Source organism: Aeromonas sp. TECH754 (assembly GCF_056279295.1).
This window is the reverse complement of sequence record NZ_JBWBRA010000001.1, coordinates 805,698-863,368: the sequence shown is the minus strand read 5'-3', so window position 1 is coordinate 863,368 and position 57,671 is coordinate 805,698. Positions and strand designations below refer to the sequence as shown.

Sequence of the window (57,671 nt, the reverse complement as noted above, 5' to 3'; positions counted from 1 at the left end):
TACGGCGAATTCAGGTTGCAGGCCGATGGCAAGACGCTGCTGGTCGGCCTTCGCGACGAGCAGTTCAAGCCCATCGGCCAGCTCAGGGCCGCCTGGTAAGCCACTTCTTCCTTCCCCCCTACACAGCGATGCCCCCGCCAGCCTGTCTCGCGGGGGGTGGCCGCTGATAGCCCTCACCACGCCATGCCGATCCCGCGCCTGCCACAGGCCCGCCGCGCGGGCGGCCCCAATGCCATGACTACACTAGAGGTGCACACACAGCATCGGGATGGTCGGGATGAGAAGAGGGATAGCCTTTGTCACGGGAGAGCGCGCACCAGCCGCCTTGCTGCTGGCCACGCTCGTCACCCTGCTCCCGGCCACGCTCTGGGGCACAAGGGTGCAGGCCAGTCCGGCGCTCGCCCAGCTGCATTACCTCACCGAAGAGTACAGACCCTACAACTTCACCGATGACACCGGCAGCCCCACTGGCCTGGCCGTCGAGCTGCTGCAACTGGTGTGGCAGAAGACAGGCACCCCGGCGCCGGCGATCAACATCCTGCCCTGGGCCCGCGGCTATTACCTGCTGACCCAGAAACCCAACGTGGTGCTCTTCTCCACCGCCCGTACCGAGGCGCGGGATCCCCTGTTCAAGTGGGCCTGCCCCATCGGCTATGCCGAGATAGTGCTGATGGGGCTGGCCAAGCGCGACATCAGGATCACGACGCTGGAGGAGGCCCAGCGCTACCACATCGGCGCCGTGCGCACCGACGTGGGGGAGCAGCTGCTGCTCAACGGCGGCTTCGACGAACAGAAGATCATGACCGCCGACCACCTCTCCCAGGCCCTGCGGATGCTCACCTCGGGCCGGGTCGATCTCCTCTCCAGCAACAAGACCACCCTGCAGGAGCTCATCGCCGTCCAGCAGCTGGATCCCGCCCAGTTCAAGGTCGCCTGGGTGCTGAGCTCCGAGCAGTTCTGCTTCGCCTTCAGCCATGCGGTCGATGATGCGCTGGTCAAGGAGTTCCAGCGCGGCCTGACCCAGGTGCTGGCCAGCGAAGCATTCTTGCGGCTCCAGCACAAATACTTCCCGGCGCCCTAGCGCAAGGCGGCCATTCTCACCGACAACCAGGGGCCGACGAGGCCCCTTGTTGCGTCTCCCACCGCGCCGCGGGCCGCCCGTCAACGCCGCCGGTTCTCTGCTCAGCCACCACCATCCGGCCCTCCGCCATCCCCCGGAGAGAGCACAGACAGTCATGCACTTGAGTCACTTGCACTCTCAACGCGGTGGATCGGACCACACTGGCTCCGTAAGATAGGCGCGCCGTCCGTGCCGTCCTGGTGAGCAAGACCCAGCGTGCGCGCGGGCAAGGCGATCATCAGGGGCGGCGAGACAGGGCTGCCCGGCCCTGCCGCAAAATAAAACAGTCAGGATCAACCATGAACAATCAAGGAAAGCGGTTAATCGGGATCGCCCTCTGCGCCCTGCTGGCGGGGTGTGGCGACAAGACCACCGGCAAGGCATGCCTGGGGTCCGACAATGACTCCCTGGTCGAAGCCATGCAGGCGCAGTGCAAAGCCGGCGATACGGTGGCCACCAAGCACCCGGCCTATTTCTGCGACTTCCATTACGCCGTGGCCTATAACAATTTCAACTCCGCTATTTGCATCTATTCAGGTGCGCAAAAACTGGAGAGAACCACGGAAAAATCGTAACAAGGCAGAGGGGAACACCATAACATTGCAGAAGTGGCAGACAAGATGCTACTAAAGAGGTGCTTGCGGCCGCCCTCGCCGGTCGAGATAGGCCCGCCCGGAGGCATTTTTGAGCAAAGGGCGGAGAGTCCGGGAAGCGGGGTCGTTACTTGACCCGCATCAGCCGATGGCTGGCACTGCCCAGTTCGAGCTGGATCGCCTGGGAGGGGCGCATGTTGTCCACCTGCTGCACCATGCCCGCGTCGTACCCCTTGCGGATCATCCACTGCATGGGTTCCTCGAAGCTGCCCTCATTGACGATGAAGGTATCGGTGTAGGCGTCATTGACGATGCTGACGACCCAGATGCGCTGCTGAAACTCCGAGAGCTCGGCAACGAGCGCGGCCGCTTTTGCCGCCAGCGCGCGATAACGGCTGATAAACCGGTTTGTCATGGCGAAGGGATCCGGGGGATATGGGGTGGGCATCCTAACATCGATGGCAAAAAAGCGGCAATGGGGGCCTTCACGCCACCCTGTCGGCACATAGCGATGAGCGGCTTGGCAAGGCACAAACAGCCGCCCCTCACTTGCCTCTTCGGTTGCCGGGGCGGCGGACAGCGCCCCCTCAGGAGGCGCGGCGCTGGCGCTTGATCTCGTACATGCTCGCATCGGCCTGACGCAGGGCATCGTCGATGCTGGTATGCATGGGATCGACCGCCACCACCCCCACGCTGGCGCCGGGGTAAGAGAGCCCCTCTGGCGTCAACGGCAGCTGGACCATGCTGTGCTCGAACAGTCGACGCTGGAAGCAATGCACCGCCGCATCGACCGTATCCTCGCCATTGATCGGGCCCATGCCCACGGCGACGAACTCGTCCCCCCCGACCCGCGCCAGCAGATCACCGCTGCGCAGGGCCGACATCAGTTGCCGCGCCACCGTCTGCAACAGCAGATCCCCGGCGTCATGACCGTGGGTGTCGTTGATGGCCTTGAAGCCATCGAGATCGATGAAGGCGAGCAGCACCGGATGACCGGCCCGCTCCGACAGCGAGAACAACCGGCCGAGTTCATGCATCAAGGCCCGGCGATTGGGCAACCCGGTCAGCGGATCACTCAACGCCTGGCGCGACAGCTCGTTGTTGGCCTGCTGCAATTGCTGCAGCAACTGCTCGCGCTCCACATGCTCGGCGATGAGCCGCGCGAAGAAGGCAATCAGCTGCTCCGAGCCAGCCACGCAGGGCCGATGCTCGGCACTGGCGGCGCACAGGGTGCCATAGAGCGAACCCGAGGGCGTGCGCACCGGGCTGCTCAGGTAGGTACGAATGCCGAGCGCCCTGGCCGCCTCGGAATCCCCCCAGCAGTCGGCGACGTTGTCGGTGTACATCCGCCCCTCGTCGATGGCCCGCCGGCACAGGGTGTCGCTCCAGTCCACCGTGATCCCCTCCGGGATCTGCAACCCGGCCACGTTGCGGGCATAGCGGACGCTCTGCTTGCCCTCCCCCAGATCGATTTCGGTGAGGTAGGTCGACTCCAGCCCGGTCACCGCTTCGAGCATCTCCAGCAGCGGCCGGGTCAGCGTCTCCAGATCCCGCGCCTGGGTGACCTGTTCCGACAGAGCCTGCAATATCTTGTCCATGCCTATCTCCCAGCTTGCATGCCATGCCCGCACACCATAGCCAACCCCGGCCTTGCCCGACAAGCGGGAGATGGAGCCGACCAGGGGAAATATCGGCCCGTTCACAGTTTGACGCGTCCACCGCCACGGTCTGACGCCCCGACCCGGTCGCGGCCGTAACTTTGAACCAGCGCAAATATTCATTCATTTCTGACACTTGCATCACTAATTTCATGGATCGAACCCTGCTGGCTCCGTAGGATGGTAGCGGGTGCCCGTTGGCCCCACTTTCCTGATGCCAGGGTCAGCGGCGCATTGTGGTAGCGACAGCCAGGGGCGGCAGCGACGGAATTTGGCCGAATTCCCGGGCCTCGGCGAGGAGCAGTCCCCTCTCCCCTTGCGGGGGAGAGTTAGGGTGAGGGGGTCGCTAGCCTCTTTGGGCATGGCTTCGCCTGTAGGGTCGATTAGCGGAGCGTAATCGGCCACGGTAACGATCCATCTCCCCTTGCGGGAGAGGGTCAGGGTGAGGGGTCGGTAGCCTCTTTTGGCAAGGCTTCGCCATGCAGGACGCGAGGATTCCATCCTCGACGGGGTTTCGCCGCCGCTGCGCGGCTGAGCGAGTGACTTTTCTTTGCGTGGCCAAAGAAAAGTCACCAAAAGAAAGGCCACCCCCGCTTGTTCGCCCTCCTGCGTCGGGTACCCTCGATTCACCCGTTTGTCCAACGGCACGCGCCGATGGGCCATCCCTGGCCCAGCGCCGCTCGCTCGGCATCCTGCCTCGCGGCCTGGACAAACGGACTCACCTCGGCGAACAACAGGGGGCAATACCCAACCCGCAACCCCGAGGCCTGTCAACAGCCCTTGTCTATTCGGGGCAAAGATTGGGAGGGTTGTTATCTCAGAACTGCACTCTCACCCATCCCATGGCCAGACCAGATTGTCGCACCAATGCGGCAGGTGTCATCAATATGGTGGCATAGGTGCAAAAAAATATTTTTAGCAGAGCAGCAAGCGGCACATATCCATATCGGAAAACGGCTTTATATTGAAGGCCTGACAGTGAATTATTCATAGTGATAACGACCTTATTTCTCGAACGCCAGATTACGCTTCGCTAATCGAACCTACGGCTCGAATGACCGACCTATTCATAGGATGCTAAGAGTGAAATTAATAGAAAAAATAACAGTAAAATACTTTCGTTCACTTCACACTATTGAAGTAAAAAACTGTTCTAGTGTTAACGTTTTTTCTGGTAGAAATGATGTTGGAAAGTCCAACCTAATAAAGTCATTGAATCTATTTTTTAATGGGAAGGTTGATTGGGATGAAAATTATGAGTTCTATGATAACTTCTCAACCAAAAGACTTGAAGAGGTTAGAAAAGAAAGCGTAAAAGGAAAACAGTTCATAAGCATAAAAATTGATTTTATAAGACCTGATAACTATAAAGGTAGCCTCCCACCTCGGTTTACGGTAGAGCGTAAATGGTATCGAGATAGCAGAATATATGAAGAGTCACATAATTTGTCCCGTCTCGGTGAAGCGAATAAATTACCATCATCTTTAGTTACAGCTCAGAGAAGTTTATCCATATTTCTAAATAAAATACACTTTGAGTATGTTCCTGCAATAAAAGATAGGGCTTACATTCGTGAGTTACTTTCCCGATTACAGCATTCACTATTAGATATGACTGTTAGTCAAAATGCTGATTTACTGGAAACTGCTACCAAGTTAGCAAGTCATATTGAAGGACAAATAGGTGTGCTCCAAAGTGATTTCAAAGAAGCGACCAATATTCAAACAGCAATCATGCCACCAGCTCAAGTCTCTTCATTATTTCAATCATTTTTAGTTTCTACAAACTCTGAAGATGGTGATATCCCTCTTAAATATAGGGGCGATGGACTTCAATCTAGATATATTGCTTCTGTGCTACATTACATATCTGTCAATTCTCAAAAATTTTATATATGGGGATATGAAGAACCAGAATTAGCCTTGGAATATAGTCATGCGGCACAGATGGCTGATGACTTTATAAAAAAATATGCAGTTAACACACAAATATTTTTAACAACACATTCCCCCGCATTTATTAGTCTAAAAGGTGAAAAAGCAAGATGCTTTAGAGTAACTCAGTTAAGTGGATGTTCAATGGTGAATGATGTAAATTCATCTCAAAACATATCTGATGAGCTAAAAAACGAATTGGGAATAGTTGCTATACAACGAGAAGTACATGACTTTTATTCAAAGCAAATCATTGAACACAATTTGCGCCTCGAACTTGTTTCTTCATTAGAACGTGAAATCTCTTTGCAAAAGAAGTTACTCGTTGTCACTGAGGGTAAAACTGATGCCAAAATTCTCGAGCACGCAAGGAAACATTACTCGTGTGATGCAATCATTCGTTCTTGTGACAATACTAACGATGAGAGCCATTCGCTAGGTGGTGCTAGTGCTCTAGCCAAATTAATTGAATCAATCCATCCAGAAGATAAAAGACCTGTAATTGCCATTTTTGATAATGACGATGAAGGACAAAGAGAGTTTGAAAAACTAAGCAAAAATTTCAAACTTGGGAATACACACCTGCAGACAAAAAAACACATTAACGGCTATGCATGGGCGTTGCTATTGCCTGAGCCTGAATACAGAGCCGGTTTTTCAGATGCCGGATGCTTATGTATTGAGTTTATGTTTAACGAACATGTCTTAAATAGAAAACTTAACAATGGTAAAAAATTAGAAATTGAAGTCATGACCCCACAGTTAAATATAGGCGGACGAAGGTTAAACATTGGCACGGATGTCATAGATTATGATTTTGGTTGTTTTAAAAAAATAAGATCTGGAAAAAACAAGTTTGCAGACGATGTGGTTTCCACATTGCCGGCAGAGGATTTCATATCATTCAAATCTATTTTTGACTTTATTGACGAGATTAATAGAGAATTCTTAAAGTGAAATCAATGATTTAATATCTCGCCTCTCTAATAACAAGTCAATCTTGAATTAATAGCACACTAAAAAAGTAGACATGTCATTATTTACCACCATACATACACTTAGCTTATTAGGTATCACAGGGTACGTTTAACACCTTCCCGCGATTGATGTTCTATACATTCAAAATCCACCGAAACTATAAATCATAAAAAGAGCACTATATGAACCGCACTTTAATATTAAGCGTTAGCATTATTCTATCCGCATCAATTTTTAGCATTGACAAGATAAATAGCTATATCGACTCCAAGAATATTCTCCCGTTGGTGTCTGGTAAGGTCAGACTGGGAAAGGTGTATAGAGAAAATGTAACCTCCACATATGAAGTCACATTGAATGGTTCTAAAGAACCTATAATTTCTATAAATGCAAAAACTACAGATCTATACAACAGAGTGTATGACGACTTTACACAAACACTTGAACAAGTGAATGAAGAGCGTAAAAGGGAGAAAAAGGAAGAACTTTCACATGATAATGCTTCATGGAACAAAAATGCACATATAAAAATTACCACGCAAGTTACTTACCAGTCTGAATTTCAACCAAATTTCGTTCTTACAATTGATGAAACAAACATAGAACATATAGCAAATGACAAATCATCTAAGAACATCATAGGTTATATTGAAGAGCTGAAAAATTACGCATCCAGAATGGCATCAAAATATGAGTTACAAAACTCATTCATAAATTAAATCCTCTAAAAAACCGCAGCCTTGAGCTGCGGCTTTTATTTCTATTCCCCAAACACTTTTTCACTCAAACCAAAGCCCTATTTTCCCAACCACTTACACTGCTCTCCCCTTTCAGCGGAAAAGGCGATTAACATGAATGCTAAAGTCACGGGCGGGCACGGTATTGGTTCCCCCTGCAAACCGCCGAGTCGAGTTCAACGGGTCAGGAGCGCCATCAGGGATGATGGCGCAGCCGCAGTCGGCACAGGGATGTGCCGTCTGCGGCGCTCCGTCCGACCCGTTGGACGAGACGAGGGAACCTGCGAAGCGGGCGTTTGCCGGGGGAAAAGACTTTTGGTGACTTTTGGTCTTTCAAAAGTCACTCGCCTCAGCCCGAAGGGCGGGCGAAACCCCTTCGAGGGCAGAGCCCTCGCGTCCTGCATGGCGAAGCCATGCCAATCAGGAGAGAGGGAACGTGTCAGCCCTCCGGCCGACCACAAAAAAACCGCAGCCCAAGGGCTGCGGTTTTTTTATTGGGTCAACCGGTTGGCTCTCACAGAGCCACCGGCGTTAGGCACGGCGCCAGCTGGTCTTGCCGGCGCTGTCTTCCAGCACTATGCCCATCTCGGTGAGGCGGTTGCGGGCGGCGTCGGCCGCGGCCCAGTTCTTGTCGGCGCGGGCCTGATTGCGCTGGGCGATCAGTTGCTCGATCTCGGCCACTTCGTCATCGGCTTCGTTGCCCTTCAAGAAAGCGTCCGGGTCTTGTTGCAGGATGCCGAGCACGGCGCCGAGTTCGCGCAGACGGGCACCGAGACCGGCGGCCACGCTCAGGTCTTCCGACTTCTGGCGGTTGATCTCGCGCACCAGATCAAACAGGGCGGAGTAGGCTTCCGGGGTGTTGAAGTCGTCATCCATCGCCTCCTTGAAGCGAGCCACCTGCTCCTCGCCACCGGCGGCGGGGACCACGGGCAGGTCGCGCAGGGCGGTGTACATGCGCTCCAGCGCGGCGCGGGCCTGCTTCAGGTTGTCTTCCGAGTAGTTGAGCTGGCTGCGATAGTGGCCGGACATCAGGAAGTAACGCACGCTCTCGGCGTCGTAGTGGGCCAGCACATCGCGGATGGTGAAGAAGTTGCCAAGGGACTTGGACATCTTCTCTTTGTCCACCATCACCATGCCGCTGTGCATCCAGGTGTTGACGTAGTCGCCACCGTGAGCGCAGCAGGACTGGGCGATCTCGTTCTCGTGGTGCGGGAACTGCAGATCCGAGCCGCCGCCGTGGATGTCGAAGTGGTTGCCAAGGTGCTTGGAGTTCATGGCGGAGCACTCGATGTGCCAGCCGGGACGACCCGGACCCCAGGGGCTGTCCCAGGTCGGCTCGCCGGGCTTGGACATCTTCCACAGCACGAAGTCGAGCGGGTTGCGCTTGGCATCCACCACGTCGACCCGGGCACCGGCCTGCAGTTGCTCCAGATCCTGGCCGGAGAGCTTGCCGTAGTCGGCGAAGGACTCGACGATGAACATGACGTCACCGTTGTCCGCCACGTAGGCGTGATCCTTGGCGATCAGGGTCTGCACCAGCTCGATGATCTCGTGGATGTGCTGGGTGGCGCGCGGCTCGATGTCCGGGCGCACCATGCCGAGGGCATCGAAGTCGGCGTGCATGTCGCCGATCAGGCGCTCGGTCAGATCGTCGCAGGTGACGCGGGTCTCGGCGGCGCGCTTGATGATCTTGTCGTCCACGTCGGTGACGTTGCGCACGTAGTTCAGCTCATAGCCGCGGTAGCGCAGGTAACGGGCCACCACGTCGAAGGCGACGAAGGTGCGGCCGTGGCCGATATGACAGTGATCGTAGATGGTGACCCCACACACATACATGCCCACCTTGCCCGGGTGGATAGGTTTGAATTCTTCTTTTTGACGAGTGAGTGTGTTGTAGATCTTCAGCATCTTATGACCACTGCCTGTGAGTAAAATGGTCTGACATTCTAACCGCATCCGGGGGAGAAAACGAGGCGCAAACGCGCCGGATCTGGCGCTCACGCCATGTCAGCCCTATGCCGGGCGACCTTGTTGGGCTAGAATTGCCACCACTTTATGCCACAACCCATGCAACAGCTGCGAGCCGACTCGTGCTCGCATATCACTGAAAGGACATATCATGGTTACTCTGCACACCAACCACGGCGACATCACCCTGACCCTGAACGCGGAAAAAGCCCCCCAAACCGTGGCCAACTTCCTGCAATACTGCCGTGACGGTCACTATGACAACACCATCTTCCACCGCGTCATCGATGGCTTCATGATCCAGGGCGGCGGCTATGCTCCCGGCTTCGAAGAGAAAGAGACCCGCGCTCCCATCAAGAACGAAGCAGCCAACGGCCTGTCCAACAAGATTGGCACCATCGCCATGGCCCGCACCTCCGAGCCGCACTCTGCCAGCGCCCAGTTCTTCATCAACGTGAACAACAACGACTTCCTGGACTTCAAGTCCCCGACCACCCAGGGCTTCGGCTACTGCGTGTTCGGCGAAGTGACCGCCGGCATGGACGTGGTCAACAAGATCAAGGGCGTCAAAACCGGTAACTCCGGTCGCATGCACCAGGACGTACCGGTTGAGAACGTCGTCATCACCAAGGTCACCCTTGCTGACTGATTGTTGTCTGCTGCGTAGCGATGAAACTGCGGCCCCGGCCGCAGTTTTTCCATCTGCGCGAAACGCCAGCAAGGGCCCGCACTGGCGTCGTCTCGACTACTTGGTCATGGGCAACGAGCGTCAACGCTCGGCCCATGCCCTGCTCGGCGCCGGTCTGTGGGATGAGCTGCTGCCTCTCTGCCAGGATCTGGCACTGGTGAGCACGGTCGCCATCGGGCTCGACAGACCGGGCAGCGATCTCGATATCCTCTGTCAGCATGCCGATCCCGCCGAACTGGCCGCCCGGCTTGCCCGTCAGGGCTGGCAGGCAAGCGACAAGGGGGAGCGGGTGTGGCTCGCCGAGCAGACGCTGATCGGCCCCGATGGCCAAACTTGGCCCGTCGAGCTCTATGTCACTCCCTCCCCTATCGAGACGCTCAACGGTTGGCGCCACCTCGGCCTGATGGCGGCCCTGCTCGAACGCTTCGGTTGGACGTTTTATCGGGCTGTGCTGCACCTTCGCCTCGAGCAAGGGCTCAAGGGAGAGGCGGCAATCTGCCAGTTGCTGGGGCTGCCCGGCGACCCTTATCAGGCGCTACTGGCACTGGAAGGGGTCGATCTGGACCGGCTCATCTGGCAATCTTCTCCCCTCACCCATGTCCTCCGTTTCGAGGACAACCCCTTACCATGACGCCCTGGACCTCATGAGCACCCTCTTTATCAGTGACATTCACTTAAGCCAGACGAGGCCCGATATGACGGCCGCTCTGGTGCACTTTCTGGAGCAGGACGCCCCCGGCGCCGATGCACTCTATGTGCTGGGGGATCTGTTCGAATTCTGGATTGGTGATGACGATCCCAACGCGCTCCACGGCCAGGTGGCCGATGCCTTTCTCGCGCTGAGCCAGCAAGGGGTACCCATCTACTTCATCCACGGCAACCGCGACTTCCTGCTGGGCCGCCAGTTCGCCAGACGCGCAGGCATGACCCTGCTCGGTGACCCCTGCATCATCGATCTCTACGGCGAGCGGGTGCTGCTGAGCCACGGCGATTTGCTCTGCACCCAGGATGTCGACTACCAGAAATTTCGCCGCATCACCCAGCTGACATGGCTGCGCTGGCTGTTCCTGCGCCTGCCCCTCGGTCGCCGCCAGCGCATCGCCTGCAAGATGCGCGGTAAAAGCCAGCTGGAGAATGCCAGCAAGCAGCCGTTCATCATGGATGTCACCCCGGCGGCGGTGGACGAGATGCTGCGATCGCACGGCTGCCGCACCCTTATCCACGGTCACACCCACAGACCCGCCATTCACGACTTCAGCCTGGACGGCAAGCCCGCCCGCCGCATCGTGCTGGGAGACTGGTTCGAGCAGGGATCTGTCTTGATCTGCTCGCCGGCAGGGCCGCGACTCGAGACCCGTTCACTCGCCTGACAGGATCAAAAGATCGGGGAGATGAGTTCTCATATGACCATTTCTGACCGACGAGCGCCCCGCCCGCGATACAATGCGATCCGCCGCGTATACTCTAGAGCTCTCACACAGCGAGGATGAAGCAATGGGATTTATTACCTGGATTGTATTGGGATTGATCGTCGGCATCTTGGCCAAATGGATCATGCCGGGCAAGGATGGCGGTGGCTTCTTCATGACGGTGATCCTGGGAGTGATCGGCGCCATGGTGGGCGGCTACGTCAGCACCCTGCTGGGGATGGGAACCGTCACCGGTTTCAATCTGCCGAGCATTCTTATCGCCACCGTCGGCGCCTTGATCGTGCTGTTTATCTACAACAAGGTACGCAGTTAAACCACCAAGTGTTCCCCTTACAGCACAAACTGTGTGTGCCCCCGCTGGGCCAGGATCCGAAACCATGGGTTTCGGATTTTTTATGGGCGCACCGCGGCGCCGGCCGGATCAGGCGAGCGCATCCATCAGCAGATAGGTGCCAGGCTGCCGTTGATGCCGATCGATCTGCGGCAGCAGCCGCCTGAAATGCTCGGTGGCGCAGTGCGCATCCAGTGCGGCCCTGTCGGGCCACGGCTCCACGAATACGAAGTGCCCGGGATCTTTTTGATCGATGCACAGCTCATAAGAGATGCACTGCGGCGCGGCCCTGGTCCGCTCCACCAGCGTCCGATACAGCGGCATGAGCTCCTCGATACGATCCCGCTTGATAACATCCTGCGCGATGACGTTCAGCATGAGCAACCAGCCCCTTGTTTTGCCTGACGACGAATCCAGGAAGCCGACTCTAGCCCAGCCCGCAACCCGAAGCGACCCCTTTGAGCCACGTGGAGAGCACTACGATGACAACGCCCGGAAAGGCGCGCGGCGTGACCGGCAGGGGCTGCAACGTAAAGTGAAACGAGGGGGATCAGGGGAAAGAGTGGCAGAGCCGATGCCCTGCCGTCATGGTCACACTGGTAGGCTAGCCCCCGTTACCACGACGTCAGTCACGGGGTCACGGTCAAGTCGGCAGTGGCAGTGAAGTTCTGCCCATTGAGTATCCCGCTCGCGCTAATGGTGGTTGTGCCCACCCCCACGGCACTGGCGACCCCTTTGCTGCTGGCCGTGTTGCTGACGGTGGCCACCGCCTCATCACTGCTGTTCCAGTTCAGGGCCGGGTTGTAGGTCAGGTCGATGACACTGCCATCGGAGAGTGTCGCCTTGGCGGCAAAGACGGTCGTCACTATTGTTTGTGACGCCGAGGGCGCTATGCTGGAGGCGGTCGCCGGGGTGAGAACCAGATCGGTGACCACGGCATCCGTCACCTCCAACCGGGCGCTGGCCTCAAATACCCTGCCGTTCCCGGTACTCGTGGCTGTGATGCTGGCAACCCCTGCCCCGACGGCGGTCGCGCGGCCCGTCGCATCGACAGTGGCGATGCTGGCATCACTGCTGCTCCACTGCACGCTCACATCAGCGGGCGGCTCTGCTATCGCGCCATCGCTCAGGATGACCCTGGCAATCAGCTGTTGTTGTAATCCTGCCGGGATGCGGCTGTCTGAGGGGGTGACTTGCAGGCTGGTGAGCTGGGTGGCGTCTGTTCCATTACCTCCCCCGCTCCCGCTGGGCACGGGCACCATGGTTTCGGTATCACAACTGCCTAAAAGCAGCGCCATCGTGCTGAAGAGCACATATTTCACATTGAGCACACTCATAATGGATTCCTTGGGGTTTGTGTTCGTTCAATTTGCGTCCCTGTCTGGTCTGATTTTGTTGCTGTACAAGCGAGAGCCTCCTTGGTGATAAAGCGTCAAGCGTATGACAGCTTCCGCCGCTCCGCGCGCAAGGAAAGGCGCTAAAAATGAGGCATTCCAGGAGTCCTGACCCCGCTCGGCGGTCAGCTGCTGACAGCCTGATTGCCAACCGACGCCCCCCTTTCTGCCGTGACATCGAGCCCCTGCCACTGAGGTTCTGCGCTATCAGATTGATTAGGTGGGATCTGGCTTGATCGAGGCGGCGGTAAGTGGCGCGGGTAACGGCCAGAGTGCATTGCCTCGACTGAGGCCCTATACGCCATGCCAAGTCCGCAACAGGCAGCTGAGTATTTTTTGTTCTATCCGGCCATGCCGTCCACCGATATTGAATTGGAAAGTCTCAGCTGGGCCGCTGATAGGGTGACGGGGTGACGGTGCCTCACCTTCGGTGGCGAGCGGCGTCTGTGCTCGCGGTGCATCGGGATTGCGTGCTCGACCGCCCCTTCGCAGAGATCTCGGCATGCCACTGACTCAAGATCTGTTTTCTGACGGCCATCATCCCCCTTGCAACCAGTGCGATGAGTGGCAGCAGCCGGGGCTCAGGCTGTGTGTGGCTCGGGTTTGCAGCCTGTATGAGAGGGGTTGGCTGGGCTAAACTCAGCATTGTCTTGTCCAGTTCGACCGATTTGTCCAGCCCGGCCACTGGGCAAGCGCGCAGTAGAGGACATGGTCATGAAAAGCTGGAAAATTTGCCTGATTGCGGCCCAATTGATGCTGGCCGCCTGTGCGTCGTCCGGGGGCTCGAGCCCTCCCCCAATGGGTGATGGTGGCAGCAATGGCGGTGGTGGCGGCATGGGGGGAGGCGGTAGCTACTTTACCAACCCATCTGCAGCCCCCTAGCGCATCTTCGCACAGCCCCCTGAGAGTACGACAAGCGCCGGCAGTGAGCCGGCGCTCACGGCCCTGCCAATCACGACCCAGCGCATGATGGGCGGCATCAAGGTCTGCAGGCTATCAGAACCTGACGCTGGCCATGTTCAGCCCCTTCCACTCCTACACCACTCGCCTTAAGGCGTGCCATTGTTTCCATACAGGCGAAAAATCGGTCGACGGCTCAGCCGCGGGTAGTCGTCACTCACTACCGGCAGGGGCGATCGAAGGGAGTTTCAAACCCGCGATTGACCGACAGACCGATGGGAATGTCTGCCAGCGAGAAGTCGCTCCCCGCGGCGCAAGCAGCGGTCTACTCGAGCTGTCGCGCCAGGATCTGCATATGCCTTGACCATTGCGCACAGCCCGCGGTGAGCGCCTCACCGTCCTGATGGGAGGATGACTGCCTGACCAGCGCCATGAAGGCGTAGCACCAGGCACTGTTCAAGTCCGATGCCTGCCAATCGATCCATTGATCGACCATCGTCCTCGCCTCGGTTGGATAGAGCGCGCCGCCAGATAACGGATGATGGTGTTCGACTCCCACAGCGTGAAGTCGCCATCCTAGATCACAGGCACCATGGCGTTCGGATTCAACGCCAAAAATGCGGCGCTATGGATGGATTGGAAACCCGGGGCGATTCACAATGTCTTGACCGTCGTGCAGCATTTCACATCTCCAGCGCACAAGAAACTCAGCAATGATCGAACCTTGTTCGGATAATGCAAAAAGGGGGGATACAACGGTATCCCCCCTTTTTTGTTTCTCTCTTTTCCTTTATTAAAAATAACTATCACTGGCACATATTTGCGACTAAATCGTTTGTTTATTCACCGCCAAAATCCACCTGTAAACTTATCATTCCACCCATATATAGGTCCAAAACTTGATCGGCATGATTCTAATCCATACATTAGCGGTACTTGTTAGATATTGGATGATCAAATACAAGTGCTTATTGTTCGGGGTTTTCTACAGAAAAGGATCTCGTTATATCCCCCATTAACCATCCGTTGTTATTCAAGCGCCCGTGAATCGTAGCCTGAAAGGCTAGGTTGCGATCAATTTAAAAAGTGTGCGCGACGCTCGTAACAGAGCGACTCAAAGAGGATTAAATAATGAAAATGAAAATAATACCTACCCTGATTACTCTGGCCATCGCCGCCATGGGAACCACCACAGCTCAAGCCACCGATGACTGGTACTTCGGTGCGGGTGTCGGTGCCGCCCACTTCAACGGTCTGGACAACCTGGCCATTGACGGTACAGCAGACGCCGCCGCCGCTAACGCATTTGCTGGCTACAACTTCAACGAAACCTTCGGTGCCGAGTTGGGTTACCAGTACGCTGGCCGTGGCAGCACCGATGGTTCTGCTTATCAAAATCAGGGCATGACCCTATCCGGTCTCGCCCGTCTACCCTTGGGTAATGATTTCTCACTATTCGGTGAAGCTGGCGCTTACTGGGCTCACACTCATGGTCTGAACCGTCAAGACTCCAAGGTCGCTCCACTGGCCGGTCTGGGCGTAACCTACAAGCTGAACGATGCGGTAGATCTGCAAGCACGCTACCGCTATATGTGGGAAGTGGCGGATCTGCACGGTACCACTAATGCTGGGAATGCAGATTACAAGTCCAACCAGAGCGTAGCCACCCTGGAAGCGGTATACCATCCATTCAGGACTTCCTATGTAGAACCGGCTCCAGCTCCGGTGGTTTCAGAAGCCCCGGCCCCACAAGTTATAGAGAAGGATTTTACTCTGAGTTCCGACGTGCTGTTTGCCTTCGGCAAGTCCACTCTGAAACCGGAAGGAACCGACGCTCTCAACGCCCTGTATCAGCAGATCGTTGACGTCCAGCCCAAGGATGGCAGCGCTGTGGTCGTGGGTTACAGTGACCGCATCGGCTCCGATGCCTCCAACCAGAAGCTGTCCGAAGCACGTGCCCGTACCGTAGCCAACTTCCTGGTCGGCAAGGGTCTGCCAGCTGGTAAAGTGGCCATCGAAGGACGTGGCGAAAGCAACCCGATCACCGGCACCAAGTGCGACGGTGTTAAAGACAAGGCTCAGCTGATCTCCTGTCTGGCTCCGGATCGTCGCGTCGAAGTGCGCGTAACCGGCGTACAGGAAGTTCAGCAGTAATCGATCCATATGCGTGAAAAGGGGATGCCACGGCATCCCCTTTTGTTTTTCCGTTATCCGTTCAAGCCCGCCATACCTATATAATTTAACCCGTTGGGGAAGATGCGAGCCTATTAGATTTAAAAATATCCGTATCACAGATACAAATCGCAAGCCGATAAAAAAAACCGCATCCATTTTGAAGGGAGCTGACAGGAAGTGAAAGATCTTAAAAAGGATCCGATAATCTGCGCGCAGCCTGTGCTGACGCTAGGCTGTGTTCTCAAAATGCTGGTTTTCTGCCCACCAATAGTTCCCGTAATTAACGAAGCCAGAAAGCCAGCCTGATGAAGGCTGCAAAACTTCCCGCCAGCTTTTCATATCTCGTTGAGGATCGGAAAAACTTCTTCAGCCATCCGCAGCTCCGCTCTACCATATTTCGCCTGCGATAACGTGCTTTGCCTAATACCAGTGGGCGGCCCTCATGGTGCCGCTGCTGGTCGCGGAGCTGCGGGATGACCGCTTTTATCCTTCTGCGCCGGAGTTCGGCTCGAAAAGCTCTGCTGCCATAGGCCTTATCTGCGGCAAGATGTGCTGGACAGGTGCGATATCGGCCTGATGAAGTCGCTATCCTTGCCATGACCAACGCACTGGTCGCATATCTGATTTCCGCTGATTGCCCCGGCGAAAGGCAGAACCCCAGCGGCAAACCATGGCCATCGGTGACCAAGTGAATTTTGCTGCCAAAACCGCCACGTGAGCGGCCAAGAGCTTGATTCACCGGCGTGTTTTTTTACGCGCTCCGGCAGCATCTTTGGATGCCCTGACATTGGAGCCGTCAAGGCACCACAGGTCAACGTCGATAAGTCCTTCTTCATTGAGATGCAATTGCAGCGCTTCAAGGATGGCATCGATGCGCCCTGTACTCTGCCAACGTCGAAAGGTGGTGTAGACCGAACTCCATGGGCCGAAACGTTCTGGCAGATCTCGCCAAGGTGCGCCGGTGTGGAGTATCCAGAGAATGCCGTCGAGTACCTGGCGTGGCTCACGAGTAGGGCATCCGCTGATGCGGTGATGCGGTGATGCGGTGATGCGGTGATGCGGTGATGTGGAAACAGGGGCTCGATAACCCCCCATTTTGCATCGGTCAATTGGTAATGACGGGACACTGCATAGGTCATAAGCTTTTGAAAAGACGTGAGTTATACCTTCATCACTTTAAGAGCACCGCCTAGCCATGGGGCGCCCCGAGCTCTACCCGGAACAACCCACCACGGTCAGAGGGTTCAACCCCAGATTGACGGAGCCGACTGGCTGCTCACCCAGGTGGTGCACTATCTAACCGACCAAGGCTACACCAACCGCCTACAGCTCGAAGTGACGTTGGAGGAGCTGCCAGACTAATTTCAGAATGCGAAAAGGGCTCCACAATGTGGAGCCCTTTTCAATCCGCCTGACTACGCACCGAAACATGGCCAGGGAAAAGCGCCGCATGAAGCACGCCATCAAGCAGATGCGGCATCATACAAGAAGGCCGGGTGACTACCCAGCCTGTGCTCGTGTAAGCCCATCAAAAAAACTCTGTCGCCACTCTGTCGCCATTTAGCCAAAAACAAAAAGGCCACTATCGCTAGTGGCCTTCGTAACTCTTTGATTTCAATGGTGCCGAGGCCGGAATCGAACCGGCACGCCTCGAAAAGCGAGGGATTTTAAATCAAGGAGCCTCGCTTGAATCTTATTGCATGAAATAGCAAGTAGATGGAGCGAGTGACACCGCTAATTCACAACGAATGGCACCACGTCATAGGGCATCGCATATCGCTTATCACAGAATTCGCAAAGATACGCCGCCGTGTTGGTCTTGCCCCCGATCTGATAATCTCTGAGCCTTCGCATTTGCAATCGTTTCAGTCGGAGTCCCCCATGGCAGCCTATTCCCCTCCCTTCACCCTGACCCACGCCATGTTGAGCCGGGTGGCGGAGATCGCAGAATTGGTGGGGCAATGGCGCTCGACGCAGAGCTCGCAAGTGCCCATGCTGCGCCGGGAAAACCGGATCCGCACCATCCAGGCATCCCTGGCTATCGAGCACAACACCCTGAGCCTGGATCAAGTCACGGCAGTGATCGACGGCAAACCTGTGTTGGGTCTGCCCCGTGAGATCCAGGAGGTGCGCAATGCATTTGCCGCTTATGAAACAATGTCGACTTGGGCACCTACCTCTTCTGCGGATTTACTCAGGGCCCATGGATGCTTGATGCACGGGTTATGCGATGACGCAGGGCAATGGCGTAGCAGTGGGGTCGGCATCTATCGGGGTGAGCAATTAGTGCATATGGCTCCCCCTGCGACTCAGGTTCCACGCCTGATGGAACAACTGATGCAATGGTTGGCAGAAACAGAGGCCCATCCCTTGATTGCCTCTTGTGCCTTGCACTACGAGTTGGAGTTTATACACCCCTTTTCCGATGGAAATGGCCGTATGGGACGCTTGTGGCAAACGGTGATCTTGAGCCGTTGGCAACCAGTGATGGCCTTCCTGCCGGTGGAAGCGATCATCAAAGAGCGCCAAGAGCACTACTACCACCAATTAAGTCAGGCCGACAGGCTGAGTGACTGCACCGATTTTATTCTGTTTCTGCTAGAGGCGCTGCGAGATGCGTTGACCGAGGCGATTGCCGCACAACCGGCATCACAGTCCACACCGCTGGAAAAAACGCGGGTAGAAACGCCGGTAGAAATGCGGGTAAAAACGCCGGATGCGGTGTTGGCGATCTTGGTGGCTGAGCCGACCTTGACCCTTAAACAAGTAGCCGAGCTGATAGGCAGATCGACCAGCACGGTGGAGCGAGCGGCGGCGGCGTTGGTTAAGGCGGGACGATTACGCTTTGTTGGTCCGCGCAAGGGTGGGCATTGGGAAGTGTTGTCATAGGACAGCTTGCTAATGCCACCGAGAGTGTTACTACAGCCGCCCAGCTTCCGGGTCGCATCAGTAAACATACAACCAGCCAAGTAAACCCAAGCGCAACGAACCCCATTTGCGCACAAAGGGGGCGCAGTAACTCTCTGTTTTATCTCACTAACACCACAAGGTGTAAGATCTCCATTGGGGATAATCAGATACTGTGATACTTGCCCCACATCCCAATGGATAGACTCCTATAGGTCAGCTAACCTGACCTCACCACATCCCCAAAAAGACGCATGAAATGGAATTCTCGTCGCTCGCGGTATCTGTTCTGGCAACTACTGGCTTGTTCTTGTGCCCAATATTCTTATCTGTCGGGACCATCTTGTTAATAAGAAAAAGGCTTCGCTCACATAGGGTCAGCCCGTTGACCGCCGACCTGCTCAGGCCCGCCGGTCACACCCTGCAACAGCAAATCCAGGACCTGCAGATAGACCTCTTTTCCCAAATGCTATTCACGCCATTGACCATGATGATGAGCGGGTTCTACCTCTTGTTACAGAGCTACATCGATAAGAGGGCTATGAGCACGACTGTGATGCTGATTTCCGGGGTCGTTATGCTGGGTCTCTTTATCTATGGCACAACCAAAACTTACAAAATGGCCAACAAGGTTCAGCACCTCAAACTGGGTTATTCCTGTGAACTGGCAGTTGGTCAGGAGTTGGACCAAATCGTTAGGCCCCAACAGCACCCCTATCGGGTTTACCACGATATTCCGTTTGATGGATTCAATATCGACCATTTGATCATCTGCCCTAACGGGGTCTTTGTCATCGAGACTAAAGGCCGCTCCAAACCCATCAACAATGGAGAAAAACAGTTCAAGGTTCGGGTCGAAAATGATGCGCTTCACTTCCCAAACCATGTTGAAAAAGCGCCGCTCGAACAGGTCCGCCGTAACGTCACCACAGTGCGTAACTGGCTCAACAGTGCAACTGGGACCGAAGTCCCGGTAGGTGGAGTCCTGGTTCTGCCTGGCTGGTTTGTGGATTTACGCCAGAAGATCACCTTCCCCTACATCGTCAGTGCCGCTGCACTCCCCAAGCAACTCCCCCAATTTAGGGCAGGCTCACTAGAACTGGCTCAGATTCAGGCCATAGCACACCAAGTAGAGCAAAAAGTACGGGACGTCGCCAAGGCTGGCTAACAGGGCTTGATTGCCAACTGATACTCCATCAGGTGGGAAAACTCCGCCCTCTACTGAATGACCACCGCTGGAAGCTCTTAGAGCAACGCTAATGGGGATATATGCATAACACGCATGTATCCCCCATCAGATCACTTGACCTCAAACAGGTTGGGCTTCAAAACGAGCTTGTTCTTCCAGTTCATCTAGCCGTGCGAGAAGCGCTTTCAGAGGGATCTCTCGGTTAAACCACCAGTCAGTCGACCAAATACGGTGAATATTCCAGCCTAAACCTTCAAGCACCATTTGGCGCAAGCGATCTCGATCACGAGCACTCGGTGCGGAATGATAAGTAGCGCCATCGCACTCTACTCCCAGCAAAAATTTTCCTGGAGCATGAGGATTGACTACAGCCAGGTCGATGCGATAACCGGATACACCCACTTGTGGCACAACACGCCACCCACGGTTACGCAAGGCGTCAATGACCTGATATTCAAAAGGACTGTCAGGTTCCCGCCCAGTTGGTATGGCTTGTTCAGTCAAAACACGTGCACCATGCAAAGCGAAGTCCAGATAGGCTTTTAGGTCTGCCACCCCCCTGGCATTGGTGCGCGATAGATCAATGTCCTCTGGCCGTAGGCTTGAGAATATCTTGACTTTGTGTCGAGCACGGGTCACAGCGACGTTAAGGCGACGATGGCCCCCTTCCTTGTTCATTGGACCGAAATTCATACTCAGCTTTCCACTAGCATCCTTAGCAAAGGTAATTGAGAACAAGATGATGTCACGCTCGTCACCCTGAACATTCTCCAAATTCTTGATGAAGAGTTCTTCCGAGCCAGCCTGTGCAATAGCCTCATCCAGTTGCCGATTCGCAAGGCGCCGCTGATCCATTAGTTTCTCTATCAGAGCCTGTTGAGTAGAGTTAAAGGTAATGACTCCAATGGAGAACTTCTTGCCTGCACCTGAGAGATAGTGCTGCTCGATCTCATCAACGATCTTGGCCGCTTCAATTTTGTTTGTGCGCGACTTGCCGGGCTCATATACCCCTTTCGAATCAACAAACTCCACAGAGTTATCCGTTTCCACGGGACTTGGGAAAGTAACTAAATCCGACCCGTAATACTGGTGGTTACTGAATGTAATCAACCCTTCGTTACGTGAACGATAGTGCCAAGCCAACCGAGACAATGGCATGCCACAGGACAAACATTCATCCAGAATAGATTCCATCTCGATGAGACTTTCATCATCAAAGTTTCCAGAGGCATCCGAGGCACTAAAGAAGTTGGTCGGAGGTAGCTGTTTAGGATCACCAACACAAATCAATTGCTTACCGCGTGAGATTGCACCAACAGCGTCCCACGTCGGTATCTGCGAGGCTTCATCAAATATAACTACATCGAACATCTGAGTGCTCGTGTCTAGATACTGTGCAACGGACTGAGGTGACATCAGTAAACAGGGTTTTAAGCGTGGCAGCACTGCGGAGGATTTTTTAAGCACCTCTCTTATCGGACGATGCATCTTCTGCTTCTGCGCTTCATGGCGCAAAAACCCTACTTCCCCTTTCAAGTCACCCGTCAATTCTGACCCAGTTGGAATCTTGCCGCGCAACTTGGCCTGTACATACTGAACTGTGAGTTTCTGGAAACGCTCATCAGCCTTTTGGAACTCTGCAATTTTATGGGCTTGTGATGCGCCAGAGAAGTTCGCGAGCAACGGCTCTCTATCCAAAATGCACTTTAGCCACCAGCTAGCATAAGACACCACAAAATGTTCTTTAAGATCAGCAAGATCTACTGCACCTTGCTCGACCTGCTCAATCAAGCCCTGCAATCCAAGTAACAAAGCCTTCGCACGGGAGTCATTCCAGACACACCATGGTTGGATTTCCTGTTTATGTGACTGCCACTGAGCATGCATTGAACGTATGCAACCCAGTAAGCCCACTTTGGCCGAGCCCCCCAAAAATTCGCTATTACCAGTGAGTTCCCTAAGGCTGGTGAACTGCGCTATGAACCCCGAATATGAATTCCTGTAAGCCTGGGCCACGTTATAGAGCCGCCCACCCGGTCTAAAGGACTCATTTTGATCAGAAAGCAGCACTCGAAGCGAACTTCGGGCGACGTCTAACTGCTCCATCTGTGCGTCAAAGGCTTTTTGCACAGATAAAGCCAGATCATCCATCCAGCGAAGATAGGCTGCCGCCTCACTCCAATCGGTATTCTCGGCCTTAAAAACGTCTCCCAAGCAACTTGACCCGATTGCAGCATTTTCGTGAAGGTACTGATCCTCTACATTTAATTTGGCCAAATTATCAAGGAACTCGTCCATCTCCTCGTCAGCAACGCGCGACTTATCAAGGCTAAAAAGTCTAATCTGATTAGAAACCTTCCGCTTAGTAAACCATTTCTTGGGCCACCAATCTTGGGATGCCGCTCTCCACTGAAGTTTTAACGGTGCGGCTTTTAGCGTTTTTAGTTCCGCGTCGTAATTCTTGAAGAATGACCATAGGGCGGTACGCTGCTCACCATGCCGGATAAGTTCGCCCAATTTCTTACGTTCTTGCGTGCTGAACGCTTGACTAGCTGACTCCATCGGCACCTGTGAAACGTTAAGTAAAGCAGCAGCAAGTTCATCAATGGACTGCAACTGATCCAAGCTCGCTTGATTAGCCTCGATTTTTACGAGCGCGGAGAAATCCTGCAAGCTGGCCTCAATATCGCTCACTTGCTCAACGGATTGCTTAGCCGTTTGCAATAGCCTGTCCTGCCAAGTAGGAGTCCAAGTTGTCTTCTTTACTTCATTGAGCGGGTGAGTCGATATTTTGGAAAGGCGTGTAGCCAACGCTGCCAAATCACCCACAAAATCTTCCAGACTGCATTTTTCCTTGTAGTCATGTATCTCTGGGTCAGTCCAATCAAAGCGAGCTGGTTCTTTGTCGCTCACTAACGTCCAGCCCATAGCTTCGTACACTGTCAAACCGTTTCTATGTGTCTGATGTAACACCCTAACCAAGGCATTCAGTTCGTTTCTCAGCGCAGCCAGCCGCTCTGCCTCGTACTCCCAATCAGCAACGAGTTTGTTGTCCGCGCATTCGAGCACCTGCACAAACTGCTTGGAAATCTCTGATTTCTTCGCTTTAGTCGAATGCAGCTCTAGGCAGAACTCCGCCAACCCAATGTCTGTTAATCGGTTGTGTACTACCTCCAACGCAGCCATTTTCTCAGCTACAAAGAGCACAGTCTTACCATTGGCCAGGAAGTGAGATATAAGGTTGGTAATAGTCTGAGACTTGCCCGTTCCTGGAGGTCCCTCAACGACCATGTTTCGACCCTTTTCGGCTGTGCAGATAACAGCCAATTGAGACGAGTCAGCCAACAATGGTGTGTACAAAGATTGAGGTGAGAAGTCGCGATCCAAATCCTCAGGCCTGATCACTTTTGTGTCATCCTGAAAATTTTCACCGTGATGGTTAACCAAATGGTCTACCACCTTATTTTTGAGTAAATCCTGAGAGTTTTTGGATAAATCTCTCCACATGAGGTACTTAGCAAAAGAATACAATCCAAGATAAGAATCCTCGATGACTTCAAAACCTTTCAGGTCCTCAACTTTCTTCCTTAATGTCGCAAAAATCTTGTCTACGTCTACACCGGAATCATCATTTGGAAGTTGCCCGTCGAGATACGGTAAAGAGATGTCAAATGTTATTGCCAGCTTTTGTAAGAGTGTGGGGTTAAAAATTGTTTCCTCATCCAAACGTTCTAATCGGATGCCGGAGCCTACCGCACCGCGCTTCAATTTCACTGGAACTAGGAGAATTGGCGCCTTCAATACAGTCTCGGCTTCTGGGGTTTCTTTCCAGCATAAAGTACCCAACGCAATATATAGGCTGTTGGACCCGGTCTCATCTAAGGTATTTTTAGCCTCACGGAATATAACAGTGGCGTAGTCCTGCAGTTTTTCTTTTTCTACATCAAAACAGATTTCTTTTTTTGGTAGCGCCGATTTCGCATACTGCTCAGCCGAGGTCATGCCGTGTTCGGCTTTAAATTCTTCCTCACTTCTGGGGTCGCCCATGTCGGCCATTGAACGTTTGGCTACTAGCTTGAATTCACCACCTGCAGCCAGTGCGTCTTCAAGATCCCCCGCATCATGAGTCACTACTTTTAGGAATTTTTTGCTGGGTTTGAAATTCAGTAGACGATTTCGTAAAGTCAGATCTAGCAGTTTGGACTTCCAGTTTGCCAGACGACCTTCCGGAGTGTTGTCAGTCACTACGTTTTCGGTGGTTATGACTCCTGGATCTAATGGCGGCAATTCTGGGACATCTTCAATAATTGGTCCCGCCGGTGAAAAATTCTCACCATAGTCGACAGTGCCTTTGCCTAGCGCAGCAATAGCACGCATCGGGCGAATGTGATTCTGGCGAGCCCGCTTGATGTCAATCGCGTATTCAAAAGTGTGCTCCTGGGCTTCTTCCAGATAATTTGCTGCATCGGCAATAGCCTTTTTCATAGAAGCAGCCTGAGGAATCACAGTGGTCTCAAGCGTGAGAAATTCTCCGGAAGCAATTCTCTTTCTCACATCTTGAGCACAATCTTCTACCGGGTTGGAAAAATACGAATCAACTAACCAGACCCCAACCCAAGCATGGCCTTCCTTGACCAAAATTACCGGGTTCAAACCCGCTTGTTCCAGACAAGCCGCCAAAAGTACGCTGGAATCCAGACAGGTCATCATTTTACCATCGAGGATCTGGGCAGTAGTCCGAATCTTCTGTCCTGTTCGTTCGAAAGAGGCAGGTGGCGGTGCGTAATGGAACCCCATGTTTGCTAGAGTTTGGTAAATTGCATTTACCTGTTTCCAGACATGCTCACGGTTTTTACTCTGATATCCATTCATGCTCAAGCCTGTGGATGACTTGAGCAAAGAAGATGCGGCTGACAGTATGCGATCAACTTCTATAGGCGTGGGTTGAACATGTGCAGCCAATAGCTCTGGTAAACCCAGTGTTGCTCCCCACTCGTTACGAGCTAATACACGGATCGGTTCGTTGTGAACCAAAGCTTCTTCGCCTTCTTTAGACACGGTGATTATGATATTACCGGACTCAGCCTCATCCAAATCGAATAGATAGTCGTGGTTTAGCGAGAGTTTTAGTTGAACTGAGTTGAAGGTTCGAGACTCTTCAGCACCGAAGATATCAAAGGTGAAACGCTTGGGTTCAAAAAATGCCGGATTGACACTTATCTGAAAATCCACCTGTCTGAACGACTGTTCGCTTTTGTTGCGAATAATTAAACGCTGAATTAGTGGGATATTATTTTGAGCTGCGGCGTAATTTACTATCTTTGCCGCTTCAATTGAAATCTCAAATGAATTACTAAATAAAGTGTCTGAGGACTGCACCTCCGTATTAACCACAACACCTTCATTTGGTAGATTCTCGGATGTATCACTCATTCACTATTTCCTTATATCGCAATCAGAGACAAACCATATCACTCGAAACCGTGTTACCAAACAAACACAAAAAACCTCCATAAAGAAAGGGAATGGTTGTGGGGTCTACCATAACGGACAACCCGTTGTATAGACAATCTAAATTAACACATCTTTCTTATTGTGCGCTGTGGCTCACCGGGCGGTTAAAAAACACACATGGTGGTTTTAGTTCCTCCTGAACACAAACGACCATCGTTGCCCGCTCAACCGCTTCACGCCGGTTGATAACAAAACCCCTCTACTGATGACAAAAACCCATCGCCGATGATGGGTTTTGCGAAAAACTGCCTGCCATCCAATTCGTCACGCCGTGTCGCGGCTTGTTTGGATAATCCACAACACGGTTATTCCCCTTGCTAGATGGTATGCACGAACACGACAAGATTGCTCAGCGCCTCGGTATGCTCCTCACCCGCCTGTACAGCGGTGAGAAGCTGCACCTGAGTGATCTGACCACCGAGTACAACGTCACCGTGCGCACCCTGCAGCGGGATTTCAATCAACGCCTCAGTTATCTACCGATAGAGCACCGCAACCAGCAATACTGGCTGGATCCTGGGTTCCTCAATCACAAGAGCGATGGAAAGCTGCGAAAGCTGGCCGAGCAGTTGGGTATCACCGACCTGTTCCCCCGCGCCAGTGAACATCGTCTGGGACAGTTGCTGGAAAGAAGCAACCCAAGCCTCTTCGCCATCAAGGGATTCGATGCCCAGTCAACCGACACACTGAGTCATCAGTTACCGGTATTAGAGCGGGCCCTGACCCACCATCTGCAATGCTGGCTCATCACCAAAGACCAGCGCAAGCAACTGTTTAGCCCCTATCAGCTCGTCAACTACAAGGGCACCTGGCACTTGGTCGGCGTCAGCGAGGGGCGCTTGCAAGCCTATCCGCTGAGCAACATCGCACTGGTTGAGCTATCGCAACAGACCTTTACCCGCGATGCGCTTATTCAGCGGCAAATCGATACCGATCCGACGCTCTGGCGCTCCGGCATGATCGAGGTGCTCCTCAAGGCCAGTGCCTCCATCGCCATCAACTTTCAGCATCGCCCGTTGCTGCCCGAGCAGGAGATTGTCAAAACCCTGGATGATGGTTCGCTGTTATTGAGCAGTCGTGTGCTCGATGCCAACCAAATTCTGCCAGTCATCAAATCCTGGATGCCGGGACTCAGCGTGATCTCGCCCGGTTTTATCCATGAGCAGATCGTCCGTGATTTACGCCATCTATTGGCCCTGATGAGTCAGGCTCCGCCCTGACCCATTTGTGACAAAGATCCCATTTTATACATCTGGCGACAGCGCCTGACATACCGCGACACCACCTGTCGCCGCTGTTTCACATTGTCGTCAACCATCCCGCAGTCGATATCCAAGGAGTAATGCATGAACACCATCAGCCTGCAAAAAGTGTCCGACAACACTCTTTGCTCCACCAGTCCCTATGAGCAACTCTTCGAGCATGTCGCCGCCCATTTGCAAGCCCAGGGCGGCACGTTAAAAACCATCGAGCGCACCCACGGCAGGATCGAAGCCGCATGGAAATATGGCTTTAACCCTTTCGGTATGCGTATCACCGTGAATTTTGCCTCCCAAGGCGATGAGACCATCCAGCTCACCCTCAATGGCTCGTTTGTCGATGCCATCGATACCTTCGGCGCTGCCAAGAAGAAAGCCAGGGCAATGACGGATGAACTTCTGAAGCCTATCGATATCGCAGCCTGGCCTATTAAAGAGGGAGCAGCCCCCTCCCTGCCCCCCTCTGCCGCGACCACTCCCCCGCAGGCACCGCTAAACGGCGCAAACGCCGTTGCGCACCGTGGCAAGCGCAAGGGGCTCACCGCTGTGTTCGCTTTCTTGGGCGGCGGCATTGGTCTGCATAAGTTCTACACCGGGAATTGGGGCTGGGGGCTTATCTACCTCGCGCTTTGCGCCACCGGCCTTCCCCTGGTCTTGTCCGTGATCGAGTTCATCCGTGTTCTGTGTCTGACACAGGAGGAGTTTGACCGTCGCTATAACTACCGCCCCATATCCGCGTTTTCATGGGTGTGGTGAGGAGCACCTTGTATGAACATAAAAACTGCAATTGGTTTACTGATGCTCTGCTCGACAGGCGCTCAGGCTGGTTTGTTCAGCCTGCTGGATGTGGCAACCCTCAAGGAAAGCGAGCTGGAGATGTGCCCGAACATCTCCGTCGAGAAGATGGTCAACAGCTTCTTCGAAGATCCCGAGTGGACCGGCGGGAAAGCGGCAGATGGTCGGAAATTGGTGAATGTCAGCGGCACCATCACCTATGCCAGTCAGCCCGCACGGGCCATGGTGCAGGTCTGGATGCAAGATGATGGTTTTTCTGTGGAGGCGTTGGAGATTAACGGGCGACCACAGCCCGAGGGAATACTGGATCTACTGCTAGAGAAAATGTGTCAGAGCGCCAGAGGTACTGACCATGCCGGGGATCCACAGCAGCAAGCCGTGGAGCTGCCGTTCACGGGAACCCGGTACTTCAACTTCGGAGGTGAAAATGGGATTCAACAATCCATCACTATCGCCCCCAACGGACGCGTCACATTGAGATCCCATGGTGCGACCTCTGTCTCTGTCGATTATCAGGGCACGTACGAAAACCCACTGCTGACCCCGGCGGGTAACTATCGCGTTCATGCCGACAAGATATATGTCACCGACGAAGGCGGAGACTTCCCCGACCCATCAGAGTGCGAAGTCATCGTGTGCGAGACAGAACTGTCTGCACCTTGATGTACTGAAGCCGGAATACAACGGAAAGTTCGGTGAATAGAAACTCATAAATCAGAGGCTAATCAACATTTTATAGCCGTACACCGAGATAAAATTATCACGATGATAACGGACCATGCTCTGGGCGTTATCGCATACCAATAATAAACGGGAAGCTAACAATGAAGAAAACCCCCTTGGCCATGATGTTGATGGCTACTTTGTCAGGCTGTGGCGGTGGTGGTAGCGACGGTGGAAACACGGATAGTCCAACCCCACCGGGTGCCTCTTTGGCGATGTCAGGCAAGGCGATTGATGGATACATTCAAGGCGCGATCGTCTATCTCGATCTCAATTTCAACCGTCAGTGGGATGATGGTGAACCCAAGACAACTACCAATGATGCCGGTGATTATCGGTTAGAGCTGCCGGTAGACCTGCAAACCTGCGCTCAATACGCCCCCTTGGTGGTCGATGTACCGGTGGATGCCGTGGACCTGGATCTTGGCCCGGTAACAGAAGCCTATCAAATGGTCCTTCCCCCCACCTTTGCCCCTATCACCAAAGATGATGTCTACCATGTGACACCGTTGACCACGGTGCTATGGAGCAGTGTAGAAAGTGAGCTGGCCGCCCAATCGCAGACAACTTGCCAGACCGTCATGGCGAACCGGCAAAAGCAGGAACAGTTGATCGCCTCGATGAAACAGGCCGTCAGCCGGGTTGTCAGTCACTACAACATCTCCGAGCAGAAGCTATATGCGGACTTCATCGCCAGCGGTGATAGCGAGACAGCCACGCTGGCCCAGGAGATCGTGCGCGGCTTGCAGCAGTCCTTCACCGAGACAGAAGCCTTGAAACGGAATAACCCGGACGCCACCTTTGTCTATGTCGATTACCACAAGGGGGATAGTCGCGATCACAACAATGCCTATCCGGATGCTTGGTATCGTGAAATCCAGTTGCAAGGGGCAGCCCAGAGCAGCACCGAGCTGGTGAAGGTGAGCGATGATTTCGCACAAATCATCAAGACCATCATCTATGGTGAAGAGCGCCAAGTGACGGGCAATAACTACACCTACACAACCCGCTACGACTTTGAGTCGCGCCATGGGGACAACACCCCCTATAGCTGTGACATCAAGGAAACCCTCTCGGCCCGCTCAAACGCCAAGACGTACACACTGGTGAATCTGGCTAAAACATCGGCAGAGAGCTTCAACGACTGTGCACCTGACGATATGGCAGCAGCGATCACCCACCGTTACGCCACCATCAGCTATGACGCCAACGATCTGAGTTACGTCACCCAGTTCATCTATAACCGGCAGGCGGGCGCATTCAGCTTCCTGAACGACTGGGTAGGTCTGGAAGCACAGCTATCTACCCTGAACATCGGTGAGCTCACTGCGGCTCTCGAAGCCCTCCCCTATCAGTATGACGAACCATCCCAAGATCCTGATGCGGCTAGCTGGGTCAAGAGCATGACGGCCAGTGAAAATGGCAATACCATCAAAACCAGTTACAACAGCAGCGGCCTCTATCAGAAGCAGACAACCTATGCGGACGGTACTCATAGCCTGGAATGTGGCACAGACGGCGTAAACTGGGGGGCCTGTCAGTAATCCGGCACCATAGAGCAGAAAACACAGAGGCCAGGGCCGGTCGGCACTGGCCTCTTTTTCGCATAGCTTAGCTATAACTGAACCATCCTGACGAATGGCCGAGTCGCGTCCCCTGATTTAGCTTCAATCGCCCACATGAAAATCAATCATCCTGCGCAACACGCGTGAAATGCACATTGCAGTCTGCACGTAACCATATGATTTATCGACGAAGAAGTAATAGGTGTAACAGCGCCATTGGGGATACACTGAATAGCCTATGTGCTCTAGAAACACCCCATACATCATGGTCACGGGTCTAGAAATCTGCCGGGCTCAGCTGATCATGGTCATGTAGTGGTAAACGTTATATGAATATGGAGAAGATGTGGAAACGTTAGCCCGGAGATTAGCCGCGATTGATGAGTTGGAAACTTGGAAGCTACATTGTCATGGGTATAGTGCTCAAGATAAACAGTCGGCTTTTGAGCGTGCCCAGCCTCTCTGGGTGAAGCGCAAGGTTTCAGAGGGTACTCTATATCTACATCCGGATGTTATTGCTGAACTTAGAGGGCAAGATTGGGTCCCGAATGACCTGCAGAAACGCATGATATGGGCAAGCGTGTTAGCCTCCGCTGAAGGAACCACCAGCAGGGAGCGTTTTAAAACAATCAAAACATGCATACTAAAAAAGTATGGTCGTAATTGGTGGGAAGATGTTTACCGCCGTCAAAAGCACGCATTTGCGGCCAAAGAGCGTATCCGTAAGCAATCTGCATCCAATGGGCCTGTTGTTAATATGCTCATAGCAAATACACTCTTGTTCGGTGAAGCTGCCAGAGATCAAATTAAGGCTGCGTTGAGTATGATACCTAAGGACTGAAAGCATTCGCTTCCCCCTTACCATTCCCCTGTATTCCGATCCCTTGAAATACTTACACAGAGATGTCTGAGACAGCTTGCCACGTGACAAATATCACAATTAATGCGTTTGGCATCTGGTATGGTAACGTGATGCTTACTTAAGCTTAAGCCCGACCAGCACCAAACTACTCCTCCATTGGACTCTCGTTATGATCAAATCGTAAATTTGATCCTTTCCATTATCGTGATTGGCAATTAAACAGGTTGTTCGCCCCGATGAGGTGGTAGTATATTGCTAGAAAATTTTTTAGACCCTCTTATCACCTGATAGTTAAGATACATGTATGGCAAAAGAAAAATATGGTTTAATACCACACGATGATAAAGATATTTTAGGTTTCAAAGCTGAGTACGGAGAACGTGTTTTAGAAGAAATGTTTTTAAATACGGATAATAAGTCGCCTAAGATTAATAACCTAGCCCTCCAACGCCTGCTAAAACCAAACACCATTCAGTTTACAACTGTCGATGACATTGAGCTTATTTTTAATTTCCATCAATACCTACAAGAAAAATTAACGGCAAAAATAAAAAACTACCGCCAAAAAGAAAACTCTTTTAAAAATACTTTTGAACATTTGATGGCACTTTCAGAAAACAATGAAAACCGCCTTATAGACACCTCAGTCATTGAGGATATAATAGTCCAACTACAATCGCTTACACACCCTTCTCCACAAGGGGTTAATTTCCACGGCATCATTGATGGAAAACATATCGGTAGTAAGCGCGATATATTGAAGATGTCGAATGATATTAACAACTCCGCACGTGACATCGCGACAAGACTAATTTTCCTGACAAATGAAGTACATCAATATCCGGATAGATATACGCTTGTTGGAACATCGACTGAGTTCTTGTCATATTTAGCCAACCTTCTCTTGATTTTTACCCCTCTGGAGATTACTGAACAATGGTTAACGTTTGAAGAAAATGCTCGGTATCATCCTGAAAAAAACACTCCAGATGATTTATTTATGGCAGTTGGGACTAAAGCTTCAATGGAGTTTGGATGTTATCATCATATAGTCAAGACATTCCTCATTGCGGCCTATTTCATATTGTTACACATTGAAGAAATATTCCCAGTAAAGGAACGTAGCAGGACATTATCTCCTGATGAATACATATTTTTCACACATAGTCGCAGAACATTCGGAGAAGGAAAGACGAATAAGTTGATGTCGATACCCATTTACTATAGGAATATTACCTACAAGATTTGGCTATACTATTGGCAACACTCTCAACCAAAATTTAAAAATTCTACCCCTGATACAATCGACGAACTGCACGTGACGGGTCCGGAAATGATTATGGCACTTGACGAAGCATTTCCACTTACGCAGATGGGATCAAAAGATTCTAGCTCAGATACTCTTGCAACTAGACGAAATCTTATTTCCGATATTTACAAATACCCATCACTCGTTGACCACTACTTCAATCACGAGGGCTGACGCTCTGACCCGCTTGCATCACCCGTGAGATAACTTAAACCCCGCTCCGATTACTGTTACCTCCCTACTATCAGGAGGTAACAGTCATGCCCATCATCCCCCTACACTTCACTCGTAAAACCCTTGATGCCCTTCTTCCCCCCAAGAACGGGAAGCAGCAGGAGTACAAGGACGTAACGCATCCTCAACTCCGGATCATGCGTTATCCTTCATCACTCTCTTTTCTGTTCAAGACCACCCATCGCTACCAGCCGATCTGTGAAACGCTTGGAGCGTATCCATACATGTCGATCCAGGATGCTCGTAGCGCTGTTTATGAGCGAATGCAGGCTCTCCAAAGCGGCACTTACTCGCTGGGCAAGAACAAACGGCTCGATGAGGTCTATCAAACCCTTTACCTCACCGACCTCAAGCTGAACAAGCGTAACACGGCATCTGAGTTGTATAAGGTGAAGAAGTACATCCTGCCTCGCTTTGGCGACAGCAAGATCGGAAAAATCGAGTGGCAGGACATTGAATCGTTCAAGCTCGACCTCTGTGCTCATCTCCAGCCATCCAGCGTAAACAAGATCCTCGCCGCCCTCTCCCGCATGTTCACGCTGTCGGTCGAACATGGCTATCTGGCTTCTAGCCCCATGAATGGGGTAAAGAGACTCAAAGAAAACAACCAGCGTCACCGAGTGCTCACCACGGATGAACGTCAGGGGTTTATCACGGCATGCAATGCGCTACAAACACCTGGGGCCAACTCCTTGTTGCTTTCCCTCTATACAGGGATGCGGATCGGCGAGGTGCTCTCGATCAAGAATTCGAACGTTCATCTTGATGCTGGTTATCTCGTCCTTCCCCTCACCAAAAACGGCCAACAGCACGTTGTACCGTTATCGACGTCAGCCATCGCAACGATTAGAGAACAACAGGAAGCGTTCGGCATTCAGGACTACTTGTTTTTCTCTCCTAACAGGGCCAATGCGCCTTTAGCGTATCCGCGCCATGCCTTCGAACGAGTCTGCAAACATGCGGGGGTCCAAGGTCTGTGTATTCACGATTTGCGCCGCAGCTTTGCCACCACCTTGCTCCAGGAAACCGGTGATCTTGCCTTGGCGGCCCAGACACTCAACCACAACTCCCTTGAGACGACACGGCTATACGCAAGATATCAGGTCAACGAGCTCATCGAAAAAATCAACGCCACACAGGCTAGTTGGAGCAGCGTGCATGACAGATGAGATTTTCTGTTCTCGATTTTTGGGACAGTAGCTCCAGTCGAACGAACAGCACAAACGAGAGGTAGCGATGGACGAAGACAAAATGATCACTCGAAGCGAGTTGGCCCAGCGGTGGCGCATCTCAAAAAGCTGGCTGGACAAGCAAATGATCATCGCACCCGAGACGCTACCCGCATTTGTCACCATCGGGCGGCAAACCCGGTTCCCACTTAGTGAAGTGGAGAAGTGGGAACGTAAACAACTGCAAAACCAAAATTAACAACCCTACCTACAGGAGGCTCTCATGAGCACAAATAACACTCAACACACCGCTGCCTATCAAATCGTAGGTGCATTCATCAAAGTGAACGATGGTTTGACGAACCTCGGCACGATCAGCCGCGTTGCACACATGCAGCTCAATGACCCCGACCAGCCACATGCGCTGATGGCATGGTCCGACAGCAACTCATACCCGGCCATTATGTACAGGAGCAGTGACCGACAAGAAATCGAGGAGCGCTTCAAAGAGGTCTCTAGTCTCGTGCTCAAGCAAAAGAAGCGCAAGTTCATCCGAACCAAGAAGTTACTGGTCGCAACAGACCTGATTGCCGGTTGCACCCCGATCGTAAAAGACGCCAATGTCTGGATCAGTATTTCCCTTCTGTTGCCAGACACCAAGCCCCTGTGGGTAGCATGCGACTCTAAAGAAGAACTTGATGAGGGCATGGAGGCTATCGAACGCCAGCTAAGCGCCTAACCGTATTCCTTTTCAATAAAGGGTCTCCAAGGAGGCCCTTTTTTTACGAGCCAACACGCATGAAAAGACAAGAAAAACCTACACATAATGCTGGAGACACGGCGGTGAGCTTTCCCTACGCAGATACCGACCTGCTGCCGGAGCTTAATAACAGCCCCCTTCCCGATGACTACGGCATGCTCAACGACGAGCCACACCAGAGCGCATTGGCGCTCGCGATTGAAAACGCACTCGACCCCTGCCAATACATGAATGCTCCCTCACGCCTTCCTGACTGGATGATAGATGGCCTGAGTTCTGATGTGATTGCGGGAGACCCCGACATACCTGATTACCTGCTACCCGTGCAGGAGAATTCTACCAACAAGGCACTGCGGTTACGCACCCAGCAATTTCTCAAGCCTGGGGAGACAGTGGTTCCCGCAAAAGGGGCAGGGATCCATATAGGCATAGACAGCGAATACGTATACAACCCCAAGACAATGCACAACGACATTCTCTCCTACCAGTTCTTTGTTAAAACGGAAAAAGGAGAGCATGCAGAAGTCATTTACCCAGCCTCTTCGAAAAAATCTGACCGACTGAGCTTTGAACGATTTATCAGCCACATCATTATTGAATGTAAAGCGAAGGGGCTAATCACAGAATGGCCCAAGCACGTCTTTGTGTATGCCCATTTCCTGCGGGCAGACCTTGCCTCGTTTGGCGACTTCTGGCGGTTCAAAACTCAGGTTAACGGCATTCGCCGAACAGTGGCGTCAGTAAACAATGCCTATGGCATCGATCTTGAGAACGTCTTGCACCGTCAAGCAAAACCGGCCCCGCTGATTTTGCGAGACAAGCAGCGTAAAGCCCAACGAACCTTGATCACCTTTGTCGACACTATGCTGCACACCCCAGGTGGTGCTGGTCTTGCAGCCGTTGGTGAACTCATTGGCTTACCAAAATTGTCCCTTCCTGCGGGTCACTCCATTGATCGCATGGATGAACTACTCGCCGGCAACAAGGCAGCCTTTGAAGCTTATGCCCTGCGCGATGCCGAAATCGCAGTCAAATATGGCCTACGACTCCATGAATTCGCTAAGACACTGGGGCTTTCATCCCTGCCAAAGACGATTGGCGGCTGTGCCACATCGGTGTTCCTGAAACATCTGCGCGAAACAGGTCAAGACCGGGACCTGCTATTTGGAACCCATGAGGTGGTGCAAACTGGATGGAGCAAAAATGCATCCAGACCTGTGACCAAGAAGGCTCGGGAAATGGCCCCTGAAGCAAAGCTATTCGAGGGTTTTGCCATCGATTGCTACCACGGTGGACGGAATGAATGCTTTTGGGGTGGCCCGACCCCACTATCGCTCTTCAACGATTTTGACCTCAGCGGAGCCTATACCACAGGGCTCGTTGACCTTTTACCCCTTGATTATGAGCGAGGGCGAATGACCGCCAACACAGCCGACTTCTGTGGCCATGTCTTTGGTCTTGCTCGCGTTAAATTTAGATTTCCATACGGGACACGTTATCCCAGCCTACCGGTGCGTACTGGAATTGGCCTGTTGTTTCCCCTCACTGGTGAATCTTTCTGTACCGCACCAGAGATCGAGGTCGCACTCTGTATGGGTTGCCAGATTGAGATACATCAGGGTGTCATCATTCCTTGGGCAGATACGACGCAGCGCCTGTTTGAGCCCTTTGTCTCGCAGGTTCGGGAAAAACGCCAATCGTATGTGAAGAAATCCTTCGAAGAGCTACTTTGGAAAGAAATCGGTAACTCTCTCTATGGCAAGCTGGCTCAAGGTCTGAGGGGCAAGTCAGCCTTCGATACATCCAGTGGATTGAGCAAGCCCATTGAGCGCTCCGCCATCACCAACGCATTCTTTGCCGCGCATACGACCGGCCTGATCCGTGCCGTACTCGGAGAAGTCTTGGCCTCCATCCCCGCTCACCGAACAGTGGTGAGCGTCACGACAGATGGCTTCCTCACCGATGCTACATATGACGAACTTGTGTTGACTGGCCCGATATGCCGCCGCTTTCAGGAACTGGGCGAGCGACTGGATGGCCCTGGCTTTCGGATGTTGGAGCAAAAACATCAGGTTAAACAGGCCATCGCGATGAAGACTCGTGGTCAACTCACCCCAGAAGGCGTTGAGGGTCAGCCCCAGATCCTGGCCAAGGCTGGGGTTAAGCCCCCCTGCTCTAAGGACCAGCATCAGGCGTACATGCTTGACCTTTATCTGAATCGTACCCCCGGTCAAAAAATCGAGAGTGACCATTTAATATCTACGGCTGAAATGTGGATCAATGAACGCGATCTCGTCTCCGTGAGCAGGTCAAAAACCCTGAATCTTGAGTTCGACTTCAAGCGGCAACCCATGCTGCCATCAATGCAGCACGTACTGGGCACCGAGCATATTTGTTTTGATACACGCCCCTGGCCGACGGTAGCTGCCGCTATGGAGCAACGTGTGGTATTCGATAACTGGCGGCGGACGAACTGCCTGAAGACTCTCGATGACTGGGAGAACTGGGAGGATTACTTCGTCTGCAAGACGTCGATAAAAGGATTGCCAATGCGTATGACGGATGAGGGTTCGCTCGGCATCCTCAAGCGGGTTTTTCTGCGTGCTTATACCCAGTCCGCCTTCGGCATGACGAAAACGATGGGGTACGATGAGTTGGCCGAATGGCTGACGGTCAATGGCTGCCCAACCAGCGTGGATGACTGTAAGTCAGCCAAACGCGCCAAGCTGGTCGGGCAGTGTGTGCCAGTAACGACGCGCACCGTCCGCCTGGTGCGGGTGATCCTGCAAGAGTGTCCGGGGTTAGATCTGGGGGCGATGTTCAAGCCCGAGGACATACTTCAGCTCCAAGACAGACTGAACAGAGCCAAGGCAAGGATGGCGCAAATCACGCAGGATGCGCCGAGCCATGAAATGATAACTGATTGATTTATATATCAATATCTGGCTGGTGTAATAAAGCGATTGGGGAAACAACATAGTGGTTGCTTCCCCCTTCTCTTTACGTGGCACTGATAAGATGCACTACAGATTCCTTAAATCGTCCAGCCGGCGCTGGCCCATTGCAGGTTTTCCGGAATTATGTAGCGGTTACTGACATTGGCGAGCCGTTGATTGACGGCACTTTCAGCATCTGCAAACAGCGCCTTGCAGTGCTCTGACATCGGTTTTAGCTCGGCAGGTTGCGCTGGCTGCAGCAGCCACTGCCCAATGGCTTCGGTATTCAACTGCGCGCCCCCCTCATTGACCTGAATGGTCACGAACTCCTGGCGCATACGTTTTCCCTGCAATCCTTGCCAGCGCAGCATGGCTCCAAACAGCGCTCCTTCACCTAGCTCATCTCCCTGCACCACTGCAGCCAGGCCACCAAAGTCGTAGTCACGTGCCTTGTTGAGCAGGTACTGCATGAGTGGCGAGTTGAGATCGAGCATTTGGGTATCCGGCCGATGGGCCGCTAGCTCGCGATCCAGGGTGACATCCATACGCGGTGACGCCTTGGACGACATGCCTAGCTCGCGCATCACTAGCTCCGGCAAGCGGATACGCAGCAGCTTGCTCTTGTGGGTGCGTTCGACGACGTCTATACCTAGCTGATAACACATACCCAGCACGAAGCTGAGCAGGTGTTCTTGAGTGATTTCCAGCTCATCACGCAACTCGTTAGCATCACTTCTGGCCGCATACTCGAACAGTTCACGCTGCTTGGCGATTGCTGTATGCGCTTGGTGCAGGGCTTCATCAATGCGCTCGCGAGTGCGCTCGATCCCCTGCAGTGTGGCCGCCTGCAGGATATCCTCGACATCAATGAGCTCAGCCAGTTCCCCGAGGATCTCGTCTTTCAGGCCCTCGTTGAATTCATCTTTCTGTACCACAGCCATGTCATGAACCACAGAGTCGATGCGGTCGTACAACAGGTCGATGATCTGCTGATCCATGGTGTCAGGCTGGTGGATGTTGAAGACCACTACCTTTTTCTTCTGGCCGTAGCGATAGAGGCGACCGATCCGCTGAACTAGACGCATGGGGTTCCAGGGTAGATCGAAGTTAATCATGATATGGCATTGTCGCTGCAGGTTGATACCTTCGCCACCGGCCTCGGTGGAGATCAAGAACTGGCCTTGATCCTCAAATCGGGTAATGGCCTCTCGGCGCTCAGTATGCCCCATCGAGCCATTTATAAGCTCGACTTTGTCTGCGCCGAAATGACACCGCAAGGTCTCGCACAGGTAATCTTGTGTCGTGCGGTACTCGGTGAAGATCAACACCTTTTCTACGGGGTTGGCTGCAAGAATCTTGCGGATGACCTCATCGATGAAGAGCTGGAGTTTGCGGTCGTTATGCTTGAGCTGTTCAGCTTCCTCGATCAGATCATTTAGCAGCATAATTTCCCCGGCGAAGAACTCCTTGGCGTTTGTTGCCAGCTGCTCTTCCCATTCGCCGAAGTAGCGCTCGTCGACCGGCTCATCTGTTCCATGCTCGCCGTTGAGTTTCTTTTCCAAGCGAGCCAGGCGATTGCAGAGCGCGTTGAGGATTGCCGCCGAGCTGGATGCAGCCAGCTTGCGATAGACCGTCATCACGAAGCCGATAGCGTTACCTGTGCGCCCCATCTCCACACTAGCTGCGTAGCCACGGCGTAAGTAATCCTGCAGGCCCTTATCAAAAGTCTGTGATTCCTCGCTAGCAGGCACTTTCATCGCGCGCGTGATCTTCCCTTGGAAGATGAAGTTACCCTCAGCATCGGTCACATCCGCTTTGTGGTTGCGGTAGACCATGTCATGGAGGATTTCCGGTTTGAGGTTGAGCATCAGCAGCTCGCGACGACGCTTGGGACGCAACAGTTCGAGCAAGGCGATGAACTTGTCCTGCATGCCCTGGTGAGGCGTGGCACTAAGCAGCAACATATGCTCAGTTTTTCCGCGCAGACTGGCTGCCAACGAGTAACGATCAGAACTGTCGAGCTTTTGCCCGTACTGGCGGCGACTGAGGCGATGCCCTTCATCGAAAATGATCAGGTCCCAATCCTCGGCCTGCAGCAGACTTGCCAAGTGGTCTTCCTGCTTGAAGCGATCCATGGAGCCGATCACGTGGTCATGCATCTTCCACTGACGCGGCTCGTTGATGGAGAAGTCTTCTCCGTAGATCTCGAACTCATCCAGCTTGAACTTGTCGTAGAGCTCCTCCTGCCATTGTTTGGTCAGCCCAGCTGGAGTTATCAGCAGAACCCGCTTGATCTGTCGACGCTGATGCAAGGCATGCAAGAGCATGCCGGTTTCGATGGTTTTACCGAGCCCCACGTCATCGGCAATCAGCCAGTTGAAATTGCCTGAGGCCAAGATGTGGTGAACCAAGTTGATCTGGTGTGGTAAGGGCTCGATATCCAGATGCGAGAGCGCCCCTGTGTTCTCGTTCCAGGTCTCGATGGCATGCGCGAGCATGCGCAAGCGCATGCGCTCTGCATCCAGTTCCTTGCCTGTGGCTGCTGTGATAAAGCGGTGCTTGGCGCCTTTCACTTGGCGCAGGTGCTGATAGGGCAACCAGTGCCGCTCTCCACTCTCCGGAAAATCGACCAGCACTTGCTGAGAGCCCGCCAGGATACGCTGCTGCATGATGCTGCCAATACCCAGCGAGCGCACACCTGTACCGGGAGTCGCATCCTGAACATCCATGCCGTTCTGGAAACCAGAGCCAACCAAGCTGGCGTCAACCATGCCTTGGGAGCGCTCAGGCATGAACCAACTCACCTGCAATTGGGAGCCACTGTCTCCGTGAGCCATCTTGACCATGCCGTAACGGTACTTTTCGCCGCTGGGCAGGGGTTGGCTAACCCAGCAGCCGGTAACATGGGTAAGACTTTGATCAGACATCGATTGAGATCTCCTTGCTCGTTTGCGTGGCCATTGAATACGCATCTACAGGAATGGGCTTGTCACTCGCATAGCAGCTAGGTTCCTGGGGGTGTTTGGTTTGAAACACACCGTAAGCACGTAGCTTGGTTGTCTGTTCGATCACCAGCAGATCACTAATCCCAAGGTCGCTGTACTCCTCGACAGGTAATTCATGAGGACTGCAAAAGTTGAATGGCAGACTGGCGGGTAAACAGCCAGGTAGGTTACAAATCCGAAACCAGAGGAAACGGTTGAACGAGCGGAATGCTCGACGGAGGCTAGACCTGTCGTACCAGTACTCAAACAACGATTCGATGAACTGCTCGATTTCCTCTATTTGCGGCAATGATTCAAAGGCTCGAATCAGCATCAAGGCTGTCGGCCATGACATAACATACTGTGACAAGTTGCTTGAACCGTTCCTGTCATAGGCAATCCAGTAGTAGTCATTCTCAGCCCAAAGTGCTTTCACATGAGCAGCCAGGATCAGCTCATCTGGGCTCATACCTTTGTCAATTTCTCGCTCCAATGCTAGCCGAGTGGCACCCCACCCGTTCATCACAAAAATCTGCTGAACTAAGGGAAGCATCGATAATGACCAGCCCGCTCGGCTAATCAGCTCTACTGCTTTCTGCAGAGCTCGATCTTCACGGCTAAGTCTTTCATCAAACAGCTCAGTATCAGAATCGAAGCTACCTTGGCTGTCATACACGTCGTCGGGATCAAAGGCATAAGCCGCAAATTCGTCGTCATTTTGGTCATCATGAATGTCAAGTTCATCAGCTACACCAAAATAGAGATCATCCTGCTCGACCAATATCTCATCATTGTCGAAGAAGTCATCCTCAGGCTCATAACTATCAGGCTGATTGACTTGATACCCTTCAAAAGCGAGGGCGAATTCATGTGGATCGCAAAAATCTATACCACCAACCAACTCTTGAATATGGCTATCGCTGTAGTAGCTCTCTGAACCAGAAGGCCACTGATAATCAATTATTGCTTCCTTAGGTGTCTGAGGCAGTTGAGAGATTGCTTCACAGAGAACGTCGTCCACCGTTACAGATACCTGTGTTGAGTGTGACGGGACTACTTTGAAGTGGGGGGCATGGCTCACTAAGGTCTTGGGCCCCTGCGCCGTTGACGCCACATCCACAGGCTTACATGCACGAGCTAAGGATAGGGTTTCGCGCTCATTGGCAGAAATAACTCGCGTATCCTCAGTTACTGACAATGGAACCGGCAAAATAACCGTTTCATAGACTTCGTCCCGCAAACAGGGGAAGGGGTCTAGCCCGACAAAAACACTGGCATCAGCGGTAATGTATTCCAAATCAGTAGCTGTGATCGTCTCATCATCCCTCTCTGAGACGACATCGACTTCTGGAGACAGATCAAGAAAGGCGCTCTGTTGCCTTTTCGCCAGAAAAGCCTGTTGCATCAAAGCCGCCGCCTGCTTTGGACGGCTCTGTAGTATGTAGACTCGTCCTAAGAGATCTAGAAGCTCAGGATCTTCGTTTTCAGCAAGTTCTTCTTCAAGCAACTCTTCTGCGGCAACTAGCTTTCCGGAGCTCACCAGGACGTTGACTGATTGAAGCAGTTGTTCACGGTTGCGGGTTTTGTGAGCTGGCAAATGAGCAGCCTTGTGACGATCGCATAGGCTTTTCAGCTCAAGATTTCTAATAATGTCTAGTAGATCCGGATGGTCTCGCAGAATATCGCAGGCCACAATCTTGGCCTGATCCAGTTGCCAATCATCTAGGGTCTGACCACGCGAGTACAACTCATTATCGGTTGTACGCTCCTTCAACAGATCCAGAACATGTTTTTCCGACTCTGTGCTGCCACGTTGAGCCAGCAAGTCCCTCAGGCTATGCAGCAGGTCTTCCCAATCCATCAACAACTCCAAATGACCCTTAGCCTTATGGACAATGCAAACCTCAGTCTATGGACCGCTCTTGTTATCCGTTCGAAACAGACTATGGCAATTCTGTGGTCTCCAGTAGCCAGATACCGAGCAGTGCCACACGTATTTACGTTGGCGGATGCCATATAGTATGAGCGCCCCAAACACGCTTCATACTTATGCAATGCAATGCAATGCACGATCTCGTTGCTCTAATGTGGCAATCAACGCTGCCATCCTGGCTGTCGCTACCAGATTGCTCAGACCTCAGGTTGTGACAAACACTAACTCATGATGCGAGGGAGTCCTACCTTATCACCTCATTGAGCTGATGGACATTTGCGGCCATCACACAATGAGAAGATGCTCGAACTTTCTTTGTTGTCGACGTTCAATGGACAGAGACGCTTTGGGACTGACTGCGCAACCGCCCCCTGTTGCATAAGATGATGACCACATAACTAACTGATAATTAATGTAAATCAGGCTTGGTGGAATAACGCTATTGGGGGTACACACATATCTGTCTTTCTCCCTCCCCGCCGATGACAAAAAAACAAGCCTCCCAGCCACAGGCCGGGGGATACTTGTTTTGGGGATGGTGGCTGAGAGAGACACCTGAAGCAGCCGAAGGATGGACTAACCTACTGAGCCGCTGACCGGTTTCGAGTTGGGTTAGTCCATGGCTCCTTGCCCTACATGGAAAAGTAAACACAGCAACGCCACTGCCAGTACCGAACCGCCGCTGGTTCCTGTTCCTCTCCTGTCCGGTGAGACGGTTACGCAGCCACTGAGACGGTAAACACGCCCATCTGGTAGTAACTGACGAAATTCGACTCCCACATCGTATAGAGATCCCTGGCCGACGCTGGCCCCATCTGGCCGTAACGGAGCAGGAAGTATTCTTCGCTCAAAAAGTTGAAGTCGATCTCTTTGACCAACTCCGCCATCTCCTCCGGCCCCTGATAACTAAAATCTGTCACGTAATCGAATTGCCACTGGTCTTTACGCTTTAGCAGCCGTATTTCTACTGGATGAAACCCGCCACGAACCGGGCCGTAATCCGGGTCTCGGAAGTTGAAGACCAGACTAGATTTTCCCTTCAGCACCATTCCAGATCTAACCAGTTCCTGATCCAGAATACTCATCAATGCCTGACTGACAGGCAGGGCAAAATCGCCCGCAAATGGGATCGTCATAATCACCTCAGATTGGTTGTTTGGGAGGGATCACCCTTGGACAGGTGAGCACTATGCAGGGGTTATTCGATGGTAGAAGTTACGGTACAGAGCTCATTGGTTAGCGAACCCAAGCGCTCAAGGTAATCAGGCACCAGTTCATGCAGCATCGGATTGCCGCCAGCCTTCTGGATCAACTTCAGCCCATCCGAGCGCAGAATGGCTGATAAGAATCCGGCATTGTTGGCGCTGCCCCCTTTAAACAGTCGCTTCATGACGCTGGATTTAAAGGGCTTGTCTGCGGGCAAGGAGCGCAACACATCGTCAATCGCCGACAGCGCAATCCACTCCTTGCTATGCAGACCCCCACCCTGATTGCCGGTGATTTGCAGGAACAACTCGCCACTCTCTTCATGACGACCGATGGCATAGAAAATCAGCCCTTCTGATCGGGCACTGAGTTTCTCGGCGGTATGGTTGAGCAAGGTGTGTATGGGTGCAGGGCCGCCGGGCACGGAGTCTGCGGTGTCGCCGGGTCCAGGCCTGGCCTTGTCGGCGTCAGCCGCAAGGGCTGGCGCGAGAGGCTCGGCGCAGCCGCTTGCTCCGGATGTAACAGGGCTCTCTTCGGCGGGCGTGGTGCTGGCAGGTTTACGGGTCTCTTCAACGCGGTTTTTACGGGGTCTTGTCATGATAGTTTCCTTACAACGTCGTTAGATAACCGGAGATTGCGATCTCCAGTTCATCGGTCGATGGGTCATAGATAAAGGGTCATAGAAAACGCGATAGCGTGACAGGACCGACTCCATCACTGTCACAGGGATCTCATTCGGTCCTTGGCGGATTGACGGTGGTGTGACTTAACCGGCAGTGCGGCTAATGCCGAGGTGATGACCGATAAGTCATCCAGATAACCGGCAAATGGAATAGGATCTGGTACCACGTCGAACGGGTTTACCAGATAAGCCAGCGCACCGATGATGAGCGCATAGCACCAGACCGGCAGATCGCCATCCGTGAGCAGGACATACAAGAGCACGGCCTTTTCCAGCAGCTCCTTAATCCCCTTGATCTCTTTTAACTTGCGCATGATGTCGCTATGGCTGGGATTACTCATGGTGCATCCCCTCCAGGGTGGTGATCAGCGGTGCATCTGAGTGGATCAGCAGGTAAATCCCAGCACCCTCATCGTTGAGAATGACCAGCAACAAACGCCAATCTTCGGATATGGCGAACTCTTGCTCCGGGTAACGCAAACCGAACATCACCTGATTCTGGGTATGCTGTGGCATGGCCTGGAACTCATTCACCGAGTCCGTCATCTCGATAATGACCAGACTACAACCAGTCGTGTCCCAGAATGCCCTCGCCTCCTCTACGGATGAAAAGGGCTCGATAATTTGCTCCATGACCGAGGGGTGGAGTGCCGGGTAAGCCGCGAGCAATGTATCCTCCGGCCATTCCATACAAGTTTTCATCGTGTTTCTCTCCAACAAAAAGGCCCTTAAGCTCAGATGAACTTAAGGGCCTGGGAACTGTGAAATATGGACCAACAGCCGATGTGACAGCGCTGTCTGGTTATTAATATCTGTTTATAAACAATACCTTTTCGGTCACTCCGCCTGGATCATCGACGAGAGACCTTCACTGATATTGCGACTGCGCTCAGAAGTCAGCTTTGCATACCGCTGGGAGGATTGAATGCTGGCGTGGGCCAGTTGCGCCTTGACGTCATACAGGCTGTATTGACCGGAAGAGACCAAGGCACTGGCGACCGAATGGCGAGCCGTATGGAAGCAGACCTCATCAAGGTTTTCGATACCGGCTTTCTGCAACACCCTCTCATAGGCGCACCTTGGTTCACCGATGGGCTTGCCCTGACAGCGAATATGCTGGCTCGCGAATACATAGGGATTACCGGCTATTCTGGGGAGCTTCTCCAGAATATCGATAGCCAATGTGCTCAGGTAAATGATCCGGCTCTTGCCATTCTTGGTCAGGGGTACGAACAGCGTCTTATCCTCCCAGTTCACATGTTCCCATTTAGCGAGTAACACCTCTGATTTTCTTGCCCCCGTCAGATAGAGCATCGCGATGAAACTGCCTGCGGCTTGATTGCGATCCTGCAATGCCACCTCAATGACCCGTTTCATCTCTTCAATCGATAGGAAACGCGTTCTGGCATTGTCCTCCTTCAACAGCTTGATCTTGGCCGCCTCGTTGGTTTCCAGAATGCCCCAGCGCACCGCATAGCTGCCCATGGTCTTTAACTGGGCCAACACCCGGTTGGCGGTACTCGGTGCGTAGGCGGTCTGCTGAGGGTTGTTGGGGTGAACCATTTCCGATTGCAACTGCAGGACATCCATCGCCTTGAGTTGCCGGTAACGCATGGCACCAAAGCGTGGTTCTATGTTGTGTTTAAACCGCTGAATGTCGCTGTTGATCGACCGTTTACCGATGGTCTTGAGGTGCGGCAAAAAGGTCTGCCAGAAGAACTCCGAAAGGGTGGGCTCAGTTTTGTAGCTATCCCGCTCTGCTACCGGGTCGATGCCTTCTGCCAACATCGCCTTGTACTTGCGGGCAATGGTCCTGGCTTGGCTCACATCGATATCGCCGAATCGTCCCAAAGCAATGCTGCGCTTCTTGCCCTGGAGGGTATAGCGCAGTAGGAAACGCTTACTGCCTTGGCTTTTTCCTGACAAGAGTTTTAAGCCGATGACCTCTGTATCGGAGAACTCCAGTTCAGTAGCGCCAGCCTCTCGTTGTTGTGCGGGCAAAGCCTTGATGGCTGCATTGGTAAAGCGAAATTTGGTCTGCATAGATACCTCCGATGATGGGTTAGATCATGGGATTAATATCTGTTTCAAAGGGGATTCAATGCGGGTTTAGGAGGGGGTGAAGAGAAAGGGGGAACTGTGAGCGGCACTTGTCTCAGCACCAGAGACAGACCCCGGAAAGGTCCGGAGCAGTGGCCGACCAAACATCCTTGGCTATGTTGGAAGACTGGGCAGATTGTTTGCAACGAGTAGCAGGAAGTAGTAAGTCGCTTAGACAAGAAATGGACAAGAAAGGAAAAGTTGGAGAGAAATCTTGGAGAGAGTTAAAAACAAAAACGACGCAATAAAGCGTCGTATCTGTTTAATCTGAAAGGCTTTTTTCTTTAATCTTAATGGTGCCCGAGGCCGGAATCGAACCGGCACGACGCGAACGTCGAGGGATTTTAAATCCCTTGTGTCTACCGATTTCACCACTCGGGCACCGCAATCGGTATCAAGTCCGCGCGGCGGGCTTGTCAATATGGAGGCACGTTCCGGAGTCGAACCGGACTAAACGGATTTGCAATCCGCTGCATAACCGCTTTGCTAACGCGCCATGCAAAAGAGAGTTGGCTCTCGATTGTCTGAATTTGGAGCGGGAAACGAGACTCGAACTCGCGACCCCGACCTTGGCAAGGTCGTGCTCTACCAACTGAGCTATTCCCGCATCGGTCTGGCTGACTGCCTGACTACGAGAACGCATTCTAGCGATGTTCCTCGCTCAGTCAACCAAAAACATTTAATACGCTGATCGTTCGGGCATTTTTTGCCCTTCTCTCACACTTTTGCCACTCATGGCCGTTTCCCACCCCCAATGGCAAGGAAACGGCGATCTCCCCCTGGGCAGGCTAGAAACGGGAATGATAGGTCAGATCGCCCCAGGCGGCCTTCATGTATTGGAACATGGACCAGAAGGTGAGCACGGTCGCCACATAGAGCAGCACGTAGGCGAGCCACACCATCCAGATGTCGTACTGCCAGATGAGGCCGGTGAGCGACACCATCTGGATCATGGTCTTCCACTTGCCAATCCAGCTGACCGCGACCGAGGAACGCTTGCCAAGCTCGGCCATCCACTCACGCAGGGCGGAGATGATGATCTCGCGGCCAATCATGGTCATGGCGGGGATGGTGACCCAGACGGTGTTGTAGTGCTCGACAATGACCACCAGGGCAGCGGCCACCATGATCTTGTCGGCGACCGGATCGAGGAAGGCACCGAAGGCGGTGGACTGGTTCAACTTGCGGGCAAGATAGCCATCGAACCAGTCGGTCGCCGCCGCCAGGATGAAGACGACGGCGGCCGCCACATAGGACCACTGATAGGGAAGATAGAACAGGATGACGAAGACGGGGATGAGCAAAATCCGAAAAAACGTCAGCAGGTTAGGAATATTTGTCATTATTTTCAGCCACTTCTTGTATGCCGCTACATGGTAGCCCCACACCGATCACCGATGCAACCGGACAGGTGCCCGCCTTGGTCTATGAATCCATCAATAACCTCAGGATGGCGGTTATTATGGCATTGGCGGGCCCCCTGCGTCACGGCCCTTGTACATCGACAGAGTGAGTTTCCCCGCCAGAGCTAGCGCAGCACAGCGTGGATGGCGTGAGCCACTGGATACCCGTGCCCTGAGCAGAAGCCGTTGATCCAGGTTAGAGCGAGTGCAGGGCATCGTGAATGGACTGGGCCAGCTCCTGGCTGATGCCGGGCACCTTGGCAAGCTCGTCCACCCCCGCCTTCTTCACCTCCTGCAGACCGCCGAGGTATTTGAGCAGAGCCTGGCGGCGCTTGGGACCTACCCCAGGAATATCCTCCAGGGTACTGGTGGTGCGGGCCTTGGCGCGACGGGCGCGGTGGCCGGTGATGGCAAAACGGTGAGATTCATCGCGAATGTGCTGAATAAGGTGCAAAGCGGGCATATCTGCCGGCAAGTGCAACTCTTCGTGGCTATCCCCCAGGATCAGGGTTTCCAGCCCCGCCTTGCGGGTCACCCCCTTGGCGATGCCCACCAGCAGCGGGTATTTGCCGCCGAGAAACTCCAGCTGACGGGCTAGGATCTCCTCTGCCCGGCGCAGCTGGCCAAGTCCACCGTCGATAAACAGCACATCCGGCACCTTGTCCGGCTCCTGCAGTTTGCCAAAGCGGCGCTCCAGCGCCTGCTCCATGGCGGCGTAGTCATCACCGCCGGTGATGCCGTCAATGTTGAAGCGACGATATTCGGAGCTGAGCGGCCCCTCCCGGTTGAACACCACGCAGGAGGCGACGGTACGCTCCCCCATGGTGTGGGAGATATCGAAACACTCCATGCGGGCGATGGGAGTCTCCAGCTCCAGCAGCTCTTCCAGCTGATTGAAGCGGGCCTGGGTGGTGCTCTTGTGCGCGAGGCGCGAGCGCAGCGCCGTCTGCGCATTGATGGAGGCCAGCTTGATGAAGCGGGCGCGCTCGGCGCGGGTACGGCTCTGTACCCTCACCTTGTAACCCGCGGTCTGGCTCAGGGTCTGTGCGATGACCTCCTCGTCCTCCAGCGCCACGTCCAGCAGCACCTCGCTCGGGATCTGCCGGCCGCCCTGCCCCGACAGATAGAATTGCAGCAGGAAGGATTGCACCACCTCCTCTTGCGGCGTATCGCTCGGCACCTTGGGGAAATAGCTGCGCGAACCCAGCACCTTGCCCTGGCGGATGAACAGCACGTGGATGCACGCCGTCCCCTGCTCGAACGCCACCCCCACCACGTCGAGCTCGTCCAGCACATTGCCGCTCACCGACTGCTGCTCGGTCACCCGGCGCAACGCCTGGATCTGATCCCGGTAGCGGGCCGCCTCCTCGAAGCGCAGATCGCCGCTGGCGGACTCCATCTTGCCCACCAGTTCGCTTATCACCTGCTGGTTCTTGCCCGCTAGGAACAGCTTGGCCAGCTCCACCTGCTGGGCGTATTCCGCCTCGCTCACCAGGCCGGCGACACAGGGGCCGGCGCAGCGCTTGAGCTGATAGAGCAAACAGGGGCGGCTGCGGTTGGCATAAACGGCGTCCTCGCACTGGCGCACCGGGAAGATCTTCTGCATCAGGTGCAGACTCTCGCGCACCGCACCGCCGGAGGGATAAGGGCCGAAATAATCCCCTCTTATCTTGCGGGCGCCGCGATGGACGCCGATACGGGGATGGCGATGGCCGGTGATGACTATCCAGGGGTAGGACTTGTCGTCGCGCAGCAGCACGTTGTAGCGCGGCTGGTACTGCTTGATGAGGTTGTGCTCGAGGATCAGCGCCTCGGTCTCGGTGTGGGTCACCGTCACCTGAATGTCGGCGATCTGGCGCACCAGGGTACGGGTCTTGATGCTGTCGACGTTGGTGCGAAAGTAGGAGGCGAGCCGCTTCTTGAGATCCTTGGCCTTGCCCACGTAGATGCAAGTGCCGCCCTGATCATACATGCGATAGACGCCGCTCTGGTGCGTCACGGCGCCAAGAAACGCCTTGCTGTCGAAGAGAGGTTCAGATGCGGTCATGATGTTCCCCACCAGAGACACAGATGTGCAGAATCAGGGCACTTGGCAAGGCCTTGCTATCGAAAGGAAACTCAAAGGTAAGGGACATCGGCGACTCGGCTCAGGACAAACGAAGAGGGGTAAACGGGATCATACTGCGTCCCCTCGCTTGAAAGCAAAAGCCTCAAGGCATCGGGGGGCACAAAGCAAAAAGGCGGCTCGGGCCGCCTTTTTCCATCACACCCGGTTACAGGGTGTCGGCATCCAGCATGCCGTAGCGAATGGCCAGATGGGTCAGCTCCACGTCGCCGTTGATGTTCAGCTTGCTGAACAGGCGATAGCGGTAGCTGTTGACCGTCTTCGGGCTGAGGTTCAGCTGCTCGGAGATATCGGTCACCTTCTGCCCCTTGGTGATCATCATCATGATCTGCAGCTCGCGCTCGGAGAGGGACTTGAAGGGATTCTCGTCGGCGGAGGCAAACTGGCTCAGGGCCATCTGCTGGGCGATCTCCGGGGAGATGTAACGCTGGCCGGAGTGCACCAACCGGATGGCGTGGATCATCTCGTCCGGGGCGGCGCCCTTGGTCAGATAACCGGCGGCACCTGCCTGCATCACCTTGGTCGGGAACGGGTTTTCTGAATGAATGGTCAGCACTATGATGCGCACATCGGGCCGGATCCGCAGGATCTTGCGGGTCGCTTCCAGGCCGCCGATACCCGGCATGTTCATGTCCATCAGGATCACATCGGGGTGATGTTGCCGGCAGAAGGTCACGGCCGTCTCGCCGCTCTGTGCCTCGCCCACCACCTTGATCCCGCGGACATCCTCCAAAATGCGTCTTATCCCTGTACGCACCAACTCATGATCATCGACCAGGAATACATTAATCACCCAAACACCCCGTTTTTTATCTCGTTATATGCCAGTTAGGGTTAACACGGCGTCTTGCATCATAACCAAACTCGGTGATTTGGCAAACCATGGCCGGGAAAAGTTTGAGACGGCGTGCCAATATCGTTTTAAATCAAATAACTATATAAACCTCCAACCAAAAAATGGCGTACTGCATCACCGCAGGCCGCCACCGTAATAAAACAAGCCAAGGATGTCCATCCGAGGCTTGTTTCAGGCCATGTCCGCCGTTATTGCTTGGTTGCGTCCGCTTTGGCTGCCGCCTGCGCTTGCCGCTCAAGCTGGAATTGATACTCCGGCTGGGTCTCGTTGAGCCTGCTGCGCAGCTCGCCGTTGTGCCCTATGGTCACGTGGCAGGAGACGCATTGGATCGCGTCTCCTCTTTGCTGCATCTGCTGGTAATGAGCGTGCATCTCCAGTGACTTGGGGTTGGTGGCCGTGCTTTTTTCCAGTAGCGCCTGATGACAGGAGAGGCAGCCCGAGTCGTAAACGAACTCCTCGCGCCGCTCTCGCTTGCCGAGCCAGTCGATCTTGCTGGTATCCGTCAGCGTCACCTTGTAGACGTCGTTGAGACCGCTGGTCGCCTTCTTCAGCAGGTAGTTGAAGGTGTTGTCATGAGGAAGGTGACAATCGGCACACTCCGCCTTGAACCCCACCCTGTTGCTGCCCCCATGAATATCATGCCGATAGGCCTCCACCATGGGCTTCATTTCATGGCAGGCACCACAGAAGCGCTCATCACCGGTCGCCTTGACCACCTCGGCACCGATCAGGCTGATCCCCATGGAGACCAGACCCAGGACGCACACCAGGAGCAGGCCGAATTTCATTCGATTCATTGACAAGGCTCCTAGGGGGTGGGACCGAACCAGTCACGGGTATTGTCGTGGCAGGCCTGGCAGAGGTTTTGGGACGGCTTGTGCTCGGCGTGGCACTCGTAGCAATCGAGATCCAGCTTGTCGTGCAGCGAATTGTGCGGATTGGTGTGGTTGGCGTCCATGAACTGGGTGCGGTTTGCCACCTTCTGCGCGCTGCCATGGCAGGCCAGACAGTCCTCGGTCTTGAGCCGCTGGTACTGCTTGGGATCGTCCCCCTGGTGACAGTTCTCACAGGTGAAGCCGAGCTTGCCATGATGCGGCTTGAGGCTATGACTGGCCGTCGGGGAGGCAGGCGTTGTCGCCGAGACCGGAGCCCCCATCTCGGCCAAGGCATCGCCAGCCAACCAGACACCGCCGCCAAACCAGAGGCCCGCCAGGGCCATCAGGGTCAGGAATAATGGTCTCATTCCGATGCTCCTCAAGCCCAAGGCTCTGCGTTAGCGGCATTTTCGCCGGCGATCATGCCATAGACACCGCTATCAAGGCTGCTGCAGGCGGTCAACCGGATATAACCAAAGGTGCCGGCGGCGGCTTCACCGCAGACGAAGGCACCGGGGATCGGCTGCTGGCTGACCACGTCCAGCGCTTCGGCTCTGGGGGTGATGAGGGCGCCGCCCTGGCTGTAGTTGTAACGGGGATTGAGATACATGGCGTAATAGGGCGCCTTGCCGATGGCGGTGGCATTGCCCACCACGGATCTCGGTTTGCCGAAGGCATCCTGATCCTTGGCCATGTTGGCGTTGTATTCGGCGATGGTCGCCTCCAGCTTGCCCAGATCCATCTCGAAGCGGGCCGCCAGCGCCGCCAGGGTATCAAACTGCCAGATGGTGCCCTCGGTGCCATTTTTCGCCTCCAGCGAGAGTTGGAACCGCTGCTTGTCGTGATAACTGTCCACCCCGGTCTGGTCATAGATCAGGATCGCCTGCTGACCTGGCTTGAGCTTGCGCCGCTCGGCCAGGATCGCCAGCCCCAGCCCCTGACGGTCGTTGTTGTTGTGCTCGTTGATGAACCGCTTGCAGCTCTGCGGGTTCACCAGAATGCCCCAGTTGATGTCCTCGGTGGGAATGGCGAAGGCGAAGCGAAACAGCGTCATATGTACCGGTTTGAAGCCTGCCTGCATCATGCACTTGAGGGCGCCGCCGGTGGCGCCCGGGCTGGCGGTAGAGACGCAATCGTGCAGCACGCCGATCTCATCGCCGCGGAACTTGCGATCCTGATTGAAGCCACCGGAGGCCATCACCAGCGCCCGCTTCACCTTGTAGCGCTTGGTGACGCCGGTGCCGTTGAAGGCGGGATCGTCGTTACGGCCGAAGTCGGGGGTATTCAGATCAAAGAAATACTCCTCGCGCACCCGCACCCCTACCACGCGGCCGTTGCCATCCCGATAGATCTCTTCCAGCTTGACCCGCTTGCGGATCTCGATGTTCGGCAGATATCTGGCCATATGACCGTGCAGGTTCTTGATGACACCCGTGCCACCCTCTTTCGGCCACACCACCCGGGCGCGGGAGTGACCGCCGAGGTTCTTGACCCCGGTGCCGTTACCCATGCTCTTGTCATACTCGACACCGTGCCCGATCAGGAAGTTGAAGAGCGCCAGGCTGTTCTGTGCCACCACCTTGCTGATCTCGGGGTGATTAAAGCCTTTAGACTCCTTTTCCATATCCGCATAGAGCAGCTCCCAGCTGTCATCCGTCACCCCCATCGCCGTCTGCCACGCTGAGCCGACCACCGCCATGTTGAGACCGGAGATCAGGGAGGAGCCGCCGAGGCGGGACATCTTGTCGGCGATGACGATCTTCATGCCGGGGCGCGTCTCCGCCGCCTTGATGGCCGCGACCGAACCCGCGATGCCGCTGCCGATGACCAGAATATCCATCTCCTCATCCCAGGAGAGCTGGGTCGGATCGATGCAGTCCTGGGTCTGACTGGCACTGGCGGCCAGGGGAAGAGTCGCGGCAATGGAGGCGAAGGCGGCCGTCTGCAGCCCCTTGGTCAAGAAATCGCGTCGGGAACGATTGGAATTCTCTGGCATGATGCACTCTCTGCTATTGAAGGAGAGTGGCATGCTCCATAATGCGCGCTCGCCGCTCCATAGTGGCTGACCGCAGATCGGCGCAGGCCTTGATCAGGATCAAGGACCAGAGGGCACCGGATAGTGCCCTAATTGCCCTTTCCCCTATCAGGAGCAACGAATTTCATGGGCCGCGCCCTCCTCTGCCTCTCCCTGCTCTGGCTCAGCTGGCTCGGGCCGCTCGCCGCCAAGGAGTGGCAAACCACCTTAAGGCCAGTGATCCGCCTCGGCGTCATCACCTTTGATCAGCCCGACGTCGAGAAGGCCCGCTGGCAACCGACAGTGGATTATCTCAACCGGCGCCTGCCGCAGTACCAGTTTCGATTGGTGAGCGGGGACGTCAGCAGCATCAATCAGCTCGTGGCCTCCGGCACCCTGGACTTCGTCATCAGCAACGGCCTCAAGTTTCTCGACTACCAGCGCCAGCATGATGCGGTCCGCCTGCTGAGCCTGAGCCCCCTGCGCGGCTCCGCCGAACAGGCGGTCGGCTCGACCGTCATCTCCCGTGCCGATGCGCCCCCCATCACCGACTGGCAGGCGCTGCGACACCAACATATCGTCGCCACCAGCCCGGAGGCCTTCGGCGGCTTTCAGGTTATCCAGGGGCTCTGGCTCAAGGCCGGGATCGATCCCAGGGAGGCCTTCCCCTGGTTGCTGTTCGCCGGCTTGCCGCAGGAGGATCTGCTGCACGCGCTGCAAGATGGCCGTGCCGAGGTGGCGATACTGCCGACCTGTATCCTGGAGCAGGCCATCGCCCAGGGGCGCTATCGGGCCGATCAGTTCAGGGTCGTGCTGCCACAGGCTCAATCCGTGCTCCCCTGCCAGAGTTCGACGCCTCTCTACCCTTCCCTCAGCCTCGCCAGGCTGGCCCACGTCAATGAGTCCTTCGCCCGGGATCTCGCCAGGGTGCTGCTGGAGATCCCCGCCGATTCGGATGCCGCCCGCATGGGTCACTATCGACACTGGACGGCGCCGGTCAAGGATGCCGCCGTCATCGCTCTGCAACAGCAACTCGACGCGGCCAGCGCGCAACCGCTGGCGTTGCAGGTCTGGTATCGCTATCGCGGCTGGTTGCTGATCGCCCTGGGGTTGCTGCTGTTGTTGGGGGGCTATCACCTGAGGGTGAAGCACCTGGTGCAGCTGCGTACCCGTCAGCTCAAGGAGAGCAACCTGCAACTGACCCGGGCGCTGACCGACAATCGTCTGGCGGCCGAGCGCCTGAACCAGCAACAGAGCCAGCTCTTCTCGGCGCAGCGAGTGCTGCTGTCCGGTGAGCTGGCGGCCGGGATGGCCCACGAACTGAACCAGCCATTGATGGCCCTCAACAACTATCTGGCGGGTTGTCGACTGCGTCTGGTTGCAACGCCACCGGCCCTGGCCGATGTCGAGCAGGGACTGATCTTGGCTCTCGCCCAGGTGGCACAAGCCAAGGGGATCATCGCCCGACTGCGCAACTTCATGCGCAAGGGCGAGGCGCACGATCGCCCGCTCTTCCTCGATGAGCTGCTACGCGACACCCTGCCACTCTTTCGGGATCAGTTCACACGCCAGCGCATCGACCTGACCCTGCCAGAGGGAGAGCCGGTCCAGCTGCGGGTCGATCCCACCCTGCTGCAACAAGTGCTGGTCAACCTGCTCTGCAACGCCAGCGAGGCGGTGGTGCTCAATCCCGATATCCGGCCCCCGGCCATCACCATTGGCCAGCAGATCGAGGGCCATCAGGTGATCGTTCGTATCCAGGACAATGGCATTGGCCTGACCGAGACGCAGCGCGCCCACCTCTTCGTGCCCTTTCATACCAGCAAGCAGGAGGGACTGGGGCTTGGCCTCATCATCTGCAAGCGGATCATCGAGTCCTATCAGGGAACCATCTGGGCGGAAGAGGTGGCGCAGGGCACGGTGATCGCCTTCTCCCTGCCCATCCACCTGCCGGTCATTCGAGGAGCACAACCATGAGAGAGAACGTCTATCTGGTGGACGACGATCCCGCCGTACGGGGCTCCCTGAGCTGGCTGCTGGAGGCGGTACAGATCAAGCTGCAGAGCTACGACGGCGCCCGTCGCTTCCTGGCCGAGGTGGATCTGAGCCAGCCGGGGTGCCTGATCCTCGATCTCTGCATGCCGGGGATGAGCGGCGGCGAGCTGCAGGAGGCACTCAACCGGATGCCAAACACCCTCGCCATCGTCTTCCTCACCGGTGAGGCGGATGTCGCCACGACCGTGTCCCTCTTCAAGCAGGGCGCCTTCGACTTGCTGGAGAAACCCGTGGACTCCAGTGTGCTGCTGGAGGCGATAGGGCGCGCCTGCGCCCATAGCCACATGCTGCATGAACGGCTGCATGTGCGGCGTGCACTGCTGGGGCGGCTCGAGCGGCTGTCGGCACGGGAGCGGGAGATCATGGGGCTGGTGCAGGAGGGGATGCAGAACAAGCAGATAGCGGATCGACTCTGCATCGCCCTGCGCACCGTCGAGATCCACCGCCACAACATGATGAAAAAGATGGGCTGTACGACCCCGATACAGCTGGTGCAGCAGTTGGCCGAGGCCCAGATCCGTTAGTCGACAGGATGGCCATGGCACGGGGCAGCCCTCACCGGGGCGCCAATAGCAAACGGCGCCCCGGGGCGCCGTTTCGGTTCACATTACTGGTTTTTGACTCAATGGGCCAACAGGGCGCGCACCTTGTCCAGATCTCGCTGGGTATCCACCCCGACCGGCGGGGCTTCCAGCGCCTCTGCGACATGGATCTTCTCCCCGTACCAGAGCACCCGCAGCTGCTCCAGCGCCTCGATCTGCTCGATTACGCTCGGCGCCCAGTCCACATAGCGCTGGATGAAACCGGCGCGATAGGCATAGATGCCGATGTGGCGCTGGTAGTGCGGGCCTATCTGCGCGTGGCTCTGGGCGAAGCGATCTCGGTCCCAGGGAATGCTGGCGCGGCTGAAGTAGAGCGCGTAGCCATCCTTGTCGGTCACTACCTTGACCGCATTGGGATTGAACGCCTCTTCCGCGTCCAGGATAGGCACCGACAGGGTCGCCATGGGCGCGCTGGCGCCGGCCAGATTGTCCGCCACCTGACGGATGATGGCGGGGGGAATGAGCGGCTCATCCCCCTGCACGTTGACGATGATGGTGTCGCTGCCAAAGCCGTAGTGACGGCACACCTCGGCCAGGCGCTCGGTGCCGGACTGGTGATCAGGCGAGGTCATGCACACCTCGACGCCGGTCGCCGCCACGAGGGGCGCCAGGGCGTCCTGCACCCGCTCGTCGTCGGTAGCGACTATCACCCGATCGGCGCCGGACTGCAGGGCTTTTTCCACCACGTGCTGCACCATGGGCTTGCCATGGATGTCCGCCAGCGGTTTGCCCGGCAGCCGGGTCGAGGCATAGCGGGCCGGGATGACGACGACGAAACTCATGGCTTCAACTCTTCCAGCGCCAGCGGACGGGCGCGGTTCTCCAGCAGCACCGGGATGCCCTCTTCCAGCGGATAAGCCAACCGGTCGAAGCGGCAGATGAGCTCCTGGGGCGCCTTGTCGGATTGCGGTTGATAGTACAGCTTCCCCTTGCAAACCGGGCAGGCGATGATGTCGAGCAGTTTAATATCCAGTGCCACAACGAAACTCCTTTAACAGGCGAGATCGGCAATGTTGCCGGGCAATTCATGTCCATTCAAGAAGCCAGCAATGAGGCTCCCTCAGTGACGCCCGACGGCGATCATGTCGAGCAATCCAATCGGCGTGTCCGGAGCCCAACACGCGGCGGCGTTCACGGCACCAGGCTGGCATTCGCACCGGACAAGCCGGTATTTTTATCTTAACAGGCCAATGCGATCGTCATTGCACAACATAAAATATCGCATTATTAGCACGTATATCTTTTTATTTATCATTCACAGCACGAGACCCTACCAGGGACGACAACAGCGTATCGAGCAAGGAAGTCGGCAGCTCGGCGCTGACCGGCAGATACCACCAGTGGTCCGGCGCAAATTCTTGGCACTTTACCGCGTCTTTCTCGGTCATCAGCAAGGGCCGCTCGCCGAAGCGGGCCAGCAGCTCGCCCGAGTCGAACGCCTGGTGATCCGCGTAGCCGACGCTCTGCACCAGATCATAGCCAAGGGACGTCAGCGTCGCGAAGAAACGGGGGGGATGGCCGATCCCCGCCAAGGCGTCCACGGTGCGCGGCAGAGGTTCAGCGGCGGGCGCATCGTCCCGCACCCGGCGCGGCGCGCCCGCCACCAGCCGCATGGGGTACTCTCCCTTGGCGGGGTTGCCGCCGTTGCAGATGATGGCATCCACTCTCTTCAATCGGGTCAGCGGCTCGCGCAGGGGCCCCATCGGC

Annotated in this window: 47 protein-coding genes, 3 tRNA genes and 2 pseudogenes (2 of these 52 cut by a window edge); 24 read left to right on the top strand and 28 right to left on the bottom strand. The window is 54.5% G+C overall.

Annotation, left to right across the window (positions count from 1 at the left end; translation table 11 throughout):
- From ACZ9IL_RS03835 to ACZ9IL_RS03825, 3 genes are all read left to right on the top strand, one after another.
- On the top strand, positions 1–99 hold the 3' portion of the coding sequence (locus ACZ9IL_RS03835) for a GDYXXLXY domain-containing protein (RefSeq protein ID WP_476002307.1). Its footprint begins 399 nt before the window's first position; the window shows 99 of its 498 coding nt (coding positions 400–498); the start codon falls outside the window, past its left edge; the stop codon is at positions 97–99.
- A 178-nt stretch (positions 100–277) separates the two neighbouring features.
- Positions 278–1,081, top strand: coding sequence for a substrate-binding periplasmic protein (locus ACZ9IL_RS03830; protein WP_476002306.1), 804 nt, complete (start codon positions 278–280; stop codon positions 1,079–1,081).
- Between the two features lie 338 nt (positions 1,082–1,419).
- Positions 1,420–1,695, top strand: coding sequence for a hypothetical protein (locus ACZ9IL_RS03825; RefSeq protein WP_476002305.1), 276 nt, complete (start codon positions 1,420–1,422; stop codon positions 1,693–1,695).
- 145 nt (positions 1,696–1,840) lie between these two features.
- Here the strand turns inward: ACZ9IL_RS03825 and ACZ9IL_RS03820 are convergent, their stop codons facing one another.
- A complete protein-coding gene (locus ACZ9IL_RS03820) occupies positions 1,841–2,128 on the bottom strand; it encodes a hypothetical protein (protein ID WP_476002304.1) in 288 nt (95 codons plus the stop codon).
- Positions 2,129–2,300: 172 nt separating this feature from the next.
- The gene (locus ACZ9IL_RS03815) at positions 2,301–3,311 is read right to left on the bottom strand and encodes a sensor domain-containing diguanylate cyclase (RefSeq protein WP_476002303.1); all 1,011 of its coding nucleotides are present in this window, start codon (positions 3,309–3,311) and stop codon (positions 2,301–2,303) included.
- Positions 3,312–4,454: 1,143 nt separating this feature from the next.
- Here ACZ9IL_RS03815 and ACZ9IL_RS03810 point away from each other — a divergent pair.
- Positions 4,455–6,263, top strand: coding sequence for an ATP-dependent nuclease (locus tag ACZ9IL_RS03810; protein ID WP_476002302.1), 1,809 nt, complete (start codon positions 4,455–4,457; stop codon positions 6,261–6,263).
- Positions 6,264–6,466: 203 nt separating this feature from the next.
- Positions 6,467–7,003: a hypothetical protein gene (locus ACZ9IL_RS03805; RefSeq protein ID WP_476002301.1), complete on the top strand. Its 537-nt coding sequence runs from the start codon at positions 6,467–6,469 to the stop codon at positions 7,001–7,003.
- A 549-nt stretch (positions 7,004–7,552) separates the two neighbouring features.
- Here the strand turns inward: ACZ9IL_RS03805 and cysS are convergent.
- Positions 7,553–8,929, bottom strand: a complete 1,377-nt coding sequence (gene cysS / locus ACZ9IL_RS03800) for a cysteine--tRNA ligase (RefSeq protein WP_476002300.1) — start codon at positions 8,927–8,929, stop codon at positions 7,553–7,555.
- A 211-nt stretch (positions 8,930–9,140) separates the two neighbouring features.
- On the opposite strand from cysS, the gene ACZ9IL_RS03795 reads away from it, so the two are divergent.
- The 4 genes from ACZ9IL_RS03795 to ACZ9IL_RS03780 all read left to right on the top strand — a co-directional run bounded on the left by ACZ9IL_RS03795 (position 9,141) and on the right by ACZ9IL_RS03780 (position 11,420).
- A complete protein-coding gene (locus ACZ9IL_RS03795) occupies positions 9,141–9,638 on the top strand; it encodes a peptidylprolyl isomerase (RefSeq protein ID WP_476002299.1) in 498 nt (165 codons plus the stop codon).
- The gene (locus ACZ9IL_RS03790; RefSeq protein ID WP_476002298.1) at positions 9,628–10,308 is read left to right on the top strand and encodes a DUF4269 domain-containing protein; all 681 of its coding nucleotides are present in this window, start codon (positions 9,628–9,630) and stop codon (positions 10,306–10,308) included. The genes ACZ9IL_RS03795 and ACZ9IL_RS03790 overlap by 11 nt, the downstream gene beginning before the upstream one ends.
- A gap of 13 nt (positions 10,309–10,321) precedes the next feature.
- A complete protein-coding gene (gene lpxH, locus ACZ9IL_RS03785) occupies positions 10,322–11,047 on the top strand; it encodes a UDP-2,3-diacylglucosamine diphosphatase (RefSeq protein ID WP_476002297.1) in 726 nt (241 codons plus the stop codon).
- 124 nt (positions 11,048–11,171) lie between these two features.
- On the top strand, positions 11,172–11,420 hold the full coding sequence (locus ACZ9IL_RS03780; protein ID WP_042640363.1) for a GlsB/YeaQ/YmgE family stress response membrane protein: 249 nt from the start codon (positions 11,172–11,174) through the stop codon (positions 11,418–11,420).
- A 108-nt stretch (positions 11,421–11,528) separates the two neighbouring features.
- On the opposite strand, the gene ACZ9IL_RS03775 is transcribed toward ACZ9IL_RS03780, so the two are convergent.
- The 3 genes from ACZ9IL_RS03775 to ACZ9IL_RS03765 all read right to left on the bottom strand — a co-directional run bounded on the left by ACZ9IL_RS03775 (position 11,529) and on the right by ACZ9IL_RS03765 (position 14,228).
- On the bottom strand, positions 11,529–11,816 hold the full coding sequence (locus tag ACZ9IL_RS03775) for a putative quinol monooxygenase (protein ID WP_476002296.1): 288 nt from the start codon (positions 11,814–11,816) through the stop codon (positions 11,529–11,531).
- Between the two features lie 251 nt (positions 11,817–12,067).
- Positions 12,068–12,775: an Ig-like domain-containing protein gene (locus ACZ9IL_RS03770; RefSeq protein ID WP_476002295.1), complete on the bottom strand. Its 708-nt coding sequence runs from the start codon at positions 12,773–12,775 to the stop codon at positions 12,068–12,070.
- Positions 12,776–14,057: 1,282 nt separating this feature from the next.
- Complete coding sequence (locus tag ACZ9IL_RS03765; protein WP_476002294.1) at positions 14,058–14,228, bottom strand: glutathione S-transferase family protein; 171 nt, start codon at positions 14,226–14,228, stop codon at positions 14,058–14,060.
- Positions 14,229–14,869: 641 nt separating this feature from the next.
- On the opposite strand from ACZ9IL_RS03765, the gene ompA reads away from it, so the two are divergent.
- A complete protein-coding gene (ompA, locus tag ACZ9IL_RS03760; protein ID WP_476005299.1) occupies positions 14,870–15,886 on the top strand; it encodes a porin OmpA in 1,017 nt (338 codons plus the stop codon).
- A gap of 301 nt (positions 15,887–16,187) precedes the next feature.
- Here ompA and ACZ9IL_RS03755 read toward each other — a convergent pair.
- Positions 16,188–17,034 (bottom strand): annotated as a pseudogene (locus tag ACZ9IL_RS03755) (IS5 family transposase).
- A 754-nt stretch (positions 17,035–17,788) separates the two neighbouring features.
- Here ACZ9IL_RS03755 and ACZ9IL_RS03750 point away from each other — a divergent pair.
- Together ACZ9IL_RS03750 and ACZ9IL_RS03745 are read left to right on the top strand one after the other, a co-directional pair.
- Entirely contained in the window at positions 17,789–18,796 is a 1,008-nt protein-coding gene (locus tag ACZ9IL_RS03750; protein WP_476002293.1) for a Fic family protein, read from the top strand.
- 403 nt (positions 18,797–19,199) lie between these two features.
- The gene (locus tag ACZ9IL_RS03745; RefSeq protein WP_476002292.1) at positions 19,200–19,982 is read left to right on the top strand and encodes a nuclease-related domain-containing protein; all 783 of its coding nucleotides are present in this window, start codon (positions 19,200–19,202) and stop codon (positions 19,980–19,982) included.
- A 141-nt stretch (positions 19,983–20,123) separates the two neighbouring features.
- On the opposite strand, the gene ACZ9IL_RS03740 is transcribed toward ACZ9IL_RS03745, so the two are convergent.
- Positions 20,124–25,436 carry a DUF4011 domain-containing protein gene (locus ACZ9IL_RS03740; protein ID WP_476002291.1) on the bottom strand — a complete coding sequence of 1,771 codons (5,313 nt, stop codon included), beginning with the start codon at positions 25,434–25,436 and terminating at the stop codon, positions 20,124–20,126.
- A gap of 407 nt (positions 25,437–25,843) precedes the next feature.
- Between ACZ9IL_RS03740 and ACZ9IL_RS03735 the strand changes: the two genes are divergently transcribed.
- The 10 genes from ACZ9IL_RS03735 to ACZ9IL_RS03690 all read left to right on the top strand — a co-directional run bounded on the left by ACZ9IL_RS03735 (position 25,844) and on the right by ACZ9IL_RS03690 (position 37,120).
- Complete coding sequence (locus ACZ9IL_RS03735; RefSeq protein ID WP_476002290.1) at positions 25,844–26,737, top strand: helix-turn-helix transcriptional regulator; 894 nt, start codon at positions 25,844–25,846, stop codon at positions 26,735–26,737.
- Between the two features lie 126 nt (positions 26,738–26,863).
- Positions 26,864–27,532, top strand: a complete 669-nt coding sequence (locus ACZ9IL_RS03730; RefSeq protein ID WP_476002289.1) for a TM2 domain-containing protein — start codon at positions 26,864–26,866, stop codon at positions 27,530–27,532.
- A 12-nt stretch (positions 27,533–27,544) separates the two neighbouring features.
- Positions 27,545–28,234: a hypothetical protein gene (locus ACZ9IL_RS03725; protein WP_476002288.1), complete on the top strand. Its 690-nt coding sequence runs from the start codon at positions 27,545–27,547 to the stop codon at positions 28,232–28,234.
- A 161-nt stretch (positions 28,235–28,395) separates the two neighbouring features.
- A complete protein-coding gene (locus ACZ9IL_RS03720) occupies positions 28,396–29,838 on the top strand; it encodes a hypothetical protein (protein WP_476002287.1) in 1,443 nt (480 codons plus the stop codon).
- A 367-nt stretch (positions 29,839–30,205) separates the two neighbouring features.
- The gene (locus ACZ9IL_RS03715; RefSeq protein ID WP_476002286.1) at positions 30,206–30,700 is read left to right on the top strand and encodes a hypothetical protein; all 495 of its coding nucleotides are present in this window, start codon (positions 30,206–30,208) and stop codon (positions 30,698–30,700) included.
- Between the two features lie 325 nt (positions 30,701–31,025).
- The gene (locus ACZ9IL_RS03710; protein WP_476002285.1) at positions 31,026–32,204 is read left to right on the top strand and encodes a hypothetical protein; all 1,179 of its coding nucleotides are present in this window, start codon (positions 31,026–31,028) and stop codon (positions 32,202–32,204) included.
- Positions 32,205–32,290: 86 nt separating this feature from the next.
- Complete coding sequence (locus ACZ9IL_RS03705) at positions 32,291–33,433, top strand: tyrosine-type recombinase/integrase (RefSeq protein WP_476002284.1); 1,143 nt, start codon at positions 32,291–32,293, stop codon at positions 33,431–33,433.
- Between the two features lie 67 nt (positions 33,434–33,500).
- A complete protein-coding gene (locus ACZ9IL_RS03700; protein WP_476002283.1) occupies positions 33,501–33,692 on the top strand; it encodes a helix-turn-helix transcriptional regulator in 192 nt (63 codons plus the stop codon).
- Positions 33,693–33,716: 24 nt separating this feature from the next.
- The gene (locus ACZ9IL_RS03695) at positions 33,717–34,172 is read left to right on the top strand and encodes a hypothetical protein (RefSeq protein ID WP_476002282.1); all 456 of its coding nucleotides are present in this window, start codon (positions 33,717–33,719) and stop codon (positions 34,170–34,172) included.
- Between the two features lie 59 nt (positions 34,173–34,231).
- On the top strand, positions 34,232–37,120 hold the full coding sequence (locus tag ACZ9IL_RS03690; protein ID WP_476002281.1) for a hypothetical protein: 2,889 nt from the start codon (positions 34,232–34,234) through the stop codon (positions 37,118–37,120).
- Between the two features lie 107 nt (positions 37,121–37,227).
- Here ACZ9IL_RS03690 and ACZ9IL_RS03685 read toward each other — a convergent pair whose 3' ends face one another.
- The 17 genes and pseudogenes from ACZ9IL_RS03685 to ACZ9IL_RS03605 form a co-directional block, all read right to left on the bottom strand.
- Positions 37,228–38,574: a helicase-related protein gene (locus tag ACZ9IL_RS03685; RefSeq protein WP_425305999.1), complete on the bottom strand. Its 1,347-nt coding sequence runs from the start codon at positions 38,572–38,574 to the stop codon at positions 37,228–37,230.
- A 453-nt stretch (positions 38,575–39,027) separates the two neighbouring features.
- A pseudogene (locus ACZ9IL_RS03680) lies at positions 39,028–39,627 on the bottom strand (DEAD/DEAH box helicase); the annotation flags it as partial.
- Between the two features lie 421 nt (positions 39,628–40,048).
- A complete protein-coding gene (locus ACZ9IL_RS03675; protein ID WP_476002280.1) occupies positions 40,049–41,974 on the bottom strand; it encodes a hypothetical protein in 1,926 nt (641 codons plus the stop codon).
- 788 nt (positions 41,975–42,762) lie between these two features.
- The gene (locus tag ACZ9IL_RS03670; RefSeq protein ID WP_335829994.1) at positions 42,763–43,182 is read right to left on the bottom strand and encodes a DUF2787 family protein; all 420 of its coding nucleotides are present in this window, start codon (positions 43,180–43,182) and stop codon (positions 42,763–42,765) included.
- A 62-nt stretch (positions 43,183–43,244) separates the two neighbouring features.
- Positions 43,245–43,850 carry a hypothetical protein gene (locus ACZ9IL_RS03665; RefSeq protein ID WP_335829995.1) on the bottom strand — a complete coding sequence of 202 codons (606 nt, stop codon included), beginning with the start codon at positions 43,848–43,850 and terminating at the stop codon, positions 43,245–43,247.
- Between the two features lie 122 nt (positions 43,851–43,972).
- Positions 43,973–44,275 carry a YkvA family protein gene (locus ACZ9IL_RS03660; RefSeq protein WP_025201450.1) on the bottom strand — a complete coding sequence of 101 codons (303 nt, stop codon included), beginning with the start codon at positions 44,273–44,275 and terminating at the stop codon, positions 43,973–43,975.
- The gene (locus ACZ9IL_RS03655) at positions 44,268–44,624 is read right to left on the bottom strand and encodes a hypothetical protein (RefSeq protein ID WP_476002279.1); all 357 of its coding nucleotides are present in this window, start codon (positions 44,622–44,624) and stop codon (positions 44,268–44,270) included. The genes ACZ9IL_RS03660 and ACZ9IL_RS03655 overlap by 8 nt, the downstream gene beginning before the upstream one ends.
- 147 nt (positions 44,625–44,771) lie before the next feature.
- Positions 44,772–45,977, bottom strand: coding sequence for a tyrosine-type recombinase/integrase (locus ACZ9IL_RS03650; RefSeq protein ID WP_342291582.1), 1,206 nt, complete (start codon positions 45,975–45,977; stop codon positions 44,772–44,774).
- Between the two features lie 351 nt (positions 45,978–46,328).
- A tRNA-Leu gene (locus ACZ9IL_RS03645) sits at positions 46,329–46,415 on the bottom strand.
- A 41-nt stretch (positions 46,416–46,456) separates the two neighbouring features.
- A tRNA-Cys gene (locus tag ACZ9IL_RS03640) sits at positions 46,457–46,530 on the bottom strand.
- A 35-nt stretch (positions 46,531–46,565) separates the two neighbouring features.
- Positions 46,566–46,641, bottom strand: a tRNA-Gly gene (locus ACZ9IL_RS03635).
- Positions 46,642–46,822: 181 nt separating this feature from the next.
- Entirely contained in the window at positions 46,823–47,377 is a 555-nt protein-coding gene (gene pgsA, locus ACZ9IL_RS03630) for a CDP-diacylglycerol--glycerol-3-phosphate 3-phosphatidyltransferase (protein WP_476002278.1), read from the bottom strand.
- A 256-nt stretch (positions 47,378–47,633) separates the two neighbouring features.
- Positions 47,634–49,484, bottom strand: coding sequence for an excinuclease ABC subunit UvrC (uvrC, locus tag ACZ9IL_RS03625; protein WP_476002277.1), 1,851 nt, complete (start codon positions 49,482–49,484; stop codon positions 47,634–47,636).
- A 226-nt stretch (positions 49,485–49,710) separates the two neighbouring features.
- A complete protein-coding gene (uvrY, locus tag ACZ9IL_RS03620; RefSeq protein WP_011706579.1) occupies positions 49,711–50,355 on the bottom strand; it encodes a UvrY/SirA/GacA family response regulator transcription factor in 645 nt (214 codons plus the stop codon).
- Between the two features lie 251 nt (positions 50,356–50,606).
- A complete protein-coding gene (locus tag ACZ9IL_RS03615; protein ID WP_476002276.1) occupies positions 50,607–51,215 on the bottom strand; it encodes a cytochrome c3 family protein in 609 nt (202 codons plus the stop codon).
- An 11-nt stretch (positions 51,216–51,226) separates the two neighbouring features.
- Positions 51,227–51,661, bottom strand: a complete 435-nt coding sequence (locus ACZ9IL_RS03610) for a cytochrome c3 family protein (RefSeq protein ID WP_476002275.1) — start codon at positions 51,659–51,661, stop codon at positions 51,227–51,229.
- 11 nt (positions 51,662–51,672) lie between these two features.
- Entirely contained in the window at positions 51,673–53,289 is a 1,617-nt protein-coding gene (locus ACZ9IL_RS03605) for an FAD-dependent oxidoreductase (protein ID WP_476002274.1), read from the bottom strand.
- 165 nt (positions 53,290–53,454) lie between these two features.
- Between ACZ9IL_RS03605 and ACZ9IL_RS03600 the strand changes: the two genes are divergently transcribed.
- Both ACZ9IL_RS03600 and ACZ9IL_RS03595 read left to right on the top strand, forming a co-directional pair.
- Positions 53,455–55,284, top strand: a complete 1,830-nt coding sequence (locus ACZ9IL_RS03600) for a sensor histidine kinase (protein WP_476002273.1) — start codon at positions 53,455–53,457, stop codon at positions 55,282–55,284.
- Positions 55,281–55,886 carry a response regulator transcription factor gene (locus ACZ9IL_RS03595; protein WP_476002272.1) on the top strand — a complete coding sequence of 202 codons (606 nt, stop codon included), beginning with the start codon at positions 55,281–55,283 and terminating at the stop codon, positions 55,884–55,886. The genes ACZ9IL_RS03600 and ACZ9IL_RS03595 overlap by 4 nt, the downstream gene beginning before the upstream one ends.
- Positions 55,887–55,984: 98 nt before the next feature.
- Here ACZ9IL_RS03595 and kdsB read toward each other — a convergent pair whose 3' ends face one another.
- From kdsB to lpxK, 3 genes are all read right to left on the bottom strand, one after another.
- A complete protein-coding gene (gene kdsB / locus ACZ9IL_RS03590) occupies positions 55,985–56,746 on the bottom strand; it encodes a 3-deoxy-manno-octulosonate cytidylyltransferase (RefSeq protein ID WP_476002271.1) in 762 nt (253 codons plus the stop codon).
- Complete coding sequence (locus tag ACZ9IL_RS03585) at positions 56,743–56,943, bottom strand: Trm112 family protein (protein ID WP_476002270.1); 201 nt, start codon at positions 56,941–56,943, stop codon at positions 56,743–56,745. Before ACZ9IL_RS03585 ends, kdsB begins: the two co-directional genes overlap by 4 nt.
- A gap of 265 nt (positions 56,944–57,208) precedes the next feature.
- On the bottom strand, positions 57,209–57,671 hold the end of the coding sequence (gene lpxK, locus ACZ9IL_RS03580; RefSeq protein WP_476002269.1) for a tetraacyldisaccharide 4'-kinase. The gene runs 524 nt beyond the window's last position; only the last 463 of its 987 coding nucleotides appear in the window; the start codon falls outside the window, past its right edge — the gene reads right to left on this strand; the stop codon is at positions 57,209–57,211.

What these genes read in the sequence shown, in the direction of transcription:
- ACZ9IL_RS03665 (WP_335829995.1), bottom strand. Translation starts at nt 43,850, where the DNA reads ATGACAAGACCCCGTAAAAACCGCGTTGAAGAGACCCGTAAACCTGCC.
- ACZ9IL_RS03720 (WP_476002287.1), top strand. Translation starts at nt 28,396, where the DNA reads ATGAAGAAAACCCCCTTGGCCATGATGTTGATGGCTACTTTGTCAGGC.
- ACZ9IL_RS03660 (WP_025201450.1), bottom strand. Translation starts at nt 44,275, where the DNA reads ATGAGTAATCCCAGCCATAGCGACATCATGCGCAAGTTAAAAGAGATC.
- ACZ9IL_RS03750 (WP_476002293.1), top strand. Translation starts at nt 17,789, where the DNA reads ATGGCAGCCTATTCCCCTCCCTTCACCCTGACCCACGCCATGTTGAGC.
- ACZ9IL_RS03650 (WP_342291582.1), bottom strand. Translation starts at nt 45,977, where the DNA reads ATGCAGACCAAATTTCGCTTTACCAATGCAGCCATCAAGGCTTTGCCC.
- ACZ9IL_RS03685 (WP_425305999.1), bottom strand. Translation starts at nt 38,574, where the DNA reads ATGCTGCTAAATGATCTGATCGAGGAAGCTGAACAGCTCAAGCATAAC.
- pgsA (WP_476002278.1), bottom strand. Translation starts at nt 47,377, where the DNA reads ATGACAAATATTCCTAACCTGCTGACGTTTTTTCGGATTTTGCTCATC.
- ompA (WP_476005299.1), top strand. Translation starts at nt 14,870, where the DNA reads ATGAAAATAATACCTACCCTGATTACTCTGGCCATCGCCGCCATGGGA.
- ACZ9IL_RS03730 (WP_476002289.1), top strand. Translation starts at nt 26,864, where the DNA reads ATGAACACCATCAGCCTGCAAAAAGTGTCCGACAACACTCTTTGCTCC.
- cysS (WP_476002300.1), bottom strand. Translation starts at nt 8,929, where the DNA reads ATGCTGAAGATCTACAACACACTCACTCGTCAAAAAGAAGAATTCAAA.
- ACZ9IL_RS03700 (WP_476002283.1), top strand. Translation starts at nt 33,501, where the DNA reads ATGGACGAAGACAAAATGATCACTCGAAGCGAGTTGGCCCAGCGGTGG.
- ACZ9IL_RS03675 (WP_476002280.1), bottom strand. Translation starts at nt 41,974, where the DNA reads ATGGATTGGGAAGACCTGCTGCATAGCCTGAGGGACTTGCTGGCTCAA.
- ACZ9IL_RS03815 (WP_476002303.1), bottom strand. Translation starts at nt 3,311, where the DNA reads ATGGACAAGATATTGCAGGCTCTGTCGGAACAGGTCACCCAGGCGCGG.
- ACZ9IL_RS03655 (WP_476002279.1), bottom strand. Translation starts at nt 44,624, where the DNA reads ATGGAATGGCCGGAGGATACATTGCTCGCGGCTTACCCGGCACTCCAC.
- ACZ9IL_RS03600 (WP_476002273.1), top strand. Translation starts at nt 53,455, where the DNA reads ATGGGCCGCGCCCTCCTCTGCCTCTCCCTGCTCTGGCTCAGCTGGCTC.
- ACZ9IL_RS03765 (WP_476002294.1), bottom strand. Translation starts at nt 14,228, where the DNA reads ATGGTCGATCAATGGATCGATTGGCAGGCATCGGACTTGAACAGTGCC.
- ACZ9IL_RS03820 (WP_476002304.1), bottom strand. Translation starts at nt 2,128, where the DNA reads ATGACAAACCGGTTTATCAGCCGTTATCGCGCGCTGGCGGCAAAAGCG.
- ACZ9IL_RS03770 (WP_476002295.1), bottom strand. Translation starts at nt 12,775, where the DNA reads ATGAGTGTGCTCAATGTGAAATATGTGCTCTTCAGCACGATGGCGCTG.
- ACZ9IL_RS03795 (WP_476002299.1), top strand. Translation starts at nt 9,141, where the DNA reads ATGGTTACTCTGCACACCAACCACGGCGACATCACCCTGACCCTGAAC.
- ACZ9IL_RS03775 (WP_476002296.1), bottom strand. Translation starts at nt 11,816, where the DNA reads ATGCTGAACGTCATCGCGCAGGATGTTATCAAGCGGGATCGTATCGAG.
- ACZ9IL_RS03780 (WP_042640363.1), top strand. Translation starts at nt 11,172, where the DNA reads ATGGGATTTATTACCTGGATTGTATTGGGATTGATCGTCGGCATCTTG.
- ACZ9IL_RS03705 (WP_476002284.1), top strand. Translation starts at nt 32,291, where the DNA reads ATGCCCATCATCCCCCTACACTTCACTCGTAAAACCCTTGATGCCCTT.
- ACZ9IL_RS03610 (WP_476002275.1), bottom strand. Translation starts at nt 51,661, where the DNA reads ATGAGACCATTATTCCTGACCCTGATGGCCCTGGCGGGCCTCTGGTTT.
- kdsB (WP_476002271.1), bottom strand. Translation starts at nt 56,746, where the DNA reads ATGAGTTTCGTCGTCGTCATCCCGGCCCGCTATGCCTCGACCCGGCTG.
- uvrC (WP_476002277.1), bottom strand. Translation starts at nt 49,484, where the DNA reads ATGACCGCATCTGAACCTCTCTTCGACAGCAAGGCGTTTCTTGGCGCC.
- ACZ9IL_RS03690 (WP_476002281.1), top strand. Translation starts at nt 34,232, where the DNA reads ATGAAAAGACAAGAAAAACCTACACATAATGCTGGAGACACGGCGGTG.
- ACZ9IL_RS03670 (WP_335829994.1), bottom strand. Translation starts at nt 43,182, where the DNA reads ATGACGATCCCATTTGCGGGCGATTTTGCCCTGCCTGTCAGTCAGGCA.
- ACZ9IL_RS03615 (WP_476002276.1), bottom strand. Translation starts at nt 51,215, where the DNA reads ATGAATCGAATGAAATTCGGCCTGCTCCTGGTGTGCGTCCTGGGTCTG.
- ACZ9IL_RS03805 (WP_476002301.1), top strand. Translation starts at nt 6,467, where the DNA reads ATGAACCGCACTTTAATATTAAGCGTTAGCATTATTCTATCCGCATCA.
- ACZ9IL_RS03825 (WP_476002305.1), top strand. Translation starts at nt 1,420, where the DNA reads ATGAACAATCAAGGAAAGCGGTTAATCGGGATCGCCCTCTGCGCCCTG.
- ACZ9IL_RS03830 (WP_476002306.1), top strand. Translation starts at nt 278, where the DNA reads ATGAGAAGAGGGATAGCCTTTGTCACGGGAGAGCGCGCACCAGCCGCC.
- ACZ9IL_RS03725 (WP_476002288.1), top strand. Translation starts at nt 27,545, where the DNA reads ATGAACATAAAAACTGCAATTGGTTTACTGATGCTCTGCTCGACAGGC.
- ACZ9IL_RS03740 (WP_476002291.1), bottom strand. Translation starts at nt 25,436, where the DNA reads ATGAGTGATACATCCGAGAATCTACCAAATGAAGGTGTTGTGGTTAAT.
- ACZ9IL_RS03605 (WP_476002274.1), bottom strand. Translation starts at nt 53,289, where the DNA reads ATGCCAGAGAATTCCAATCGTTCCCGACGCGATTTCTTGACCAAGGGG.
- ACZ9IL_RS03695 (WP_476002282.1), top strand. Translation starts at nt 33,717, where the DNA reads ATGAGCACAAATAACACTCAACACACCGCTGCCTATCAAATCGTAGGT.
- ACZ9IL_RS03595 (WP_476002272.1), top strand. Translation starts at nt 55,281, where the DNA reads ATGAGAGAGAACGTCTATCTGGTGGACGACGATCCCGCCGTACGGGGC.
- lpxH (WP_476002297.1), top strand. Translation starts at nt 10,322, where the DNA reads ATGAGCACCCTCTTTATCAGTGACATTCACTTAAGCCAGACGAGGCCC.
- ACZ9IL_RS03735 (WP_476002290.1), top strand. Translation starts at nt 25,844, where the DNA reads ATGCACGAACACGACAAGATTGCTCAGCGCCTCGGTATGCTCCTCACC.
- ACZ9IL_RS03710 (WP_476002285.1), top strand. Translation starts at nt 31,026, where the DNA reads ATGGCAAAAGAAAAATATGGTTTAATACCACACGATGATAAAGATATT.